This is a genomic window from Rhizobium sp. CRRU65, from assembly GCF_048551595.1.
GTDB classification, from domain to species: Bacteria; Pseudomonadota; Alphaproteobacteria; order Rhizobiales; family Rhizobiaceae; genus Rhizobium; species Rhizobium leguminosarum_J.
Window position 1 is genome coordinate 111,600 of the sequence record NZ_JBLYZH010000010.1, and the last position, 57,671, is coordinate 169,270.

Annotated in this window: 46 protein-coding genes (1 of these 46 only partly in view); 25 read left to right on the plus strand and 21 right to left on the minus strand. The window is 62.0% G+C overall.

Annotated elements, in window-relative coordinates; all coding sequences use genetic code 11:
* From ACM5SV_RS20765 to ACM5SV_RS20820, 12 genes are all read left to right on the plus strand, one after another.
* Window positions 1-389 carry the 3' portion of a sensor histidine kinase gene (locus ACM5SV_RS20765; RefSeq protein WP_012758975.1) on the plus strand. The gene continues 994 nt to the left of window position 1, outside the view, so the window shows 389 of its 1,383 coding nt (coding positions 995-1,383); its start codon lies beyond the left edge, outside the window; the stop codon is at window positions 387-389.
* A gap of 159 nt (window positions 390-548) precedes the next feature.
* Window positions 549-3,875, plus strand: a complete 3,327-nt coding sequence (locus ACM5SV_RS20770) for a DUF2126 domain-containing protein (protein ID WP_017995183.1) — start codon at window positions 549-551, stop codon at window positions 3,873-3,875.
* Between the two features lie 38 nt (window positions 3,876-3,913).
* Complete coding sequence (locus ACM5SV_RS20775; protein ID WP_222014765.1) at window positions 3,914-6,331, plus strand: circularly permuted type 2 ATP-grasp protein; 2,418 nt, start codon at window positions 3,914-3,916, stop codon at window positions 6,329-6,331.
* 5 nt (window positions 6,332-6,336) lie between these two features.
* Complete coding sequence (locus ACM5SV_RS20780; RefSeq protein ID WP_012758978.1) at window positions 6,337-7,215, plus strand: transglutaminase family protein; 879 nt, start codon at window positions 6,337-6,339, stop codon at window positions 7,213-7,215.
* Window positions 7,216-7,331: 116 nt separating this feature from the next.
* Complete coding sequence (locus ACM5SV_RS20785; protein ID WP_222014767.1) at window positions 7,332-8,564, plus strand: TadE/TadG family type IV pilus assembly protein; 1,233 nt, start codon at window positions 7,332-7,334, stop codon at window positions 8,562-8,564.
* 280 nt (window positions 8,565-8,844) lie between these two features.
* Complete coding sequence (locus ACM5SV_RS20790; RefSeq protein ID WP_012758980.1) at window positions 8,845-11,307, plus strand: glycogen/starch/alpha-glucan phosphorylase; 2,463 nt, start codon at window positions 8,845-8,847, stop codon at window positions 11,305-11,307.
* Complete coding sequence (gene glgB, locus ACM5SV_RS20795; RefSeq protein ID WP_017995187.1) at window positions 11,304-13,511, plus strand: 1,4-alpha-glucan branching protein GlgB; 2,208 nt, start codon at window positions 11,304-11,306, stop codon at window positions 13,509-13,511. The genes ACM5SV_RS20790 and glgB overlap by 4 nt, the downstream gene beginning before the upstream one ends.
* A gap of 19 nt (window positions 13,512-13,530) precedes the next feature.
* The gene (glgC, locus tag ACM5SV_RS20800) at window positions 13,531-14,793 is read left to right on the plus strand and encodes a glucose-1-phosphate adenylyltransferase (RefSeq protein ID WP_012758982.1); all 1,263 of its coding nucleotides are present in this window, start codon (window positions 13,531-13,533) and stop codon (window positions 14,791-14,793) included.
* A gap of 3 nt (window positions 14,794-14,796) precedes the next feature.
* Window positions 14,797-16,239: a glycogen synthase GlgA gene (gene glgA / locus ACM5SV_RS20805; protein ID WP_012758983.1), complete on the plus strand. Its 1,443-nt coding sequence runs from the start codon at window positions 14,797-14,799 to the stop codon at window positions 16,237-16,239.
* Between the two features lie 6 nt (window positions 16,240-16,245).
* Complete coding sequence (locus ACM5SV_RS20810) at window positions 16,246-17,877, plus strand: alpha-D-glucose phosphate-specific phosphoglucomutase (RefSeq protein WP_017995190.1); 1,632 nt, start codon at window positions 16,246-16,248, stop codon at window positions 17,875-17,877.
* A 12-nt stretch (window positions 17,878-17,889) separates the two neighbouring features.
* Window positions 17,890-19,866: a glycogen debranching protein GlgX gene (gene glgX, locus ACM5SV_RS20815; RefSeq protein ID WP_012758984.1), complete on the plus strand. Its 1,977-nt coding sequence runs from the start codon at window positions 17,890-17,892 to the stop codon at window positions 19,864-19,866.
* 90 nt (window positions 19,867-19,956) lie between these two features.
* A complete protein-coding gene (locus ACM5SV_RS20820; protein WP_012758985.1) occupies window positions 19,957-20,445 on the plus strand; it encodes a MaoC family dehydratase in 489 nt (162 codons plus the stop codon).
* Window positions 20,446-20,459: 14 nt separating this feature from the next.
* Here the strand turns inward: ACM5SV_RS20820 and ACM5SV_RS20825 are convergent, their stop codons facing one another.
* From ACM5SV_RS20825 to ACM5SV_RS20850, 6 genes are read right to left on the minus strand one after another with little or no spacing between them, the layout of a single operon-like run.
* Window positions 20,460-20,858, minus strand: a complete 399-nt coding sequence (locus ACM5SV_RS20825; protein WP_012758986.1) for a VOC family protein — start codon at window positions 20,856-20,858, stop codon at window positions 20,460-20,462.
* Window positions 20,859-20,902: 44 nt separating this feature from the next.
* Window positions 20,903-21,451 carry a sarcosine oxidase subunit gamma gene (locus ACM5SV_RS20830; protein ID WP_012758987.1) on the minus strand — a complete coding sequence of 183 codons (549 nt, stop codon included), beginning with the start codon at window positions 21,449-21,451 and terminating at the stop codon, window positions 20,903-20,905.
* A complete protein-coding gene (locus tag ACM5SV_RS20835; protein ID WP_222014771.1) occupies window positions 21,444-24,437 on the minus strand; it encodes a sarcosine oxidase subunit alpha in 2,994 nt (997 codons plus the stop codon). Before ACM5SV_RS20835 ends, ACM5SV_RS20830 begins: the two co-directional genes overlap by 8 nt.
* A complete protein-coding gene (locus tag ACM5SV_RS20840) occupies window positions 24,434-24,775 on the minus strand; it encodes a sarcosine oxidase subunit delta (protein ID WP_128405920.1) in 342 nt (113 codons plus the stop codon). The genes ACM5SV_RS20835 and ACM5SV_RS20840 overlap by 4 nt, the downstream gene beginning before the upstream one ends.
* 12 nt (window positions 24,776-24,787) lie before the next feature.
* Entirely contained in the window at window positions 24,788-25,189 is a 402-nt protein-coding gene (locus ACM5SV_RS20845) for a hypothetical protein (RefSeq protein ID WP_012758990.1), read from the minus strand.
* Window positions 25,189-26,442, minus strand: a complete 1,254-nt coding sequence (locus tag ACM5SV_RS20850) for a sarcosine oxidase subunit beta family protein (protein ID WP_012758991.1) — start codon at window positions 26,440-26,442, stop codon at window positions 25,189-25,191. Before ACM5SV_RS20850 ends, ACM5SV_RS20845 begins: the two co-directional genes overlap by 1 nt.
* 253 nt (window positions 26,443-26,695) lie before the next feature.
* Here ACM5SV_RS20850 and ACM5SV_RS20855 point away from each other — a divergent pair, with 253 nt between their 5' ends.
* Complete coding sequence (locus ACM5SV_RS20855) at window positions 26,696-27,754, plus strand: FecR family protein (protein WP_222014781.1); 1,059 nt, start codon at window positions 26,696-26,698, stop codon at window positions 27,752-27,754.
* Between the two features lie 5 nt (window positions 27,755-27,759).
* Here the strand turns inward: ACM5SV_RS20855 and ACM5SV_RS20860 are convergent, their stop codons facing one another.
* On the minus strand, window positions 27,760-29,931 hold the full coding sequence (locus tag ACM5SV_RS20860; protein WP_222014782.1) for a CHASE2 domain-containing protein: 2,172 nt from the start codon (window positions 29,929-29,931) through the stop codon (window positions 27,760-27,762).
* Window positions 29,932-30,366: 435 nt separating this feature from the next.
* Here ACM5SV_RS20860 and rpsU point away from each other — a divergent pair, with 435 nt between their 5' ends.
* The 4 genes from rpsU to ACM5SV_RS20880 all read left to right on the plus strand — a co-directional run bounded on the left by rpsU (window position 30,367) and on the right by ACM5SV_RS20880 (window position 34,348).
* Window positions 30,367-30,582: a 30S ribosomal protein S21 gene (rpsU, locus tag ACM5SV_RS20865; protein WP_003542939.1), complete on the plus strand. Its 216-nt coding sequence runs from the start codon at window positions 30,367-30,369 to the stop codon at window positions 30,580-30,582.
* Window positions 30,583-30,718: 136 nt separating this feature from the next.
* Window positions 30,719-31,588, plus strand: a complete 870-nt coding sequence (locus tag ACM5SV_RS20870; RefSeq protein WP_222014784.1) for a tetratricopeptide repeat protein — start codon at window positions 30,719-30,721, stop codon at window positions 31,586-31,588.
* Between the two features lie 511 nt (window positions 31,589-32,099).
* Window positions 32,100-33,752, plus strand: a complete 1,653-nt coding sequence (locus ACM5SV_RS20875) for a sensor histidine kinase (RefSeq protein WP_113546988.1) — start codon at window positions 32,100-32,102, stop codon at window positions 33,750-33,752.
* 113 nt (window positions 33,753-33,865) lie between these two features.
* On the plus strand, window positions 33,866-34,348 hold the full coding sequence (locus ACM5SV_RS20880) for a DUF992 domain-containing protein (RefSeq protein WP_221968760.1): 483 nt from the start codon (window positions 33,866-33,868) through the stop codon (window positions 34,346-34,348).
* A gap of 75 nt (window positions 34,349-34,423) precedes the next feature.
* Here the strand turns inward: ACM5SV_RS20880 and ACM5SV_RS20885 are convergent, their stop codons facing one another.
* The 6 genes from ACM5SV_RS20885 to ACM5SV_RS20910 all read right to left on the minus strand — a co-directional run bounded on the left by ACM5SV_RS20885 (window position 34,424) and on the right by ACM5SV_RS20910 (window position 41,193).
* On the minus strand, window positions 34,424-35,818 hold the full coding sequence (locus ACM5SV_RS20885) for an NAD(P)(+) transhydrogenase (Re/Si-specific) subunit beta (RefSeq protein ID WP_128405916.1): 1,395 nt from the start codon (window positions 35,816-35,818) through the stop codon (window positions 34,424-34,426).
* A 7-nt stretch (window positions 35,819-35,825) separates the two neighbouring features.
* Window positions 35,826-36,224 carry a proton-translocating transhydrogenase family protein gene (locus ACM5SV_RS20890; RefSeq protein ID WP_003552830.1) on the minus strand — a complete coding sequence of 133 codons (399 nt, stop codon included), beginning with the start codon at window positions 36,222-36,224 and terminating at the stop codon, window positions 35,826-35,828.
* Window positions 36,224-37,372, minus strand: coding sequence for a Re/Si-specific NAD(P)(+) transhydrogenase subunit alpha (locus tag ACM5SV_RS20895; protein WP_012758999.1), 1,149 nt, complete (start codon window positions 37,370-37,372; stop codon window positions 36,224-36,226). Before ACM5SV_RS20895 ends, ACM5SV_RS20890 begins: the two co-directional genes overlap by 1 nt.
* Before the next feature lie 156 nt (window positions 37,373-37,528).
* Entirely contained in the window at window positions 37,529-37,753 is a 225-nt protein-coding gene (locus tag ACM5SV_RS20900; protein WP_003552834.1) for an aa3-type cytochrome c oxidase subunit IV, read from the minus strand.
* Between the two features lie 241 nt (window positions 37,754-37,994).
* The gene (locus tag ACM5SV_RS20905; RefSeq protein ID WP_012759001.1) at window positions 37,995-38,747 is read right to left on the minus strand and encodes an N-acyl amino acid synthase FeeM domain-containing protein; all 753 of its coding nucleotides are present in this window, start codon (window positions 38,745-38,747) and stop codon (window positions 37,995-37,997) included.
* 142 nt (window positions 38,748-38,889) lie between these two features.
* Complete coding sequence (locus tag ACM5SV_RS20910) at window positions 38,890-41,193, minus strand: putative bifunctional diguanylate cyclase/phosphodiesterase (protein WP_012759002.1); 2,304 nt, start codon at window positions 41,191-41,193, stop codon at window positions 38,890-38,892.
* A 328-nt stretch (window positions 41,194-41,521) separates the two neighbouring features.
* Between ACM5SV_RS20910 and ACM5SV_RS20915 the strand changes: the two genes are divergently transcribed.
* Entirely contained in the window at window positions 41,522-42,061 is a 540-nt protein-coding gene (locus ACM5SV_RS20915) for a TRAP transporter small permease subunit (protein WP_012759003.1), read from the plus strand.
* Between the two features lie 21 nt (window positions 42,062-42,082).
* The gene (locus ACM5SV_RS20920) at window positions 42,083-43,576 is read left to right on the plus strand and encodes a TRAP transporter large permease (RefSeq protein WP_017995199.1); all 1,494 of its coding nucleotides are present in this window, start codon (window positions 42,083-42,085) and stop codon (window positions 43,574-43,576) included.
* Window positions 43,577-43,660: 84 nt separating this feature from the next.
* Here ACM5SV_RS20920 and ACM5SV_RS20925 read toward each other — a convergent pair whose 3' ends face one another.
* Window positions 43,661-44,767: a TRAP transporter substrate-binding protein gene (locus ACM5SV_RS20925; protein ID WP_003552852.1), complete on the minus strand. Its 1,107-nt coding sequence runs from the start codon at window positions 44,765-44,767 to the stop codon at window positions 43,661-43,663.
* A gap of 293 nt (window positions 44,768-45,060) precedes the next feature.
* Here ACM5SV_RS20925 and ACM5SV_RS20930 point away from each other — a divergent pair, with 293 nt between their 5' ends.
* Window positions 45,061-45,840, plus strand: coding sequence for a gamma-glutamyl-gamma-aminobutyrate hydrolase family protein (locus ACM5SV_RS20930; protein ID WP_012759005.1), 780 nt, complete (start codon window positions 45,061-45,063; stop codon window positions 45,838-45,840).
* A 91-nt stretch (window positions 45,841-45,931) separates the two neighbouring features.
* Here the strand turns inward: ACM5SV_RS20930 and ACM5SV_RS20935 are convergent, their stop codons facing one another.
* The 3 genes from ACM5SV_RS20935 to ACM5SV_RS20945 all read right to left on the minus strand — a co-directional run bounded on the left by ACM5SV_RS20935 (window position 45,932) and on the right by ACM5SV_RS20945 (window position 48,572).
* Window positions 45,932-46,888 carry a 2-hydroxyacid dehydrogenase gene (locus ACM5SV_RS20935; protein ID WP_128405912.1) on the minus strand — a complete coding sequence of 319 codons (957 nt, stop codon included), beginning with the start codon at window positions 46,886-46,888 and terminating at the stop codon, window positions 45,932-45,934.
* A 29-nt stretch (window positions 46,889-46,917) separates the two neighbouring features.
* A complete protein-coding gene (locus tag ACM5SV_RS20940) occupies window positions 46,918-47,940 on the minus strand; it encodes a LacI family DNA-binding transcriptional regulator (RefSeq protein WP_003542973.1) in 1,023 nt (340 codons plus the stop codon).
* 119 nt (window positions 47,941-48,059) lie between these two features.
* On the minus strand, window positions 48,060-48,572 hold the full coding sequence (locus ACM5SV_RS20945; protein ID WP_012759007.1) for a MarR family winged helix-turn-helix transcriptional regulator: 513 nt from the start codon (window positions 48,570-48,572) through the stop codon (window positions 48,060-48,062).
* An 85-nt stretch (window positions 48,573-48,657) separates the two neighbouring features.
* Between ACM5SV_RS20945 and ACM5SV_RS20950 the strand changes: the two genes are divergently transcribed.
* The 5 genes from ACM5SV_RS20950 to cysE all read left to right on the plus strand — a co-directional run bounded on the left by ACM5SV_RS20950 (window position 48,658) and on the right by cysE (window position 53,149).
* Window positions 48,658-49,446 carry a creatininase family protein gene (locus tag ACM5SV_RS20950; protein ID WP_012759008.1) on the plus strand — a complete coding sequence of 263 codons (789 nt, stop codon included), beginning with the start codon at window positions 48,658-48,660 and terminating at the stop codon, window positions 49,444-49,446.
* A gap of 150 nt (window positions 49,447-49,596) precedes the next feature.
* Window positions 49,597-50,709 (plus strand): CobW family GTP-binding protein, encoded by a 1,113-nt coding sequence (locus ACM5SV_RS20955; RefSeq protein WP_222014785.1) that lies wholly within the window; start codon window positions 49,597-49,599, stop codon window positions 50,707-50,709.
* Window positions 50,709-51,698, plus strand: coding sequence for a WD40 repeat domain-containing protein (locus tag ACM5SV_RS20960; RefSeq protein ID WP_222014786.1), 990 nt, complete (start codon window positions 50,709-50,711; stop codon window positions 51,696-51,698). The genes ACM5SV_RS20955 and ACM5SV_RS20960 overlap by 1 nt, the downstream gene beginning before the upstream one ends.
* A gap of 15 nt (window positions 51,699-51,713) precedes the next feature.
* On the plus strand, window positions 51,714-52,208 hold the full coding sequence (locus ACM5SV_RS20965) for a GNAT family N-acetyltransferase (protein ID WP_222014787.1): 495 nt from the start codon (window positions 51,714-51,716) through the stop codon (window positions 52,206-52,208).
* A gap of 122 nt (window positions 52,209-52,330) precedes the next feature.
* A complete protein-coding gene (gene cysE, locus ACM5SV_RS20970) occupies window positions 52,331-53,149 on the plus strand; it encodes a serine O-acetyltransferase (RefSeq protein WP_012759012.1) in 819 nt (272 codons plus the stop codon).
* A gap of 30 nt (window positions 53,150-53,179) precedes the next feature.
* Here cysE and ACM5SV_RS20975 read toward each other — a convergent pair whose 3' ends face one another.
* The 4 genes from ACM5SV_RS20975 to odc2 all read right to left on the minus strand — a co-directional run bounded on the left by ACM5SV_RS20975 (window position 53,180) and on the right by odc2 (window position 57,591).
* Window positions 53,180-54,337, minus strand: a complete 1,158-nt coding sequence (locus ACM5SV_RS20975; protein WP_222014788.1) for a GGDEF domain-containing protein — start codon at window positions 54,335-54,337, stop codon at window positions 53,180-53,182.
* A gap of 155 nt (window positions 54,338-54,492) precedes the next feature.
* Window positions 54,493-55,521: a serine hydrolase domain-containing protein gene (locus tag ACM5SV_RS20980; protein ID WP_222014844.1), complete on the minus strand. Its 1,029-nt coding sequence runs from the start codon at window positions 55,519-55,521 to the stop codon at window positions 54,493-54,495.
* Between the two features lie 251 nt (window positions 55,522-55,772).
* On the minus strand, window positions 55,773-56,363 hold the full coding sequence (locus tag ACM5SV_RS20985) for a GNAT family N-acetyltransferase (protein WP_222014789.1): 591 nt from the start codon (window positions 56,361-56,363) through the stop codon (window positions 55,773-55,775).
* Window positions 56,364-56,457: 94 nt separating this feature from the next.
* Entirely contained in the window at window positions 56,458-57,591 is a 1,134-nt protein-coding gene (gene odc2, locus ACM5SV_RS20990; protein ID WP_003542992.1) for an ornithine/lysine decarboxylase, read from the minus strand.
* Window positions 57,592-57,671: the final 80 nt, after the last annotated feature.

Genomic DNA, 57,671 nt, shown 5'->3' on the forward strand with positions numbered 1-57,671 from the left:
CTGTTGCCGGCATCGATCTCGGCTTCGAGGGCGAGAGCCCGGCGATGGTCCGCGCCGAGCCGCTGCTGATCGGCGAAATGCTGCGCAATCTTGCCGGCAATGCCATCGCCTATGCCGGTAAGGGAGCTGAGGTCACCGTCCGCATCATCGCCGCGTCAGAGACGGTCCGCCTCGAAGTCGAGGACAATGGCCCCGGTATTCCGCGCGAGAAGCTGGAAGCAGTGCGCCGGCGTTTTTCGCGCGGCAATGAGTCCGGTGCGCCCGGTGCTGGCCTCGGCCTGCCGATCGTCGAAGAAATCGCCAATCTTTTCAATGCCGCGCTGACGCTGGAGCCGGGCACAGGCGGTAAGGGCCTGAAGGCGGCGGTTACCTTTGCCAAGGCAGCGTAAAAGCCTTTGGCAATTCAAAATGCGACTGCGTCCTTTGCGCGTCTAAAACGACACGCGGCGCTGTAGACCTTTCCGCCTTGCTTTCTTTCGCTGCATTGCACACACTGATCTCGGGAACAGCAAGCCGCACGACGATGCGAGCCGGATAAAAAGAGAAATATGTCGATCAAAGCCAGCATCTATCATCTGACGCATTACATCTATGACAAGCCGGTTCGCCTCGGCCCACAGATCATCAGACTGAAACCTGCCTCGCATTCGAAGACACGGGTGCTCAGCCACTCGCTGAAGGTCACGCCTTCCAACCATTTCGTCAATCTGCAGCAGGACCCCTACGGCAACTACCTTGCCCGCTACGTCTTTCCGGATCCGGTGACCGAGTTCAAGATCGAGGTCGATCTCGTCGCCGACATGACGGTCTACAATCCGTTCGACTTCTTCGTCGAGGAAGAGGCAACCAAGTGGCCGTTCGGATACCCCGAAACGATCCAGGAGGATCTGTCGATCTACATGACGCCGGAGCCGGCCGGTCCGCGCCTCAAGGCGCTGCTGCCGACGCTCGACTGGTCGCCCGACCAGCCGACGGTGGACATGGTCGTCGGCCTGAATGCCCGCCTGCAGCGGCAGATCGGCTATGTCATCCGCATGGAAACCGGCGTGCAGACGCCGGAGGAGACGCTGGAAAGCGCCAAGGGTTCCTGCCGCGACACCAGCTGGCTGCTCGTCCAGATCCTTCGCCATCTCGGCCTCGCCGCCCGCTTCGTCTCCGGCTACCTCATCCAGCTGACGCCGGACCTGAAGGCGCTTGACGGCCCCTCCGGCACCGAAGTCGATTTCACCGACCTGCATGCCTGGGCTGAGGTCTATCTGCCTGGTGCCGGCTGGGTCGGTCTCGATCCGACCTCCGGCCTGCTGACCGGGGAAAGCCACATCCCGCTTGCCGCCACACCGCATTTCCGAAATGCCGCTCCGATTTCCGGCGGTTATTTCGGCGAGGCCGAAACCGAATTCGCCTTCGACATGAAGGTATCGCGCGTCGCCGAGCACCCGCGCATCACCAAGCCCTTCTCCGATGAGAGCTGGGACGAACTCAACGAACTCGGCGAGAAGGTCGATCGTGTCCTCGAAGCCGAGGACGTGCATCTGACGATGGGCGGCGAACCGACCTTCGTTTCGATCGACGATTTCCAGTCCGAGGAGTGGAACACCGCCGCCGTCGGCCCGACCAAGCGCGAAAAGGCCGACGTCCTGATCCGCAAGCTGCAAGAACGCTTCGCCCCCGGTGGTTTCCTGCATTACGGCCAGGGCAAATGGTATCCGGGCGAAAGCCTGCCGCGCTGGACCTTCTCGCTCTACTGGCGCCGCGACGGCAAGCCGGTCTGGCAGAACCTCGATCTGGTCGCCGCCGAAGGCAAGGATACCGGCGTTACCGCCGAGGATGCCGAAAAGCTCCTGACGGCGATCGCCAAGGAGCTGGCGATCAAGCCTGACATGGTGCAGCCGGCCTATGAAGATCCGGCCGACTGGATCATCAAGGAAGGCAACCTTCCCGAAAATGTCGATCCGGCGAATTCGAAGCTGAAGGATCCTGAGGAACGCAACCGCATCGCCCGCGTCTTCGCCCGCGGCCTGACCGTCGCGACCGGCTACATTCTTCCGGTCCAGGCATGGAACGCCAAGGCAGCGGAAAGCCGAGTCTGGGTCAGCGAGAAATGGCGCACCCGCCGCGGCAAGATCTTCCTCGTCCCGGGCGACAGTCCGATCGGTTACCGCCTGCCGCTCGGCACGTTGCCCTATGTTGCCCCGGCGCGTTACCCCTATATCCACCCCGCCGATCCGACGATCCCGCGCGAACCGCTGCCTGATGTTTTTGTACCGGCCGGCCGCGCCATGCCGGAAGCCTCTTTCCATGCCGATGAGAGCAATCGCGGCCGTGTCGAACAGACGCTCGGCGAACTCCGCGGTGCCGTGCGCACCGCCATGTCGGTCGAGCCGCGCGACGGCAGGCTCTGCATCTTCATGCCGCCGGTCGAGCGCATCGAGGATTATCTCGAGCTGATCGCCGCAGCCGAAAACGCCGCAGCCGAACTCAAGCTTCCCGTCCATATCGAAGGTTATCCGCCGCCGCAGGACGAGCGCATCAACGTCATCCGCGTCGCCCCGGATCCCGGCGTCATCGAGGTCAACATTCATCCGGCCTCGAACTGGAAGGACTGCGTCGACATTACGACCGCGATCTACGAGGAAGCGCGCGCCACCCGGCTCGGCGCCGACAAGTTCATGATCGACGGTCGCCACACCGGCACCGGCGGCGGCAACCATGTCGTCGTAGGCGCGGCCAATCCGAACAACAGCCCCTTCCTGCGCCGTCCCGATCTCTTGAAGAGCGTCGTCCTCCACTGGCAGCGCCATCCCTCACTCTCTTACCTCTTCTCCGGCATGTTCATCGGCCCGACCAGCCAGGCGCCGCGCATCGACGAGGCTCGTCACGACAGCCTCTATGAGCTAGAGATCGCCATGGCGCAGATCGCTGCCCCCGGCAGCGGCCAGCAACCGCTGCCCTGGCTCGTCGACCGCCTGTTCCGCAACCTTTTGACCGACGTCACCGGCAATACCCACCGTGCCGAGATCTGCATCGACAAGCTGTTCTCGCCCGACGGCCCGACCGGACGGCTCGGCCTCATCGAATTCCGCGGCTTCGAGATGCCGCCAAATGCGCGCATGTCGCTTGCCCAGCAATTGCTGGTGCGTGCGCTGATCGCCCGTTTCTGGGTCAATCCGGTCGACGGCAACTTCGTCCGCTGGGGCACGACCCTGCACGACCGCTTCATGCTGCCGCATTTCGTCTGGACCGATTTCCTCGATGTGCTTGCCGACCTTCGCCAAAACGGCTTCGACGTCAGCCCGGAATGGTTCAAGGCCCAGCTCGAATTCCGCTTCCCCTTCTGCGGCGAAGTCGAATATGAGGGCTCGAAGCTGGAATTGCGCCAGGCGCTGGAGCCATGGCATGTCATGGGCGAGGAAGGCGCGCCGGGCGGCACCGTCCGCTACGTCGACAGCTCCGTCGAACGCCTTCAGGTGCGGCTCGAAACCAGCAACACTGCGCGTTATACCGTCACCTGCAATGGCCGCACCCTGCCGCTGACGCCGACCGGCACCGCGGGCGTGTCGGTCGCCGGCGTCCGTTACAAGGCGTGGCAGCCATCCTCCGGTCTGCATCCTGTCCTGCCGATCAACACGCCTTTGACGTTTGACATTTATGATACATGGTCGAAGCGTTCGATCGGCGGCTGCATCTATCATGTTGCCCATCCGGGCGGCCGGACCTATGACACCTTCCCGGTCAACGGCAACGAAGCGGAAGCAAGGCGGCTCGCCCGCTTCGAGCCGTGGGGACATACGGCGGGCGGTTATATCCCGCACGCCGAGACGGGTTCGCTTGAATTCCCGCTGACGCTGGATCTGAGGCGGCCCGCCGGAATTTAAGGCCGAGGGTTAGGGCCGGGGGTTGGGGTTCAGTTTTGATGGGTAAGAGGCCGGCAGCGGAGCGCAGGGAAGAGGCAGAGGTCCGCATCGCCAAGGGTGCGGCCTTCGGCTATGCGCCGCTTCCTGGCACCGCTGACGAGATGGTCGACAACAAAGGCGCAGTCCGCCCCGTCTGGCAGAATTTCCTCTCGCATCTGAGCGCAATGCCGGAAAAGGATCTCGCCGAGCGTTTTGCCCGCGCCGACCGCTACCTGCGCGATGCCGGCGTCTTCTATCGCGCCTATGGCAGCAAGGGCACCGGCGAACGCGCCTGGCCGATTTCGCATATCCCGGTGCTGATCGACGAGCGCGAATGGAAGACGCTGTCGGCGGGGCTCGTCCAGCGCGCCGACCTGCTGGAGGCGATCGTTGCCGATATTTACGGCGACAACCGGCTGGTGGAGGAAGGGGTCCTGCCGCCGGCGCTGATGGCCGCCAATCCCGAATTCCAGCGCCCGCTCGCCGGTATCCGGCCGGGCTCCGGCCATTATCTGCATTTCTGCGCCTTCGAGATCGGCCGCGGACCTGACGGCAACTGGTGGGTGCTGGCCGACAGGACGCAGGCACCGTCTGGCGCCGGTTTCGCGCTGGAAAGCCGCGTCGCGACGACCCGGGCCTTCTCGGATATCTACGCCGAAACCCCGGTCCACCGCCTCGCCTCCTTCTTCGGCGCGTTCCGCGACGCACTACAGGGTATGAAACATTCGGGCGACGACCGCATCGCCGTGCTGACGCCCGGCCCGGCCAACGAGACCTATTACGAGCACGCCTACATCGCCCGCTATCTCGGTCTCATGCTGCTCGAAGGCGAGGACCTCACTGTCGTGAAGGGCCGCGTCATGGTGCGCACCGTTGCCGGCCTGAAGCCGATCGGGGTGCTCTGGCGCCGTCTCGATTCGGCCTTTGCCGACCCGCTGGAGCTGAACCAGAATTCGCATATCGGCACGCCCGGCCTGGTGGAAGCGCTACGCGCCGAAAGCCTCACCATCGTCAATGCGCTCGGCACCGGCGTTCTCGAAACCCGGGCGCTTCTGGCCTTCATGCCGACCATCTGCCACCGTCTGCTGGGGGAAGATCTGCATTTGCCCTCGATCGCTACCTGGTGGTGTGGCCAGAAGGAAGAGCGCGAGCACGTCGCAAAGAACATCGAGAAGATGGTGATCGGCCCGGCCTATTCCCGAGCACCCTTCTTCGACGACAACGGCGAGTCCGTGCTCGGCTCGTCGCTGCGTGCGACCGCCAAGGATTCCATCACCGACTGGCTGAGTTCGGACGGCCCGAAACTGGTCGGCCAGGAGGTCGTCACGCTGTCGACGACGCCCGCCTGGGTGGACGGCAAGCTCGTGCCGCGGCCGATGTCGCTGCGCGTCTTTGCCGCCCGCACGGCAAACGGCTGGCAGATCATGCCCGGCGGCTTTGCCCGTATCGGCTCCGGCGCCGATGTCGCGGCGATCGCCATGCAGTCGGGCGGAGCGGCCGCCGACGTCTGGATCGTCAGCGACAAGCCGGTCGAGCGCCACACGCTGCTGCCGGCCGAGGGCAGCTTTACCCGCAACATGCCGGGCAGCCTGCCAAGCCGGGCAGCCGACAATTTGTTCTGGCTCGGCCGTTACATCGAACGTGCCGAAGGGGCGCTGCGCATCCTGCGCGCCTGGCATGCGCGTTACGCCGAAGCTGCCGATCCGAGCCAGCCGCTGCTCGCCGATGTCTCCGAGTATCTCACGGCCGTCGATATCGATACCGCCGAACCCGTGCCGGAAACGCTCTTGCGCAACATCGACAGCGCCGTTTATTCGGCGAGCAACATCCGCGACCGTTTCTCCCCGGACGGCTGGCTGGCACTCAACGATCTCGCCAAAACCGCCCGCCGCTTTCACGTCACCGTCGCTGCCGGCGACGACGCCAGCCATGCGATGACGATCCTTCTGCGCAAGCTCGCGGGCTTCGCCGGTCTCGTGCACGAGAACATGTACCGCTTCACCGGCTGGCGCTTCCTCTCGCTCGGCCGCTATATCGAGCGCGGCCTGCACATGACGCGCCTGCTCGGCCACATGTCCGGCCCGGAAGCGCCCGACGGCGCGCTCGACATGCTGCTCGAAATCGGCGACAGCGTCATGACCCATCGCCGCCGCTACAACGTCAACACGGCGCGGCTGACCGTCACCGACCTGCTGGCGCTCGACCCTCTCAATCCCCGCTCGGTCCTTTTCCAGGTGAACGAGATCCACCATGAAGTCGAGCAGTTGCCGAATGCCCTGATCAACGGCCAGATGTCGCCCTTCTACCGCGAAGCGATGCGGCTCCATTCCGGCCTGGCGGTGATGACGCCGGAGGGCATGGGGGCCGAGGTCTATCAACGGCTAGAACGCGAATTGGAGCAGCTTTCCGATCTGCTCGCCCAAACCTATCTCGGGTGACAGCGATGCTCTACGATCTCTCCCTCCGCATGGGGTACATCTACGACGTGCCGGCCTCCGGCGCTCGCCACGTCATGCGCCTGATGCCGCTGTCGCTGACCAATCGACAGCGCCTGGTCGCCGGCTCGATCACCATCTCGCCGACGCCGGACGAGCAGTCGCATTTCGTCGATTTCTTCCATCATCCCACCACCTCCTTCATGCTGCGCGCGCCGCACGAGACGCTCGACATTCGCATGCAGGCCCGCGTGCAGGTGGAAAGCCAGCCGATCGCCGCCGATTTCTCGCCGCTGCTTGCCGACCTGCCGGAGGAGGTCGCCGGAATCTGGTCGCTGGCGCCGGATTCGCCGCACCATTTCCTTGGCGACAGCCCGCGCCTGACCCAAGCCCGCGAGATCGCCGACTATGCGCAAAGCTGGGCCGTGCCTGATCTGACGGCGATGCAGATCGCCCATGCGCTCTGTAGCCGGATCAACAAGGATTTCACCTACGATCCTGACGCGACAACGGTGGACACGACGCCGCTCGAGGCGTTCAGATTGAAGCGCGGCGTCTGCCAGGATTTCACCCACATCATGATCCTGGCGCTTAGAAGCCTCGGCATTCCGGCCGGCTACGTCTCCGGCTTCCTGCGCACCATCCCGCCGCCCGGCAAGGAACGGCTGGAAGGGGCGGACGCCATGCATGCCTGGGTCAGGATCTGGTGCGGCGAGACGAACGGCTGGATCGAGCTCGACCCGACCAACGACATCCCCGCCGGCACAGACCACATCGTGGTCGCCTATGGCCGGGACTATTCCGACGTCGTTCCCGTCATCGGCGTATTGAAAAGTTATGGCGGCCAACGCGCCGTCCAGGCGGTCGACGTGATCCCGCTGAAATAATCCCAAAACTGGAAAAATCCGACGATTCGTTAAAATTGTATTGACGCCGTAAGGACAGCGGAAAGGAGGAGCGTGCCTAATATCACCGCACAGGGCCTCCTATACGGGTGAACATGATGAGCACCTCCTTTTTGCATCCCTGCCTGCGTCGCATGCTTGGCGACCGTGGCGGTAATTTCGGTATAATGACGGCGATCATGATACCCGTCCTTTCAGGGGCTGCCGGCATGGCGATCCAGGTGGGCGATCTATTGCTCTCGAAGCAGCAGTTGCAGGAGGCCGCCGATTCGGCCGCGCTGGCAACCGCGACCGCGCTGGCGAACGGCACGATCCAAACCTCGCAGGCCGAAGCCTTCGCCCGGGATTTCGTCGCCGGACAAATGGCGAATTACCTGCAGAGCGGTGCCGATATCAAGAACGCGACGAGCGTCGGTATCCAGACAAAGACATCAGGCAAGTCGACGTCTTACGAGGTGACGGTTTCACCCAGTTACGACCTTGCCGTCAACCCGCTGATGCAGGCGGTTGGCTTCACCACGCAGCATCTTTCGACATCAAGCACGACGGTCGGCGGCCATTCGCAAACCCAGGGCTCCATCTCGATGTATCTCGCCCTCGATAAATCAGGGTCGATGGGAGATCCTACCGCAACCGTCAACGTGGATGATCCAACCGAATCGTTCACCTATGACTGCAACGGCCATTATAATAAGAAGGGCAAGTGGGTTTACGACACCTGCACCGGAAGCCGCGCGAACTACTATACCAAGATAGAGGCGCTGAAGATCGCCGCCGGCAATCTCTTCGGCCAGATCACCAGCGCCGATCCCAATGCGGAATATGCGCGCACCGGCGCAGTGTCCTACGATATTAACGAGTACACGCCCAGCAGTCTCGCCTGGGGAACTGCGGCTGTCTCGAGCTATGTCAACGCCCTGCAGTCTGGCGGCGGGACGAATTCAAGCGGTGCAGTGAGCACGGCCTACACGTCTCTGACCGCCAAAAACGCTGCGGGAAACGACGCCGAGGATGCCATTCATAAGCAAAAAACCGGGCAAGTGCCGAAGAAGTACATCGTCTTCATGACCGACGGCGACAACAACGACGATAGCCGCGGTGGCCGATCATACGACACGTTGACCAAGTCGACATGTGACACCGCCAAGTCCAAGGGCATTGAAATCTACACAATCGCCTTCATGGCACCTTCGGGCGGGCAGGCATTGCTGCATTATTGCGCCTCCGATGACACCCATTATTTCCAGGCTGAAAAGATGGAAGATCTCCTCGCCGCCTTCAAGGCGATCGGAGCGAAGGCCTCCGCACAGCTGACGCGTCTGACGAACTGACGAACTGACGAACTGACGAGCGGTCCCAGCGAAAAAGCCGCGCCGGAACAAACCGGCGCGGCTTTTCGTTATCCTCTTTCGGCCCATCAGATCGGGAAAAGTGATTGAAATCAACCCCTCGACCCGCGTGAACATGAAGGTTTCGCAAATTTTTCGTTTGTCCAAATCCTTTGTTGCAAGTGCTTAGTAACGATGCATAAACTGTCGGCTGCGCAAGCGACAAATTGATTGAATCAGGCATAACATCCTGAAACAAAATTAAAATTGGCGAGACCTGACGATGAACACTGTTTCCAAGCCGATCATCCCCTCCCCCGCCCCTCGCAGTTCAAGGCCGGAAATTCTCGCTGAAGAAATTATCGAACGTCTGACCTACCGCATCGGCAAGGATGCCAAGGTGGCAAAGCCGCATGACTGGCTGACCGCGACGATCCTGGTGGTGCGCGACCGCATCATCGACAGGTGGATGGCTTCCACCCGCGAGGTTTATGCGACCGGCGCCAAGCGCGTCTATTATCTTTCTCTCGAATTCCTGATCGGCCGGCTGATGCGCGACGCCGTTTCGAACCTCGGCCTGATGGAGGAGGTGCGCGATGCACTCGCCTCGCTCGGCGTCGACGTCAACGTCATCGCCGGCCTGGAGCCGGACGCCGCACTCGGCAACGGCGGCCTCGGCCGTCTGGCTGCCTGTTTCATGGAGAGCATGGCAACGGTCGACGTCCCGGCCTACGGCTACGGCATCCGCTATGTCCACGGCCTCTTCCGCCAGCAGTTGGCCGACGGCTGGCAGGTGGAACTGCCGGAAAACTGGCTCGCCCACGGCAATCCTTGGGAATTCGAACGCCGCGAAAGCGCCTATGAAATCGGCTTCGGCGGCGCCGTCGAATTCATCACCACCCATGACGACCAGCCGCGCTACGTCTGGAAACCGGCCGAGCGCGTCATCGCCGCCGCCTTCGACACGCCGGCCGTCGGCTGGCGCGGCAAGCGCGTCAACACGCTGCGCCTCTGGTCGGCGCAACCGATCGATCCGATCCTGCTCGATGCCTTCAACGCCGGCGACCACATCGGCGCTCTGCGCGAAAGCAACAAGGCCGAAAGCCTGACCCGGGTTCTCTATCCTGCCGACGCCACCCCGGCTGGCCAGGAACTGCGGCTGCGCCAGGAATTCTTCTTCTCGTCGGCCTCGCTGCAGGACATCCTGCGTCGCCATCTGCAGCAATACGACGATTTCACCTCGCTGCCGGACAAGGTGGCGATCCAGCTGAACGACACTCACCCCGCCGTCTCGGTCGCCGAACTCGTGCGTCTACTCTGTGACGTACACGGGATGGATTTCGACCAGGCCTGGGAAATTACCCGCCAAACCTTCTCCTACACCAACCACACGCTTCTGCCCGAAGCGTTGGAAAGCTGGGCGGTGCCACTGTTCGAGCGTCTGCTGCCGCGCCACATGCAGATCATCTATGCGATCAATGCCAAGATCCTGATCGACGCCCGCAAGGGCAAGAACTTCTCCGATGGGGAAATCCGCTCGATCTCGCTGATCGATGAAAGCGGCGACCGCCGCGTGCGCATGGGCAACCTCGCTTTCGTCGGCTCGCATTCGATCAACGGCGTTTCGGCCCTGCACACCGACCTGATGAAGGTCACGGTCTTCGCCGACCTGCACAAGCTCTATCCTAACCGCATCAACAACAAGACCAACGGCATCACGCCGCGCCGCTGGCTGCAGCAGTGCAATCCCGGTCTCACCGGCCTGATCCGCGAGGCCATCGGCGACGAATTCCTCGATGATGCCGAAAAGCTGCGTGCGCTCGACGTGCATTCTTCCGATCCGGCTTTCCAGCAGAAGTTTGCAGCGGTAAAGCGCGCCAACAAGGTGGCACTCTCCAACCTCGTCGCCAGCCGCATGGGCGTGAAGCTCGATCCGTCGGCGATGTTCGACATCCAGATCAAGCGCATCCATGAATACAAGCGCCAGCTGCTTAATATCATCGAGGCCGTCGCGCTCTACGACCAGATCCGCTCGCATCCCGAGCTCGACTGGGTGCCGCGCGTGAAACTCTTCGCCGGCAAGGCGGCGCCGAGTTATTACAATGCCAAGCTCATCATCAAGCTGATCAACGACGTCTCCCGCACGATCAACAACGACCCGTCGGTGCGCGGCCTGCTGAAGATCGTCTTCGTCCCGAACTACAATGTCTCGCTTGCCGAAGTCATGGTTCCGGCCGCCGACCTCTCGGAGCAGATCTCGACCGCCGGCATGGAAGCATCCGGCACCGGCAACATGAAATTCGGCCTCAATGGCGCGCTGACGATCGGCACGCTCGATGGCGCCAATGTCGAGATGCGCGACAATGTTGGCGAGGACAACATCGTCATCTTCGGTCTCAAGGCCGACGAGGTGTCGAAAGTCCGCAGCGATGGCCACAATCCGCGCGCCATCATCGAGGGATCGCGCGAACTCGCCCAGGCGCTTGCCGCCATCGGCTCCGGCGTCTTCTCGCCCGATGACCGCAATCGCTATACATCGCTGATCGATGGCATCTATTCGCACGATTGGTTCATGGTCGCAGCCGATTTCGACGCCTACGCCCAGGCCCAGCGCGAGGTCGACCAGATCTGGACCAACCAGTCCGCCTGGTACACCAAGACGATCAACAATACGGCGCGGATGGGCTGGTTCTCTTCCGACCGTACCATCAGGCAATATGCAGACGAAATCTGGAGAGCCGGATGAAAACGCCGAAGACCATCCCTGAAGTAAAGCTTTCCTGGGAAATTTCGGCAGATGAAATCACGGCAATCCTTGCCGGCTCGCATTCCAATCCCTTTGCCGTCCTCGGTGTGCACCAGGCCGGCGACGCCTTCGTCGCCCGGTGCTTCATCCAGGGCGCCGAGGAGGTGACCGCCATGACGCTCGACGGCGGCGTCATCGGCGAACTGAAGCAGCTCCATGCCGACGGCGTCTTTGCCGGCCCGGTTTCCCTCACAAAGCTCCAGCCGGTGCGTTACCGCGCCCGGCGCGGCGATGCCGAATGGGCAGTCACCGATCCCTACAGCTTCGGTCCGGTGCTCGGACCGATGGACGATTATTTCGCCCGCCAGGGTTCGCATCTGCGCCTGTTCGACAAGATGGGCGCCCACCTCATCAAGCACGACGGCGCCCAGGGCATCCATTTTGCCGTCTGGGCGCCGAACGCACAGCGCGTCTCCGTCGTCGGTGATTTCAACAATTGGGACGGCCGCCGCCACGTGATGCGCTTCCGTGCCGACAGCGGCATCTGGGAAATCTTTGCCCCTGACGTACCGATCGGCGTTGCCTACAAGTTCGAGATCCGCGGCCAGGACGGCGTATTGCTGCCGCTAAAGGCAGATCCCTTTGCGCGGCGCAGCGAGCTCCGACCGAAGACCGCCTCGATCACCGCCGCCGAGCTGGAGCAGGAGTGGGAAGACGAGGCCCATCTGAAGCACTGGCGCGAGACCGACAAGCGCCGCCAGCCGATCTCGATCTACGAGGTGCATGCCGCCTCCTGGCAACGCCGGCAGGACGGCACGATGCTGTCCTGGGACGAGCTCGCCTCCAGCCTCATCCCCTATTGCGCCGACATGGGCTTCACCCATATCGAATTCCTGCCGATCACCGAGTATCCCTACGACCCCTCTTGGGGTTACCAGACGACCGGCCTCTATGCGCCGACCGCTCGTTTCGGCGAGCCGGAGGGTTTTGCCCGTTTCGTCAACGGCTGCCACAAGGTCGGCATCGGCGTCATCCTCGACTGGGTGCCGGCGCATTTTCCGACCGACGAACACGGTCTCGGCTGGTTCGACGGCACGGCGCTCTACGAGCACGAAGATCCGCGCAAGGGCTTCCACCCGGACTGGAGCACGGCGATCTACAATTTCGGCCGCACCGAGGTCGTTTCCTATCTCGTTAACAACGCGCTCTACTGGGCCGAAAAATTCCACCTCGACGGTCTGCGTGTCGATGCCGTCGCTTCGATGCTCTACCTCGATTATTCGCGCAAGCACGGCGAGTGGATCCCGAACGAATATGGCGGCAACGAGAACCTCGAAGCGGTCCGTTTTCTGCAGGATCTCAACATCCGCATCTATGGCAAAAATTCCAACGTCATGACCATCGCCGAGGAATCGACCTCCTGGCCGAAAGTCTCGCAGCCCGTGCATGAAGGCGGCCTCGGTTTTGGCTTCAAGTGGAACATGGGCTTCATGCACGACACGCTGAGCTACATGAGCCGCGATCCTATTTATCGCGGCCACCATCACAACGAACTCACCTTCGGCCTGCTCTACGCCTATTCGGAAAATTTCGTCCTGCCGCTCTCGCATGACGAGGTTGTCCATGGAAAAGGCTCGCTGATCGCCAAGATGCCGGGCGACGACTGGCAGAAATTCGCCAATCTGCGTGCCTACTACGCCTATATGTGGGGCTATCCCGGCAAGAAGCTGCTGTTCATGGGCCAGGAGTTCGCCCAGTGGAGCGAGTGGAGCGAAGAGAAGGCACTCGACTGGAACCTGCTTCAGTATCGCATGCACGAGGGCATCCGGCGCCTGGTGCGTGACCTCAATTTCACCTATCGCAGCAAGCCGGCGCTGCATGAGCGTGACTGCGAGGGCGAAGGTTTCGAATGGCTGGTCGCCGACGACCACCAGAATTCCGTCTTTGCCTGGCTGCGCAAGGCGCCGGGCCAGAAGCCGGTCGCCGTCATCACCAATTTCACCCCTGTCTATCGCGAGAATTACTCGATCCGCCTGCCGTCCGCAGGTCGCTGGCGGGAAATCCTGAACACCGATGCCGACATCTACGGCGGCAGCGGCAAGGGCAATGGCGGGCGCGTGCAGGCCGTCGATGCCGGCGGCAACATCACCTGCTCGATTACCTTGCCGCCCTTGGCGACAATCATGCTTGAACCTGAAAATTAGTGACTGGTGGGAGGAGAAAATGGTAGAAAAGCGCGTTCAGCCACTTGCCCGCGATGCAATGGCTTATGTTCTGGCGGGCGGTAGAGGAAGCCGTCTCAAGGAACTCACCGACCGGCGTGCCAAGCCGGCCGTCTATTTCGGCGGCAAGGCCCGCATCATCGATTTCGCCCTGTCGAATGCCCTGAATTCCGGCATTCGCCGTATCGGCGTTGCCACGCAATACAAGGCGCATTCGCTGATCCGCCACATGCAACGCGGCTGGAACTTCTTCCGCCCCGAGCGCAACGAAAGCTTCGATATCCTGCCGGCCAGCCAGCGCGTCTCCGAGACGCAATGGTATGAAGGCACGGCCGATGCCGTCTATCAGAACATCGACATCATCCAGGATTACGGCGTCGAATACATGGTCATTCTTGCCGGCGACCACGTCTATAAGATGGACTATGAATGGATGCTGCAGCAGCACGTCGATTCCGGCGCCGACGTCACCATCGGCTGCTTGGAAGTGCCGCGCATGGAAGCGGTCGGCTTCGGCGTCATGCATGTCAACGAGAAGGACGAAATCATCGCCTTCGTCGAGAAACCGGCCGATCCGCCGCCCATTCCCGACAAGCCGGATTTCGCCCTCGCCTCGATGGGCATCTACGTCTTCCACACCAAGTTCCTGCTCGATGCGCTGCGCCGCGACGCCGCCGATCCGACCTCGAGCCGCGACTTCGGCAAGGACATCATCCCCTATATCGTCAAGAACGGTAAGGCGGTCGCCCACCGCTTCGCCAAGTCCTGCGTCCGTTCGGATTTCGAGCACGAGCCCTACTGGCGCGACGTCGGCACGATCGACGCCTATTGGCAGGCCAATATCGACCTGACAGCGATCGTTCCGGAGCTCGATATCTACGACAAGTCCTGGCCGATCTGGACCTATGCCGAGATTACCCCGCCGGCGAAATTCGTCCATGACGACGAGGATCGCCGCGGCTCGGCCACCTCCTCAGTTGTGTCAGGCGATTGCATCATTTCAGGCGCCATGCTCAACAACAGCCTGCTCTTCACGGGCGTCAGGGCCAACTCCTTCTCCAAGTTGGAAGGAGCGGTCGTCCTGCCGAACGTGAAGGTCGGACGGCGCGCGCAGCTCAAGAATGTGGTGATCGACCATGGTGTCGTCATTCCGGAAGGTCTGGTCGTCGGCGAGGATCCCGAGCTCGATGCCAAGCGCTTCCGGCGGACGGAAAGCGGCATCTGCCTGATCACGCAACCGATGATCGACAAGCTGGATATCTGACTTATGAAAGTTCTTTCGGTTTCGTCCGAAGTCTTCCCTTTGATCAAGACAGGGGGTCTGGCCGATGTGTCCGGCGCCCTGCCGATTGCTCTGAAAGCCTTCGGGGTCGAGACCAAGACCCTTCTACCCGGCTATCCCGCCGTCATGAAGGTCATTCGCGACGCGGTCGTCAGGCTCGAATTCCCCGACCTGCTCGGTGAACGGGCGACCGTACTCGAGGTCCAGCACGAGGGCCTCGATCTGCTCATCCTCGATGCCCCGGCCTATTACGACAGGCCGGGCGGACCCTATCTCGATCCGCTCGGCAAGGACTATCCCGACAACTGGCGTCGTTTTGCCGCCCTGTCGCTCGCCGCCTCCGAGATCGCCGCCGGTCTGCTGCCCGGCTGGAAGCCGGATCTCGTCCACACTCACGACTGGCAGGCGGCGCTGACGTCGGTCTATATGCGTTATTATCCGACGCCGGAACTGCCGAGCGTTCTGACCATCCACAACATCGCCTTCCAGGGCCAGTTCGGTTCCGAGATCTTTGCCGGCCTGCGCCTGCCTGCCCATGCCTTCGCCACCGAAAGCATCGAATATTACGGCACTATCGGCTTTCTCAAGGGCGGCCTTAAGACCGCCCATGCGATCACGACAGTCAGCCCGACCTATGCCGATGAGATTCTGACGTCGGAATTCGGCATGGGGCTCGAGGGCGTCATCGCCAGCCGCATCGACGATCTGCACGGCATCGTCAACGGCATCGACACCGATATCTGGAACCCGGCGACCGATCCTGTCGTCCACACCCACTACGGCTCGACGACGCTGAAGAACCGCGAGGAGAACCGTCGCTCGATCGCCGAATTCTTCCACCTCGACAATGACGACGCCCCGATCTTCTGCGTCATCAGCCGTCTCACCTGGCAGAAGGGCATGGATGTCGTCGCCAACATCGCCGATGAGATCGTCGCCATGGGCGGCAAGCTCGTCGTGCTCGGCTCCGGCGAAGCCGCCCTTGAAGGCGCTCTGCTCGCCTCCGCCAGCCGCCATCCCGGCCGCATCGGCGTTTCGATCGGCTACAACGAGCCGATGTCGCACCTGATGCAGGCCGGCTGCGATGCGATCGTCATCCCCTCGCGCTTCGAACCCTGCGGCCTGACCCAGCTTTACGGCCTGCGTTACGGCTGCGTGCCGATCGTCGCCCGCACCGGCGGGTTGAATGACACCGTGATCGACGCCAATCACGCCGCACTTGCAGCGAAAGTCGCAACCGGCATACAATTTGCCCCCGTGACAGAAACAGGCATGCTACAGGCAATCCGCCGTGCGATGCATTTTTATCAGGACCGAAAACTCTGGACCCAATTGCAAAAGCAGGGCATGAAATCGGATGTCTCCTGGGAGAAGAGCGCCGAACGCTACGCTGCCCTCTATTCAAGCCTCGTCTCGAAAGGCATGTGACCTAAAATGATCAAGTCCGTCTCCACCACGCCCTATCTGGACCAGAAACCCGGCACGTCGGGCCTGCGCAAGAAGGTTCCGGTCTTCCAGCAGCCGAACTATGCGGAGAACTTCATCCAGTCGATCTTCGATTCGCTGGAAGGCTATCAGGGCAAGTGCCTCGTCATCGGCGGCGACGGACGCTACTACAATCGCGAGGTCATCCAGAAGGCGGTCAAGATGGCCGCGGCCAATGGCTTCGGCAAGGTCATGGTCGGCAAGGGCGGTATCCTGTCGACGCCGGCCGCTTCCCACATCATTCGCAAATACAAGGCTTTCGGCGGCATCATCCTCTCCGCCAGCCACAATCCCGGCGGCCCGACCGAAGACTTCGGCATCAAGTACAACATCAACAATGGCGGCCCGGCGCCGGAAAAGATCACCGACGCGATCTATGCGCGCTCCAAGACGATCGACAGCTACAAGATCGCCGATTTCGCCGACGTCAATCTCGACCGCATCGGCAAGGACGAGCTTCCCGGCGGCACGATCCTCTCGGTCATCGATCCGGTCGAGGATTATGCCGCGCTGATGGAAGAGCTGTTCGATTTCGGCGCCATCCGCAACCTGATCAGCCTCGGCTTCCGCATTGCCTTCGATGGGATGAGCGCCGTCACCGGTCCCTATGCCAAGGAAATCTTCGAGAATCGTCTCGGCGCTCCCTCGGGTTCGGTGCGCAACTTCATGCCGCTGCCGGATTTCGGCGGCCATCATCCGGACCCGAACCCGGTGCACTGCAAGGAACTCTTCGACGAAATGATGGGCGATGACGCGCCCGATTTCGGCGCCGCTTCCGACGGCGACGGCGACCGCAACCTCATTATCGGCCGCGGCATCTTCGTCACGCCGTCCGACAGCCTGGCGATCCTTGCCGCCAACGCCAATCTCGCCCCCGGCTATTCCGGCGGCCTCGCCGGCATCGCCCGCTCGATGCCGACATCGGGTGCTGCCGACCGCGTCGCCGAAAAGCGCGGCATCGGCATGTATGAAACGCCGACCGGCTGGAAGTTCTTCGGCAACCTGCTCGACGCCGGCATGGCGACGATCTGCGGTGAGGAAAGCTCCGGCACCGGTTCCAGCCACGTCCGCGAAAAGGATGGCCTCTGGGCCGTGCTGCTGTGGCTGAACATTCTTGCCGTGCGCGGCGAGAGCGTCGCCGATATCGTCACCCAGCATTGGCAGACCTACGGCCGCAACTATTATTCGCGCCATGATTATGAAGGTCTCGACACCGATGCGGCGAACGGCCTGGTGGATAATCTCCGCAGCCAGCTTCCCACCCTGCCCGGCGAGAGCTTCGGCAACCTGAAGGTCGAGAAGGCCGACGACTTCGCCTATCACGATCCGATCGACAAATCGGTGAGCGAGCATCAAGGCATCCGCGTGCTCTTCGAAGGCGGCTCCCGCGTCGTCTTCCGCCTGTCCGGCACCGGCACGTCTGGCGCAACCTTGCGCGTCTATATCGAGCGCTACGAGCCGGATTCGACTCGTCACAACATCGAAACGCAAGAAGCGCTCGCCGATCTGATCGCCGCCGCCGAAAGCATAGCCAGCATTCGTGAACGCACGGGACGCGATGCGCCAACCGTGATCACCTGATCCGGGGGGAACATGCGGGGGAACAGTTCGGCGCAAGCCGGCGCGATCGTCTTCGAGACCGGCGTCGAATTTGCCGTATGGTCGCATCATGCCGCACAGATCGAACTCTGCCTCTTCGAGGATGACGGCAACAGGGAATTCGCGCGCCTGCCGATGGCGCGCGACAGCAACCACATCCATCGACTGTTTGTCGACGGATTGAAGGCGGGCGCGCGCTACGGCTATCGCGCCGACGGTATTTATGCGCCCGATAACGGCCTCTGGTTCGATCCCTCCAAACTGCTGATCGATCCCTACGCCAAGGAGATCGATAGGCCGTTCCGCTACGATCCCCGCCTCGGCATCTATGGCGAGGACAGCCAGGATCTGATGCCGAAGGCGATTGTCACCACCGATACCCGAGCCGCGATCAGCAAGCCGCTCTTCAAACCGGGCGGCTTTATCTATGAGGTGGCGGTACGGCCCTTCACCATTCTCCATCCCGACGTGCCGGAGGCTGAGCGCGGCACGGTCGCAGCGCTTGCCCATCCCTCCGTCGTCGCACATCTGAAGCGGATCGGTGTCGATGCCGTCGAACTGATGCCGATCACCGCCTGGATCGACGAACGCCACCTTCCGCCGCTCGGCCTCACCAACGGCTGGGGCTACAATCCCGTCGCCTTCATGGCGCTCGACCCGCGGCTCGTGCCTGGCGGCATGACCGAGTTGCGCCAGACGGTCGCGGCCCTCCATGCCGAAGGCATCGCCGTCATCCTCGACCTCGTCTTCAACCATACCGGCGAGAGCGACCGTTACGGCGCGACGCTGTCGCTGCGCGGCCTCGACAACCTGCATTATTATCGCCACGCCCAGAATTGCCCGGGCGAACTCGTCAACGACACAGGCACCGGCAACACGCTCGCCTGCGATCATCCTGAGGTTCGCCGCCTCGTCATCGACAGCCTACGCCATTTCGTGCTCAACGCCGGCGTCGACGGTTTTCGCTTCGATCTCGCCCCGGTACTCGGCCGCACCGCGACGGGCTTCGAACGCGACGGAACACTGGCCTCGATCCTCTCCGACGATGTGCTTGCCGACCGGATCATGATCGCCGAACCCTGGGATATCGGCCCGGGCGGTTACCAGCTCGGCAATTTCCCGCCGCCCTTCCTTGAATGGAACGACCGGGTTCGCGATGATCTGCGCTGCTACTGGCGCGGCGACGATTGGAAGACCGGCGCGCTGGCAACCGCACTTGCCGGCTCCTCCGACATCTTCTCCCGCAACGACGGCAACGAGACGCGCAGCGTCAATTTTCTCGCCGCCCATGACGGCTTCACGCTGATCGATCTCGTCTCCTATGCCGCAAAGCACAACGACGCCAACGGCGAACACAATCGCGACGGCCATAACGAGAATCATTCCTGGAACAACGGCGTCGAGGGGGAAACCGTCTATCCGACGATCCGCAAGCGTCGCCGGGACGATGTGATGGCGCTGATCTCAACGCTTTTTGCCACCCGCGGCAGCATCATGCTGACGGCGGGCGACGAGGGCGGCCGCAGCCAGCACGGCAACAACAACGCCTATTGCCAGGACAACGAGATCACCTGGCTGGACTGGAAGGCGTTGGACGAGGGTCTCATCGCCCATACCGCCTTCGTTGCAGGGTTACGTCGCCGTTTCACCGTTTTCTCCGAAACGGGCTTCCTGGCGGGAAATGGCGATGTCGAATGGATTTCGCTTTCCGGCGAACCGATGAGCGTTGCCGAATGGGAGACGCCGTCGCTCTCCACCCTCGGCATGCTGTTATCGACCGGTGACCGCTCCTCTCGCGGCAGGCAGACCAGGCTTGGTGTGCTTTTCAATCGCTCGGGGAGCCGCCAATTTTTCACGCTGCCTTCTCAGAGCGAACCGGGCTGGCGCCAGTTGACCCCGGATGGAGCGAAGAAAACCGGTGGCCGTGCAACCGTCGAGCCACGCTCGATTGCCTTTTTCGTAGAAAATTGACCGCCTCCCGTCCCGCACGCAAATCCTTGTCGCAATCGTCACAAATGCACGATAAGGCTTTGCCGCGGCGGCTTATTTCACGAGGAATTCATGGTCACGGAAATTTCACTCTCCGACGTGCGGGGATTGATCGGCATGGAAACGGGCCTTTCGGATTGGGTCACCGTCGACCAGACGATGATCGACGCCTTCGCGTCGGCGACCGACGACCATCAGTTCATCCACGTTGATCCCGCACGCGCGGCGGCCGAAAGCCCCTTCGGCGGCACCATCGCCCATGGCTTCCTGACCCTGTCTCTGCTGTCGACGATGAACTACAACTGCCTGCCGAAAGTGCGCGAGCAGACTCTTGGCATCAATTACGGCTTCGATCGCGTCCGCTTCATGACGCCGGTGAAAAGCGGCGCCCGCGTTCGCGGTCGCTTCCTGCTTTCCGAAGCCCGCTTCCGCGGCGCCGGCATGCTGATGACCACCTATGACGTTACGATCGAGATCGAAAACGAGAAGAAGCCGGCACTGACGGCAAAATGGATCACCATCATCCAATTCGACCCGAAGGACCGTCCCGCGGACATCTGAGCAAAATCGCTTTGTTATTCGGCCGAATTGAACACGGCTTCGAGAGCATGTCCGTCGGGATCCATGACGAACGCCGCATAATAGTGCTCACCGTAATGAGACCGCAGGCCGGGACGACCATTGTCGCTGCCGCCATGCGCGATTGCCGCCGCATAAAACTGATCGACTGCCTGGCGGTTCGGCGCGGCAAACGCCAGATGAAAACCCGGGCCGGGCGCACGCTGGCCGTCCGGGCGATGCTTGATCGCCAGCTTGTCCCCGCCGCCGGGAAGGCCGTAGCCGATTGCCTCCCCTGTTTGCCCTGGCCTGATATCGTCCCAGACCCTGATATAGCCGAGCGCGGCAAGGGCGGCATCGTAAAATGCCGCCGACCGCTCGATATCGGAAACACCGAGGGAGACATGGTGCAGCATTCGCTTACCCCTTGAATGAGCGCACGCCCGCGATTTGCTGAGACTCAGTGCCCAGCGTCTTCAGCCGCCTCGTTCAGCAGCCCGAAGACATAATCCGAAAACGACCGCCAGCACTCCACCCGGAACGTGTCTTCTTCCGTACGGAAAAGCACGATTTCCGCCTTGCCGAAGACCGTGCGCGATGCGGCGCCGACCGGAAAGGAAGAAAGCGACAGATCCTGTGGGCAGCCGCCCGAAAGCGTCGCCTCGGCACCCGGTCCCGAAACGATGATCGCGACATTGCGGTGGGAAACGTCGGTCGCCGAATGCAGCGTACCGGCGGCGGAAAGTGCAGCCATCAGACCGGCGCCGGCCTCATCGATCACCAGCCACTCGTCCGGGCCAATCCAGAGCGCCGATCGGGCGCCGGCCCGGCCGGATGTCTTCGGAGCATCCGGCAGCGTCAGGCCGAGAGCAGAAGAAAGTGCCGAGAGCGATTCCGCCGGCGCGCGTAGCGCCACCCGGCTGGCCGTGGGTGCGGTCGTCAACCGCACCGCTGCGGAGCCGCCGAGACGTCCGGCCAGCGCCGGTTTGCGAATTGCGACATCAGCCATGGATGCGCCCCCCTTCCTTGTCAAAGAATACCAGATCCGTCACTTCGACGGCGATCGTCCGGTCCGGCATCGGCACATAGAGCGTTTCGCCCATCCGCGCCCGGCCGCCGGCGACGAGCGCGAAGGCAATCGACCTGCCGCAATTGTCCGACCAATAGGCTGATGTGACGTGGCCGAGCATGGTCATCGGCTTCGGCTCGTTCGGGCTCGCGACGATCTGCGCGCCTTCTTCGAGCACCAGCTTCGGGTCCTTGGTGACGAGGCCGACGAGCTGTTTGCGCCCGTCCTTGACGAGATCCGGCCGCTTCAACCCGCGGATGCCGACGAAATCCGTCTTTTTCTTCGAAACCGCCCAGGAAAGTCCGGCGTCATCGGGGGTCACCGTCCCATCGGTATCCTGCCCGACGATGATGTAACCCTTCTCGGCGCGAAGAACGTGCATCGTCTCCGTGCCGTAGACGCAGGCGCCGAGCGGCTCAGCATTGGCCCAGACCGCTTCGAGAACCGACTGGCCGTAATCGGCCGGCACATTGATTTCGAAGCCGGTTTCACCGGTGAAAGAGACGCGGAAGAGCCGCGCCGGCACGCCGCAAACCGTGCACTCGGCAACGCTCATATGCGGGAAGGCCTCGTTCGAAAGATCGAGCCCTTCGACCAGCGGCGCGACGATCTCGCGCGCCTTCGGTCCCTGCACGGCGATGACAGCCCATTGTTCGGTCACCGAAGTCAGCCATACCTTCAGATGCGGGAATTCCGTCTGCAGGTAATCTTCCATGTGATGGAGAACACGCGGCGCGCCGCCGGTGGTCGTCGTCACATGGAAACGGTCGTCCGCCAGGCGTCCGACAACGCCGTCGTCATAAACGAAACCGTCCTCGCGGGTCATGATACCGTAGCGGGCCTTGCCGGGCTTCAGCGTGTCCCAGGCATTGGTGTAGATGAGGTTGAGAAATTCCGCCGCATCCGGCCCCACCACCTCGATCTTGCCGAGCGTCGAGGCGTCGAAGATACCGGCCGCCTCGCGTGCCGTCCGGCATTCGCGAGCCACCGCCTGATGCATGGTCTCGCCGGCCTGCGGATAGAACCAGGCACGCTTCCAGTTGCCGACATCCTCGAAGACCGCGCCATGGGCTTCTTCCCAGGCATGCAGCGGCGTCTTGCGCGTCGGATCGAACAGCTCTCCGCGCGAATGACCGATCAGCGTACCGTAGGTAACCGGCGTATAGGGCGCACGGAAGGTGGTGAGGCCGACCTGCGGGATTTCCTTGCCGAGCATTTCAGCGGCAATCGCCAGGCCATGCATGTTGGAGAGCTTGCCCTGGTCCGAGGCCATGCCGTTGGTCGTGAAGCGCTTGATATGCTCGATCGAATGCATGCCCTCGCGCACGGCAAGGCGGATATCCTTGGCGCAGACGTCATGCTGGAAATCGATAAAGGCCTTGGCGTTGGTCTTCGGCCCGGCGCCTTCGGCAGCACCAATCATGCCGCCCGTCCAGTCATAGGCCTGTTCGGCCGAAATTGCGATCTTCTCGCCACTGCTTCTGCCGGTGGCCTGCGCCATCAGTTCGCCGGCGGCAAGCGACTCCTCGATCGTCCGCTGCAGGTCGTCGGTGCCGTTGCACGCGCCGACCGAGAGGCAGTCCTGCGCATAGGAGCCGGGCAGGAAACGCTGGCTTTCGGCATCGAAGGCCACTTTGCCGCGCGACTGCGAGAACAGATGGACGGACGGCGTCCAGCCGGCCGAAACCAGCAGCGCATCGACCGCGATCTTGCGCGGCGAACCGCCGCCGTTGCGCGCCACCGTCATCGACGAGATGCGCAGCCGTCCCGAGGTGTTGACGATCGATTGGCCGGCCAGAACATCGATGCCGAGCGTACGCGCCTCCTCCAGCACCGCCGCTCCCGGCGTCTGCCTGCAATCGACGATGGCGGCGATCGAAACACAGGATCGTTTCAGGTCGAAAGCCGCCTCATAGGCCGAGTCGTGCGCCGTGTAGATGCCGACTTTGGCCCCGACCGCAACGCCGTAATGATTGAGATACATCCGCCCCGCCGAGGCGAGCATGATGCCCGGCCGGTCGTTGTTCGGAAACACCATGTGCCGCTCGATCGCGCCGGTGGCAAGGATCACCCGCTTGGCCCGGACCTGCCAAAGCCGCTCGCGCGGCAGATCGCGGGAAGGCTTGGCAATATGATCGGTGACGCGCTCGGCAAGACCGACGAAATTGTGGTTGTAGTAGCCGAAGGCGGTCGTGCGGGTGAGCACTTCGACATTATCCATCGCCTTCAGCCGCGCCACGGCCTTCTGTGCCCAGCTATTGCCGTCCTGTCCGTCGATCCTCACGCCGGCATCGTAGCGCAATGCCCCGCCCGCTTCCGCCTGCTCGTCGCAAAGGATCACGCGGGCGCCGGTCTCGGCCGCAGCCAGCGCCGCCGAAAGCCCGGCAACACCGGCGCCGACCACCAGCACGTCGCAATGGGCATAGCGGCTGGCATAATGGTCCGGATCCTCCTCCGTCGGTGCGACGCCGAGGCCGGCGGCACGACGGATGAGCGGTTCGTAGACGTGTTTCCAGGCGGCGCGCGGCCACATGAAGGTCTTGTAGTAGAAACCAGCGGCAAAGAACGGCGACATCAGGTTGTTGACCGCACCGACGTCGAAGGCAAGCGAGGGCCAGCGGTTTTGCGAGCTGACGATCATGCCGTCGAAGACTTCCTGCACGGTGGCGCGCACGTTCGGCTGCTTGCGTGCCGTATCGCGGGAAACGTCGATCAGCGCGTTCGGCTCTTCGGCCCCTGCCGACAGAATACCGCGGGCCCGGTGATATTTGAACGAACGGCCGATGAGATGCACGCCGTTGGCGATCAGCGCCGAGGCGACGGTATCACCTTCGAGCGCCGTATAACTCTTGCCGTCGAAGCTGAAGCGCGCGGTCCTGGCCGGTGTCAGGCGCCCCTTGCCGGCGATACGGTTCACGCCGCTCATTGCGCCTCTCCTTCCACGGCTTCATATGTCTCGACAGGCCCATGCTGCTTGGCCGCCGCACCGATCTCAGGCTTTGGTTCCCCCGCCTTGTAGGTCATGATGAACTTGTCGGTCACCGTATCGCGCGCCGCGTTGAAGAAGCGCCCGCAGCCGTGAATATGCCGCCAGCGCTCGAAGATCAGCCCCTTCGGATTGTCGCGGATAAAGAAATAAGACTCGAATTCCTCGTCCGAAATCGAGGCGATATCGGCGGGCCGCGCGATATGCGCGTCACCTGCGCCACGGAATTCGAGCTCGGAGCGCTCTTCCTGACAGTAGGGGCAATAGATCAGCAGCATGTGTTACCCGTCTTAGAGTTCCGACCCGGAAACATTGGTTCCCGGAGGTTGATTGCAGAGACGCTTTCCCATCGTCACATAGGGAATGAGGCGCTTGAGAAGCTGTTCGAAATTGTCATAGGGCTCCAGCACATCGGTCATGCCGATATTCGCAAAAGCCATCTTGGCGATATCGTTGTCGATCACGAAGGCACGTCCCGGCGTTCCGCCGACCTCAGGCACGAAATAAACGGCTGGTTGGCGCAGGATCATCGCGCAAAGCAGCGTGCCGCTCTCGGCAACGAAGGGCCATTCGCTTTCGCCGGCAACCCTGTGGATCTTCTGCAGGCGGAAATCTCCGACGCCGGGAAAGACGTCACCGGCCGGCATTGCCGCGCCACTGATCCCGATCGTCAGGAGAGCCGCCGTCCACATCAGTGTGCCACCGCCGCCGCCGCCGCCTCGTCGATCAGCCGGCCACTGCGGAAACGATCCAGCGTCAGCCCGGCATTGAATTTGTGCGGCTCGTCGCGGGCAATCAGATGCGCGAAGAGATTGGCCGAGCCCGGCGTCGCCTTGAAGCCGCCGGTGCCCCAGCCGCAATTGACGTAAAGCCCGGGAACCGGCGTCTTCGACTGGATCGCCGAACGATCCGGCGTATTGTCGACGATGCCGCCCCATTGCCGCATCATCTTGACGCGCCGGAACATCGGGAAGAGCTCGCAGATAGCGTCGAGCGTGTGCGTGATGATCTGCAGCCCGCCGGTCTGGGAATAGGAATTATACTGGTCGGTGCCGGCGCCGATGACCAGCTCTCCCTTGTCGGACTGGGAGATATAGGCATGCACCGTGTTCGACATGACGACGCAGGGAAAGATCGGCTTCAGCGGCTCGGAGACCAGCGCCTGCAGAGGGCTCGATTGCAGCGGCACGCGCACACCAGCCATCTGCATGATTGTTGTCGTATGGCCGGCCGCCGAGACGGCGATCTTTCTGGCGCCGATGAAGCCACGCGAGGTCTCGACCCCGGTCACCTGTCCGTCCGGACCGCGCCGGATGCCGGTCACTTCACAATTCTGGATGATGTGCACCCCGCGGTCTGAGGCCGCCCGCGCATAACCCCAGGCGACCGCGTCGTGCCTGGCCGTGCCGCCGCGCCGCTGCAGTGCTGCGCCGTTGATCGGGTAGCGCGCGCTGGCCGAGATATCGAGCGGCGGACAATAGGCCCTCGCCTGCTCCGGCGTCAGCCATTCATTGTCGATGCCGTAGAGCCGGTTGGCATGGATATGCCGCTTGAAGGACTGCTGGTCGTGAATATTGTGCGAAAGCATCATCACGCCGCGCGGCGAATACATCACATTGTAGTTGAGCTCCTGGGAAAGCCCTTCCCAGAGCTTCATCGAATGCTCGTAAATGTGCATGCTCTCTTCGTAGAGATAGTTCGAGCGGATGATGGTGGTGTTGCGCCCGGTATTGCCGCCGCCGAGCCAGCCCTTCTCGATCACCGCCACATTGGTGATGCCGTGCTCCTTGGCGAGATAGTAGGCAGCGCCCAGCCCGTGGCCGCCGCCGCCAATGATGACGACGTCGTATTCGGCGCGCGGCTCAGGCGAAGTCCACTGCTTCTCCCAGCCCTTGTGGCCGCGAAGGGCCTCCCGTGCCACGGCAAAAACCGAATATTTCCGCATCCGCCTTCTTCTCCTTCGGGAAAGGGCTTGTTCTCCGCGCTCATACAAATCGCAAATCCAAATGCGGCACAACGGTTCTTTTGCGACGCGCGAGAGCTTTGCTTTCGACACGCTGACGAGAATGCCGTTCCAGGCGGATGACGCAAGCGTCTGCATTTCCGCTGAGCCGCCGGACCGCCCCTAACCCAAGAGGGTGAGAAGACAAGCAATTGCTAAAATGTTAACAATCGCACGTTCCCGGGGTACGTGTATCATGTGGGGTTGGCGCTCAGTATCAATCGCGATGCTTTGCATCGCGTTAAGCGGCGCATGGCCGGCGCTCGCCGCCGAGCCGGTTGGCCAGGCCGTCGTCATCAAGACGCAGGTGACGGGACAGAGCGGGCCGATCGAGGTCGACACCAGCGTCCATCGCAACGAGCGCATCAAGACATCACCGTCGGGGCTTGGCCAATTCGTGTTTCGTGACGGCACGAAGCTCGCGGTGGGCTGGGGTTCCTCGGTCGTGATCGACAAATATGTCTTCGATGATTCCCAATCGGTCAAGAAACTGACGATCAGGGCAGCAAAGGGCACATTCCGCTGGGTCAGCGGCAATTCCAACTCCTCGGCCTACCAGATCCTGACGCCGGCCGGCACGATCGGCGTGCGCGGCACCGCTTTCGATTTCTACGTCGGCCCGGATGGCACGACCGCCGTCGTGCTGTTGAATGGTGCTGCCCGTTTCTGCGGCCCGGGCGGCTGCCGGCAATTGCAGCAGCGCTGCGATTGTGTGGTGGCCAAGCCGAACGGCGATATGTCGGCGGCACGCCGGGTCGATCCCAGCATCCTCGCGACACTTGGAAATCAGCGCGCCCTGCCCTTCCTCTCCGGCAATCAGCGGCTTGCAGGCGGCATCGGCATGCTCGGCGGCTGCAATATGGCGTCAGCCGCGCCGGAAAGAAGGGACAGGAACCGGCCCCCGCCTCCGGCTTCGCCCGATCCACAGAAACAAGATCCGCCGCCGAAACAGGCCGAGCCGCAAAAGGAAAGGCCACACAAGCCCGATAAGCCGCATCACGACAAACCGCACCATGATAGGCCACATCACGACAGGCCGGATAGGCCCGACAAGCATGATGGACACGACAGGCCGGACGGCCATGGCCGGCATGACAGGCCGGGAAATCACAGCCAGAATCACGGGAATGACCGGGATCATCGAGGACACGACCGCGACCATGGCGGAGATCGTGATCACGATAAGGATCGTGATAGAGATCACGACAGGGATCGCAACCACGACAAGGGCCGGAGTTTCAATCGGAACCGCTGACGCCTTCAGTCAGCCGCGCTCTTCTCGAAGCGGCCAGGCACTTCGCGAAAATGATCGGTCCTGCCGGAGATCCGCTGATAGAATTCCGCCAAACCGCCGATCACCTGCACCGCCCGTAGCTTTGCCGTGCCGATAAGCTTGCGGGTGTTCTTTGAATGCGAAAGCAGGGCCTGCATCAGTTGCTGGTGAACGACAACAAGTGCTGCAAACTCGGCAGATGCTGCAACGCGCTCGTCGCCGACGACGGCGAGGATCTGCGTTCGGCTGCTCTTGCCCTTGAGCGGGATGGCACCGGCCTCGATCAGCGCCATTCCCCGCACCGACCTTGCCGTGCTGTCGGATATCAGAATATCGAAGCCGACCTCTTTGCAGCATGATTCCAGCCGCGCCGCGACGTTGACGGCATCACCAACCGCCGAATAGTTGAAGCGCGTCTTGGCGCCCATATTGCCGACGCAGGCAAGGCCGGTATGGATGCCGATGCCGATCCCGACCTCTTGTCCTGGCCCGAAGCCGAAGGCGTCGCCGGCGTTCAATTCGGCCAGCGTTTCGCGCATGGCAAGTGCTGCGCGAACGGCCTTGGTTTCATGATCGGCCACATCGACAGGCGCATTCCAGAACGCCATGATCGAATCGCCGATGAACTTGTCGAGCGTGCCTTCATGGGCCACCACATGGCGGCTCAGCGCATCGAGCAACGTGTTCAGGAACGCGACGACATCTGTCGGCGCCAGCCGCTCGCTGATCTCTGTAAAGCTCCTGACGTCGACGAACATTACCGTCAGTTCGCGATCGTCGCCGCCGAGGCGCAAAGCATCGGGGGTATGCTCGATGCGGTGGAGCAGCGATGGAGAAAGATAATGCCCGAAGGCGCGCCGCACCGCGCGCCGCTCCCTGTCGATCACCAGGATCCGGAACGAGGTCGCGGCAAAATGAATGATCGATCCGCTGACGATCGGAGCCAGCGGATCGAAGAGAAGTCCTGCATAAAGAAACGACAGCCAGGACGCCACCAGCGCCATGGCCGTGATCAGCAGGCCGCAGATCAGAGCGACGGCGGGGCTGACGAAGGTCGTCACCACGACGAGCAGGCATCCGACCACCGCGATCGTCAGGATTTCCAACCCGTCGGCCCAATCGGGCCGCGACAGGAAATGGCCGGAGAGGATCTGCTCGACGGCTTGCGCATGCAGCGAAACGCCGGGAACGTTCTCGCCAAGCGCGGTGACGCGGATGTCCTGCAGGCCGGCCGCCGATGTGCCGACAAAGACGATGCTGCCGTCGATGGCGGCCGCGACCTCGGGAGAGGCCCCTCCGGCCGCGAGCACCTGACGGGCGGATATATAACGCTCGGCCCGGTCGGGGCTGACATAGAGCCAGAGTTCGCCTGCTGCCGTCAGCGGCACGACGAAATCGCCGACCTTTGCCGATGTCATGATGCCGGCGCGATCGGGCGCGCCCGATAGCACATAGGTCGATGCCCCCTGTGCGACGCGCAGGGCCTCGATTGCGAGATTGGGATAGAGCTGTTCGCCGTCTGTCAGGAACAGCGGCACCGCCCGCACCACCGGCGAGGGGTTGCCGGGATTGAGGCTGATATGGCCGAGCCCCGCCGCATTGGCCTCCAATTGCGGTCTGAGCGGCGTCGAGGCGCCGAGATAGGGTGGGGCCGAGACGGGGCTTTCGCCGGTGAAGGCGAAGCCCGCCTTGACCGGCGGCCGGTAGTTGCCCTCGTTGGAAAGTCCGAAGCCGAGCACGACGGGTTTTCCGGCAATCGAACGGGCGAATATCTCGTCATTGTCGGGCAGCTTCTCGGCCAAGGACGGATCCACACCGGCAACGTCGCGCACAACATTGCGCGGCGACAGCCGATCCGGCTCGGCGAAGAGAACATCGAAGGCGATGGCCGAGGCACCCATCTCCGAAAGCCGGTCTACGAGCAGAGCCATCCGGTCCCGCGGCCACGGCCACTGGCCGAATTCGCGCAACGACGTCTCGTCGATGTCGATCACGCGGACCGGCATCGGCTCGAAGGTCCTGGGAACCAGCCGCTGATACTCGTCGAACGTCACGCCGCGGATCAGCTTGAAAATCCCAGGATCGCCTGCCCGGAGGAGCGTCAGCATAGCCACGATCGCTAGGCCGATAACGACACCGATTTGCTGCACGCGCGTCATGATCTCACCGGCTGTCCCTCCGACGGCCGACAGAACGGCCCGCACCTGCCGGCAGACAGGCTACGCCGCTTTCGGTCCAAACGCCATTCGCAGATGCATCCCGGGCGCTGTCTTTTCAGCATCCTGAGCTACGAAACCTATGCGCTGGTGAACGAAATCGTCGACGCCGGAGCACGCCGATCGCCCAAGGGTCAGGACGGCTCTCAAGGAGGCAATCGCCGCGCTGGACGAAGCTGCGCCCGAACCGGCCGGATCATGACTGGATTACGCGAAGCATGATTTTTCCGCCCGCCTCCCATCCCCATCTGGACTTCCCCTACCCGATCTGCTATTTCGCGTCACCAATCGCAAGGCTCCGGCCGCGCGAACGTAATTATTTTGCCTCAGGCCGCTGCGCCGCCTCCGGCATCAACCAACCAAAGGAACGTGATTCTCGTGCAGGTACTTGTCCGCGATAACAATGTTGATCAGGCTCTCCGCGCTCTCAAGAAGAAGATGCAGCGCGAAGGCATTTTCCGCGAAATGAAGATGCGCGACTATTACGAGAAGCCGTCGCAGAAGCGTGCTCGCGAAAAGGCCGAGGCTGTTCGTCGCGTTCGCAAGCTGGCCCGCAAGCGCGCCCAGCGCGAAGGTCTGGTCGCAGCACGCTGAGCGTTTCCGTCGTTATTTCGACGTTTTCAGATGCATTGTGGCGGGGGCGATCGGTTCGCCGCCGCCTTTTTTAGTTTGCCGCTGAGAGATCGCATATCCGCGCACCGGATATGCCGTATGGGGAAAGCGAGCCCGAATGGCTGTCAATACCTTTAATCCGTCCCGCGCTCTGCGTTTGCAGAAAACGGCATTCCTGCCCGCTTTGGCGCTGGCGGCAATGTTCGGCCTCGCCGGCTGTGAGACGACCAATACCACGGATGCCGTGATCCGCATCGACAAGGCGCAGGGCTCGGAAGAGAACATCGCGTCGCTGACGGCGGTCATCAACGCCAATCCGAGGGATCCCGAAGGTTACAACGTCCGTGGTTCCGCCTATGGCCGCGCCGGCCAGTTCCGCCCGGCGCTGAACGATTTCAACACGGCATTACAGATCAATCCGCGGTTTTTCCAGGCTTACGCCAACCGCGCTCTCGTTTATCGCAACATGGGCCAGCAGGCCCAGGCGATTACCGATTACAATGCCGCCCTGCAGATCAATCCGAGCTACGACGTCGCCTATATCGGCCGCGGCAATGTCTATCGCATGGCCGGCCAGGATGATCAGGCTTTCAACGATTTCGACAAGGCGATCCAGCTCGGCACCACCGATGGCCGCGCCTACCACAATCGTGGCCTGATCTATCAGAAGCGCAATCAGCAGGATAAAGCGATCGACGATTTCTCGAAAGCGATCTCGCTCGCCCCGAATTCGGCCGAGCCCTATAATGGCCGCGGCATTTCCTATATCGCGCTGAACGACGACGACAACGCCTTTGCCGATTTCAACCATGCGATCGAGCTTAACGGCAACATCGCCGAATCCTGGGCCAACCAGGCGCTCGTCTACGAACGCCGCGGCGACAAGGCGAAGGCTGCCCGCTCCTATCGCCATGCGATCGGTCTCGATCCGAAGTACCAGCCGGCTCGTGACGGCCTTGCTCGCGTCGGCGTCGCCCCAGCCGGCTAAGGACATCATTGGGCAGCCCGAAGCATCGGGCGGCGCAACGGCCTCTTGCCGGTCGCGCCCTCGGAGCTGTCGGCCAAAGCATTGATGTTCAAGCGAATCTTCCGGTCGCTCGATGTCATCGAGGTGACAGCGTGCTAACCCGGGCGGAGGAAGCGACGCAGCCGCAAAGCCGGCCGCACCGTCTTGCACCGAGAAGCGAAAAAGCGTCCATCATCGTTGATGGCCTGTCATAGTGTGTTGCAACCTGCTCTCGCTCCCCCTAACATGGACCTGCTTCGATAGCCCGCTATCGGATGTTCGAACACGTGTTGGGGGCGGTTTGCGAGAGATGCGGATCTTTGCTTTCCTGGCCGCAGGCGAAAATCGTTGCGGGCCACGCGCATTACAGCGCCGCGCGTCTTTTCAAACGCACGAAGAACGCTTTAGCACTTTGAATTCGTGCATAATTTGGTCCTTAAATCGATTCCGATTTAAGGAATTATGCATGCGTGCATTCGATATGGCGTAACAGATGAAAATCGTAGCGCTGTTCTTTCCCAAGGCTTCGATCGGCACCTACCTCGTCGCCATGGCGGTGGCGATCGCACTGCCGATCTTCGCCTTCGTGGCGCTGCTTCTGCTGCAGCTGGAGGACAACCAGCGTTCGACGCTGAAGCGCGAGACGGCCCAGGATGCGCTTGCCCTTTCACGCATCATCGACCGCCAGCTTCAGGACATGGCGACGACGCTGCGGCTGCTTTCGAGTTCGCCGGAGCTTGAAAACGGCAATCTCGCCTCCTTCCATGAGCGCACGGAAACGGCCCTCAGAGACAATACGCTTTTCGTCATCGCCGTCGACCGCAGCGGCCAGCAACTGCTGAACACACGTCGGGCATTCGGCACGCCGCTCGGCAAGACGGCGAACATCCCTGCCCTCGAAGCGGTCATGGCTTCCGGTCGCATCGAGGCCTCCGACGTCTTTCGCGGCCGGACCAGCGGCGAATGGGTCTATAACGTCACCCTGCCACGGAAGAATGATCCGGTCGCAGCCCTCATCATCACGCAAAACGCAAAGGATCTGGGCAAGCTCGTGACCACCGAAGGTCTTGCCTCCGGCTGGTCGGCCGCCGTCATCGACGAGAGCGGCCACGTCGTTGCAGCCAGTGGCCCCGCCAATCTTGAACCCGGTACGCCCTTCGATCCGCGCATTCTGCCGGCGCTCACCGTGTCCCGCGGCGTCTTCGAGGACGAGACGATCCTGCCGCACATGCTCCTCGGTTATGCCCAGATTCCCGGTTGGTCGTGGAAGACGGTGATCTGGGGACCGATTGCCCAGGCTTCGATCCTCAGCACCTGGCGTTTCCTCATCATCGGCGGCGTTGCACTGGTGCTCGTCGCCGTGCTGGCCGCCTATGCCGTCGCAAGACAGGTGCGCACCACCATCCGCGATATCGCCGATATGGCAAACCGCATGGGCGAAGGGCATATCGTCTCACCGGTCGAGACCAGCGTCATCGAGGCGAACCAGGTAGCGATTGCCCTCTCGAATGCCTCTTTCGACCGTAGCCAGACCGAGGACCGGCTGCGTTTCGTCATGCACGAACTCGTCCACCGCACCAAGAATCTTCTGACGCTTGCTCAGGCAATGATGCGCCAGCTGGCCAAGCAGTCGGACAGCGTCGAGACCTTCCGCGCCGCCGTCGCCGACCGTCTTGAGGGGTTGGTGCGCTCGATCGAGCTCCTGACCAGCGAGCAATGGGGAGGTGTATCGCTACGGCGGGTCGTCGACATCCATTTGCACGCATTCCCGCAATCGCGCGAGCAGATCGACATCAGCGGCGAAAACTTCGTGCTGAAGCCGGATGCAGTGCAGAATCTCGGCCTCGCCTTGCATGAACTCGCCACCAATTCGGTGAAATACGGGGCGCTCTCCGTACCTCAAGGCCGTGTCCGCTTCGAGTGGCGCGACGTCAGGGAGGAAGACAAGCCGGATGCCCTGCTCCGCTTCACCTGGGAGGAACGCGGCGGCCCGCCTGTCACCCAGCCATCACGCTCGGGCTTCGGCACGACCGTTATCAAGGCTCATGCCGCCTCCGCCTTCCGCGGCACGGTCGAGATCGATTTCCGGCCCGAAGGCCTGTTATGGGTGCTGACGGCGCAACGCGCCACGCTGGAGCGGGAATAGAGCGCCGCGCGTCTCTTATGACGCGCTAAGGACGCTCTATCACTTTGAAACAGCGCCCGGAACAATCGCTATCTCCACCCGTTTCGGACAGGTCGTTCCAAAGGAGAAAGACCATGTTCAAGCAAACGATGATCGCAGCCGCGGCACTGACGGCCGTTGCCTGGGCGAGCCCGGCGGGCGCGGAAAACTATGTCACGCTTGGCCGGCTGGTCTGCGGATCGGATGGCGGCCAGGGTCTGATCGTCACCTCGCAGAAAAACCTCATCTGCACTTATACGTCGGCGGCCGGCGGCGCCAAGGCGGTCTATGCCGGCAAAATCGAGAAATTCGGCCTTGATATCGGCCAGACCGGCAAGAGCGTCATGATCTGGCAGGTGCTGGCAAAGACCGGCACGGATATCCCGCAATTCGCCCTTGCCGGCGAGTATTACGGGATCGGCGCCGATGCAAGCATCGGTGCTGGCGCCGGCGCCAAAGTCATCGCCGGCGGCACCGACAAGGCCTTCATGCTGCAGCCGTTGAACGTCCAGGCGCAGGAAGGTTTGAACCTGGCGATCGGCGTCGAGAAGATGACGCTCGTGCCGGGAGAGACCTGACGACAGTCGTCCAAGGCAGACAGTAGTTACCTGCTTACGTGAACCAAACAGCCGCCCGAAGGGCGGCTGCAACGATCAGTGCGCGAGCGCCTTGTTGATATCCTCGGTCATCTTCTTCGCGTCACCGAGCAGCATCATCGTGCCGTCCTTATAGAACAGCGTATTGTCGATGCCGGCATAACCCGAGCCGAGCGAGCGTTTGACGAAGAGGCAGGTCTTTGCCCGGTCGACGTCGAGGATCGGCATGCCGTAGATCGGTGAGGTCTTGTCATCGCGCGCCGCCGGATTGGTCACGTCATTGGCACCGATGACATAGGCAACGTCGGCCTGGGCGAATTCCGAGTTGATGTCCTCAAGCTCGAAAACCTCATCATAGGGAACATTCGCTTCGGCGAGCAACACATTCATGTGGCCGGGCATACGGCCTGCGACCGGATGGATCGCATATTTCACCTCGACGCCGTTCTTCTTGAGATTGTCCGCGAGCTCGCGCAGCGCATGCTGGGCCTGGGCGACCGCCATGCCATATCCCGGCACGATGATGACCTTCGATGCATTGGCCATCAGATAGGCCGCATCCTCGGCCGAGCCGAGCTTCACCGTCCTGTCTGACGTGTCTGGTCCGCCGGACGCCGTCTCACCGCCGAAACCGCCGAGGATGACGGAGACGAAGGAACGGTTCATACCCTTGCACATGATGTAGGAGAGGATCGCGCCGGAGGAGCCGACGAGCGCGCCCGTGATGATCAGCGCCAGATTGCCGAGCGTGAAGCCGATGCCGGCCGCCGCCCAGCCTGAATAGGAGTTCAGCATCGACACGACGACCGGCATATCGGCCCCGCCGATCGGCACGATCAGCAGAACGCCGAGCGCCAACGACAGCGCGACGACGGCCCAGAAGTCGAAATGGCTCTCGGTGGCGGCCAGCCCGATGATGAAGAGCACGATCAGCACCAACAGGCTCGCATTGATCACATGCCGGTAGGGCAACAGAATCGGCTTACCGGACATGCGCCCGTCGAGCTTCAGAAAGGCAATGATCGAACCGGTGAAAGTCAGCGCGCCGATCGCCACGCCGAGCGCCATCTCGACGCGCGCCTCGGTGTGGATGTGACCGATCTCACCGATGCCGAAGGAAGCCGGCGTGTAGAGCGCGGAGGCCGCGACCAGCACCGCGGCAAGGCCGACCAGCGAATGGAAACCCGCGACGAGCTGCGGCATCGAGGTCATGGGTATGGTGCGGGCGACATAGGCGCCGACACTGCCACCGATGGCAAGCCCAAGGATGATCAGCACGAAGCCGCCGAAGTCAGGCGTCGCCAGCACCAGCGTCGTCAGGATCGCGATGCCCATGCCGATCATGCCGTAGAGATTGCCCTTGCGGCTGGTAGCCGGATGCGACAGGCCGCGCAGCGCCAGGATGAAGAGCACGCCGGAGACGAGGTAGAGGAAGGCTGCGATATTGGTCATCAGTCCCTCACCGGTCCTTCTTGCGGTACATCGAAAGCATCCGCTGCGTGACGAGGAAACCGCCGAAGATGTTCACCGAGACGAGCACCAGGGCGACGAAACCGAAACCGGTCGCAAGGCCGCTGGTCGAGATGCCGACCGCCAGAAGCGCGCCGACGACGATGACGGAGGAGATCGCATTGGTGACGGCCATCAGCGGCGTATGCAGCGCCGGCGTCACCGACCATACGACGTAATAACCGACGAAGATCGACAAGACGAAGATGGCGAGCTGGAAGACGAAGGGATCGATCGCCCCGCCAGTCGCAGCACTTGCCGCTTCCGGTGCCTGGGCAGCCGCCGTGATCACGGCGGTCACCGCATGGTCGAGCTGCTCCAGCGCCCTGTCCATTGCTTCACTGGCCATCAGATGTCTCCCTTCTTCGCGCCGCCGAAGGCGGGATGAACCACGTCCCCGGCATAGGTCAGCATCGTCGCCTTGACGAGTTCGTCGTCAAGATTGACGACGACGCTCCGCGTTTCCTTGTTGACCATGGTCTCGAGGAAGGTCACGAGGTTCTTGGCGTAGAGCGCCGAGGCGCTGGCCGCAACCCGGCCCGGCATGTTGGCGAAACCGATCACGCTGACGCCTTCGACATCGGCGACCTCGCCGGGGACGACGCCCTCGATATTGCCGCCGCGCTCGACCGCGAGGTCGACGGCGACCGCACCCGACTTCATCGAGGCAAGCATGGCGCGCGAAACGAGCCGCGGCGCCGCACGACCGGGGATCAGCGCGGTGGTGATGACGATATCCTGCTTGGCGATGTGTTCGGCAACCAGAGCCGCCTGTTTCGCCTGATAGTCGGCAGACATTTCCTTGGCATAGCCGCCGGCCGTTTCCGCCGCCTTGAACTCTTCGTCCTCGACGGCGATGAACTTGGCGCCGAGCGAGGCGACCTGCTCCTTGGCAGCGGGGCGAACGTCGGTGGCCGAGACCGCGGCGCCGAGACGGCGCGCGGTCGCGATCGCCTGAAGACCGGCGACGCCGGCGCCCATGACGAAGACTTTGGCGGCCGGGACGGTGCCAGCCGCCGTCATCATCATCGGCATGGCGCGGTCATAAACCGCCGCCGCCTCGATGACGGCCTGGTAACCGGCAAGATTGGCCTGGGACGACAGCACGTCCATGGACTGGGCGCGGGTAATGCGCGGCATCAACTCCATCGCGAAAGCCGAAAGCCCGGCACTTGCCAGTGCCGCGATCGCTTCGTCATTGCCGTAGGGGTCCATGATGGCAATGATCACGGCACCGCTTTTATAGCCGGAGATTTCCGATCCGCTGGGCCGACGCACCTTCAGCACGACATCGGCCAAGGCTGCATCCGCAAAACTGCCGATCCTGGCACCGGCGGCCTCGAAATCCCCATCCGGAATCCGCGAAGCCGCACCGGCACCGGCTTCAACGACGACGTCGAAGCCGAAACTCTTCATCTTCTTCACGGTCTCGGCGGAGGCGGCGACGCGTGTCTCCTCGCCCGTGACTTCCCTTGCAACGAAAACGATATTGCCCAACTGCCCCCTCCTCCGGGTCAGCCAGACCGCCGCAGGTTTCCCTGCGCAGGCCAAGCACCTCATTCAAAAAGCTTCGGAGAAGCTCTCCTTCCCTCAGAGTGCCGTGCGTCCTTTCGGACGCACAAAGGACCGCTCTGACCCTCTGAATCTACGCGATCAGCGGAACAGGAAGATGCCGGCTGCGAGAAGAATGATGAAGACGAAGAGGCCACCGAGAAGGCCGGCGCCGCCGAAGAAACCAGCGGTCATCGCAAGCAGGAGGACGATGAGCAGCATCGAGCCGTATTTCGCGCTGGCGATGAACATGTCGTAGGTCTTTTCATGTTCTTTATAATCCATCGGCGCGCCGGTCTCGACCGGTCCGGTATGATGTTCGGCCATAAATATCGTCTCCCTGAAATGCCTCTGCGCTGCTCGATTCCCTAGCCTGAGCGAGGGAAATCCCTTCTTGCAGGGATTACACAATGACAGGCGAAAGCGCAATGCATGAGAATGCCGCAGGCGCGCGTGGCAACCGCGATGTCAGAGGCCTGGACGGACCTGAAGGACGGCTGATATCGCCTGCCGTCCATCGCCCTCCTCTGCCCGGCGGAGATCGTCTCTCCGTCGGGAACAGGGTAAATTACAGCGGCAGGTCGGTACCGAGTTCGCCTTGCGGCACGAAACGCGCCGTCGGAATGATGGTGAGCGGCGGCAGGGTGTCGTTGGGATTGCGCGAAAACATCATGCGCTGCTCGCTGGCGCTCGAGATGAAGAAGGGATAGCGCGTCAACAGCTTTCGCCCGACCTCGATCACATTCGTCGCCATCAGCGTCATGTCGATCCCGTAATTCTTCGCCAGCCGGCCGGGCACGACCGTATCGGCATAGAAGACCCGCTTGTAGAAGGCCGCATGCGGCGGCCGAACGAATTGAAGAACGCGGTCCGCACGGAAATACGCCGCCGCCACGATGGTCGGCCTCAGCGTCAGATAGGGAACCCACGGCAGATCGGCGGTGAGCTCGGGGTCGGCCGCGAAACGCGCCGGATCGATCAGGGTCAGCCCCGCATCCAGAAGGTCATCCATCGCCTCGGGAAAGGCGCCACCGGACTGACTGAGGCGATGTTCCGGTGTCACATAATGAACCCGGATCGTACTGACCAGTTCCCCATAATAATACAGACCGAAGATATAGGCGTGGCTGTCGAAATCGCTGTCATCAAGCAGCCCTTTCGGGGCAAGCGCCAGCACGTCATGGGCCTTGTAGGCCTTGTAGCGCAACCGTTCCACCTGCTCCATGTCTTCGCTGCTTTCGACGCGGCGATACTCGACATGATCCAAAACTTCCAAAATTTTTGTGCTGAAATCGCTACGCTTGAACAGTGTCTCTGACATTTCTCGATCCGCTCGTTAACGGATCATTAATCATACGCCAGCGAAATTTAGGCAAGGAAATCCGATAATTTCCCTTGTTTTTAAATCGTTAAGGTTAACGCGGCATGCGCTTTTCAAGGGGGAAACTGTCTGTTGAGACCGCTCAGGCGACCTTGTTGCGGCGGCGTTGTACGACGCGGCGGCCGATGCCCTGCTGCAACAGCGGGATATTCTGGGAAGGCACGGGCGGCGAGAAAACGTAACCCTGAACAAGATCGGCGCTGCGGTGCTTGTTGAGCAGTGCGAGCTGCTCCTCGGTTTCGACACCTTCAATGACGATCTTCAGGCCCAGTTCACGGGCGAGATGGACCGTGCCGCGCAGCAGCTTCAAGCGGCGGTTATCTTCGACGATGTTGCGCACGAAGGAGCGATCGATCTTGACGATATCGAGCGGCAGTGTGTCGAGGTAGCTGAGGCTGGAGAAGCCGGTACCGAAATCGTCGATGGCGATGGTGATGCCGCGAGCCCTGAGCTCGGCCAGGATGGCGCGCACAGCCGCCGGCTCGTCGATCAGGCAGCTTTCGGTGACTTCGAGATGCAGCCGCGCCGCGTCGAGACCGGAATGGGCAAGCGCTTCGGCGACCACCGCGAGAATATCGGCATCGCGCAGATCCCGCGCCGAAAGGTTCACCGAGACGGCGATATGTTCCGGCCAGTTCATGCATTCGCTGCACGCCTTGAACAACACGAAACGGGTGATGTCGGAGATGATGCCCATATCTTCGGCGAGCCGGATGAAGACGTCGGGCGGGATCGAGCCCTTCTCCGGATGCACCCAGCGCGCCAACGCTTCGGCGCATTCGATCCGCGAGCCGTCGGACCGGAACATCGGCTGGAAGGCAAGATGCAGCGCCTGCGCCGAGACCGCGTCGCGCAAATCCGCTTTCAGCTTCTGCTGCTCGATATAGCGGCCATCCATCTCCCGCTCGAAGCCGGAAATGCCGCCCTTGAAGCGCGACTTGCTTTCGAACAGCGCCAGATCCGCCTTGACGCTCCATTCGTCCATCGCAAACGCAGCACTCTCGAGGATCGCGTAGCCGGCGCTGAGCGAAACCAGGAAGGTCAGCTCGTCGACTGCGTAGTTGCCCTGGATTGCGGCGTGCACGCGGCGGATCTCGACGTCGAGCGAGGCCTGTTCCTTCGCATGCGGGAAGAACAGGATGAACTGGTCTCCCATCAACCGGCCGAGGATGGCGTTGCCGGAGGCCTGCTTGATGCGGGCGGCGATGGCGCAAAGCAGGTGGTCGCCTGTAACGTGGCCGCGCATGTCGTTGACATGTTTGAACTCGTCGATATCGAGAACCATGAAGCCGAGTGGCCCGGACTTCCTTTGATGTTTGGCGAGATAATCCTGCACCAGCTGCCCGAAATATTCTCGGTTCGGCAGGCCGGTCAGCGCATCGAAGCGGACCATGTGCATGATCTTCTGCTCCGCCTTCACCCGGCTCGACACGTCCTCGAAGATCAGCACGGCGCCGCCGTCGGCCCTGCGGCTGGCGGAGAATTCGAGCGACAGGCCCTCGGGGAAATGGATGAGCGTGCGCGACAGGTTGCCTTCGGCGACTTGGGTGAGCTGGCGCAGGATGAGCTCCGGCTGCGAGGCGTCCATGAAGCTGTAGCGCGCGCCGTAGCGTAGCACGGCGCCGAGATCGCGGTCCTTCAACCGATCCGGCGCACCGATCTTCAAAAGCTCGCAGGCCTTGCGATTGACGACCTGGATGCGGTTTTCGGCATCGACCATGACTAGGCCATGCGGCATGTTGTTGAGCGCCGTATCGAAGCGGTCGGCGATGATGGTGATTTCCCGGCGCGCGATGACATTCTCATAGAGGAACTCGCGCACGCCGTTCGCCATGGCACGCGTCGTCAGCCAGAAGGGAATGAGGAAGATCGACAACAAGCCACGATAAAAATCGAGCGCCAACAGGCTGCAGACAATCATCGGCAGACAGCAGGAAAAGGTCTGGAGGTCAACCGCCAGGCGCGAACCATAATTGCGGCCGACAACGGAAACCATGGTCGCCATGGTAACCGCAATGCAGGCAAGTTCCGCAAAGGAATCATGGACGACGAAGATGGCGTAGCCACTGGCGATGCCAAGCAGGGTGGTGGTGCAGGCAGCACCCGCAACCAGGATCCGCTCCCAACGCTCGATTCCGGCGTGCGACAGGCTCTCCTTGTCAACGCGGTCGAACTGCCGGAAGATGACCATGCGAACGCAGAAGACCAGGAGGAAGGCGGCCGCCAGCAGGATATAGACGAAGGACTGGGTCTTGGCAGCAACGGCAAGGCATGTCGCGACATGCACGATCACGCCAGCAAGCAGCGTCATGCGGTTCCCGGAAAGGGAACTCACAAACGACAGATACACATCTATAGGGACCCTGTTCGGGTTATCTGGCTTCATCCACACTTTCCCTGTGCGCGGGAATTCTAGGCCCAACCTTTTAAAAATTGATTTCAATGGAATCAAACATTTGGTCAAATTTTCTAAAACCACAGGGTGAACCGCACAGCTTACGCGAGTTAATGCAGCCTACCGGCGAGATTACCGAAATAATTTATCCACGCCTGGGTTGTTGAAATATTTGACGGCCCTACGGCGGGGCCGATGCGTCTAAGACTATACTCCAACGCGAGGCATTTATCCTTCCAATTTCAAAGGCCGTGGTCTACATCGATTGCAAGAGGAAAAACTGCCGGAAAACCGGTGGAACAAGAACAAGGGGAGGCGAATGTCGGTACTTCTGGCCGCAAGCCGGCTGATTGACTCGATCAGTCAGTTCATGGGCAAACTTTCCGAATATATGGTGCTGTTCTGCTGCCTGATCAGCGCCGGAAACGCCATCGTCCGCTACGCCTTCAACTACAGTTCGAACGGCTGGCTGGAGATTCAGTGGTATCTCTTCGCCTTCGTCGTCATGCTCGGCGCCTCGCATGCGCTGCGCAACAATGAGCATGTCCGCGTCGACCTGATCTATGGTTCGGTTTCCGACAGGGCGAAGATCTGGATCGACATCGTCGGCCTCATTGTCTTCCTCCTTCCCGCATGCCTCTATCTCACCTGGCTGTGCTGGCCTTTCTTCACGCTCTCCTACCATCAGGGGGAAATATCGGGCAACGCCGGCGGACTGATCCGTTGGCCCGTCAAGCTGATCCTCGTCGCCGGCTTCGCACTGCTTTCCCTTCAGGGCGTTTCCGAGCTGGTCAAGCGGATCGCAGCCCTCACCGGCCATATCAGCATCGATACGAAATACGAAAAGCCGCTGCAGTAACGCGGGCTGGGAGAAACGGATTTGTTTGATTTCGGCATCATCCCGCCGGCCATGTTCCTGGGCATGATCATCTTCATGCTCTACGGCTTTCCGGTCGCCTTTTCGCTCGCCGCCGTCGGCTTGTTTTTCGCCATCATCGGCATCGTCACCGGCCATTTCGGCGAGGTCTTTCTGCAGGCTCTGCCGCTGCGCTTCTTCGGCATCCTTTCCAACGACCTTCTGCTCGCCATTCCCTTCTTCACCTTCATGGGTGCGGTGCTGGAGCGCTGCGGGTTGGCCGAGGACCTGCTCGAGGGCACCGGCAAACTCTTCGGTGGTATACCCGGCGGGCTTGCCTATGCCGTCATCCTCGTCGGCGCCGTGCTCGGAGCGATCACCGGCACGGTGGCCGCTTCCGTGATCACCATGGGGATGATCTCGCTGCCGATCATGCTGCGCTATGGCTACAATCCGCGCCTTGCCACCGGCGTCATCGCCGCCTCGGGCACGATCACCCAGGTCATCCCGCCCTCGCTCGTGCTCGTCGTTCTCGCCGATCAGCTCGGCAGGTCGGTCGGCGACATGTATCTCGGCGCGATCGGCCCCTCGATCCTGCAGGTGACGATCTTCGTGCTCTTCATCCTGGTGATGTCGATTATTCGGCCGAAATCGATGCCGCCGCTGCCGAAAGAGGTGCGCGGCGATTTCAATTGGGCTCTGCTCGTGAAGGTGCTGATGGGCATGGTGCCCTCGATCGTGCTGATCTTCCTCGTGCTCGGCACGATCTTCATGGGTCTTGCAACGCCGACGGAAGCAGGCGCGCTCGGCGTCGTCGGCGCCATTGTGCTTGCCGCCATGAATCGCCGCCTCACCTGGCCGCTGATCCGCGAAGCAATGGCATCGACCACACACATTACATCCATGGTGGTGATGATCCTGATCGGCTCCACCTGTTTCAGCCTGGTCTTCCAGGGCATGGACGGGTCGCGCTGGATCGAGCACATGCTGTCGGGCATTCCCGGCGGGCCGGTCGGTTTCCTGATCTTCGTCAACATCTTCATCTTCGTGCTCGCCTTCTTCCTCGATTTTTTCGAGATCGCCTTCATCGTCATCCCGATGCTCGCACCCGTCGCCTCCAGTCTCGGCATCGACCTGATCTGGTTCGGCGTCCTGATCTGCGTCAACATGCAGACGAGCTTCATGCATCCGCCCTTCGGCTTCGCGCTCTTCTATCTGCGCTCAATCGCCAGCAAGGACGTCAAGACCTCGGATATCTACATGGGCGCGCTCCCCTGGGTCGGCATGCAGCTGATCCTGGTGGCGATCGTGATCTTCTGGCCGCAATCGGTAACCTATTGGCTGGATCACGGCCCGAAGGTCGACCCGAACTCGATCAAGATCGAAGTCCCGGGCTTCGGCGGCCAGCTCGGCCTGCCACCGCTGGGCGGCGGCGGCAATGGCTCACCGCAGATCCCCGGCCTGACCCTGCCGCCACTGAACGGCCTGCCGGGAGCACCGCCGCCACCGGCGAAATAGTCCAGCAAAAACAAAACCCCGGACGGAAATCCGGGGTTCTGGTATCGCATTCGTCTAAAGCGCCGAGCCTGCCGGCGGAAAGCCTTAAAGCTTCCCGGCCCGTTGCTGGATCATCATGAACGTATCGAAGGTGTACTCCGACAGCTGCATCCACAGATAGGCATCCCGCTTGAAGGCGGTCTGGTCGTCGTAGATCTTCTTGAAATACTGGTTCGTGCCCGAAATTTCGCTGTAGATGCCCGTCGCCGCCTGGAAGCAGGCTTCCATGATCTCCTGACTGAACGGGCGCAGCGTCGCGCCTTCCGCGACCAGCTGCTTCAGCGCGGTCGGGTTCTTCGTGTCGTACTTCGCCAGCATGTTGGTGTTGGCGAAGGCGCAGGCGTCGGTCAGCGCTGCCTGATAATGCTTGGGCAGGCTGCTCCATTTTTCGAGATTGAAGAACCCGTGCACCGTCGGGCCACCTTCCCACCAGCCCGGATAATAGTAGTACTTCGCCACCTTGTGGAAGCCGAGCTTCAGGTCGTCATAGGGGCCGACGAATTCCGCCGCATCGATCGTGCCTTTTTCCAACGCCGGATAGATATCGCCGCCGGCGATCTGCTGCGGGATGACGCCGACCTTCTCCATGACGCGACCGGCAAGGCCGGCAATGCGCATCTTGACGCCCTTGAGGTCATCGAGCGTATTGATTTCCTTGCGGAACCAGCCGCCCATCTGCGCACCGGTATTGCCAGCCGGCAGCGCATACATGCCCTGCGTGGCATAAAACTCGTTCATCAGCTTGTTGCCGTTGCCTTCATAGTACCAGGCATTGGTCAGACGGCTGTTCAGCCCGAACGGAATGGCCGTTCCGATGGCGTAGGTCGGGTCCTTGCCGACGAAATAATAGGAGGTGGTATGGGCTGCTTCGACCGTACCGGCGGCAACGGCATCGACGGCCTGCAGGCCCGGCACGATTTCACCGGCCGCGAAGGGCTGGATCGTGAAATTGCCATCCGTCGCCGCGGCAACATGCTTGGCGATATCCTCGGCGCCGCCATAGATCGTATCCAAGCTCTTCGGAAACGACGACGTCATGCGCCACGCGATCTTCGGATTCTCCTGCGCGATCGCAGGCGCTGCCAATGCCGTTGCGGCAACCGCACCGGCGCCGGCGGTTCCCGCCTTCTTGAAAAACGAACGACGATCCATCAAAAACCTCCCATATAGATGACACTGCGCGGCCAATCTCACCCCTACCCGCAGCAAGGGCAAAGCTAAGCATGGCGCAAGCCGCGATTCAAGCTTTAGTCTATTAGCCTTTGGCATCAAGACGGCAATAAGGCAACGCGCACGTATCCATCAGAATCAGCGGCTTAGCGGTAAACCGGAAAGGCAGGGCGCCGCTTCCGTCGCAATTTGGCCGCCTAATGCAGCCAAGCGTTGACTTGACGGCCGTTCAGGCGGAAGAAACGACGAGAATAAAGATTTTCACCGGGGCTGATATGACGAAACCGATCGTTGCCATTCCTGCCGATATCCGTAGCTTCGACGGCGCGACCTGGCATGCCGTGCAGCATCAATATCTGCGCGCCGCATTGAACGCATCCGGTGTCATGGCCTTCATCATCCCCGCTTTCGAGGAGGGCTACGATACCGACGCGATCCTCGACCGCGTCGACGGTCTGCTTGTCTCCGGTTCGGCCAGCAATGTTCATCCCTTGCTCTACGGTGCCGAGGCGAATGACAAGGACGGCCCCTTCGACCCCGCCCGCGACGCCACCAGCCTGCCGCTCATCCGCCGCGCCATCGACCGCGCCATCCCGCTGCTCGCCATCTGCCGCGGCATCCAGGAGCTGAATGTCGCCCTCGGCGGCTCGCTGGCAAGCGAGATTCAGGAGCAGCCCGGCATCTGGGACCATCGCCGGCCAGAAGGCGTCGACCGGGACGGCATGTACGCCATTCGCCAGACCGTCCACGTCAAGGAAGGTTCCTGCATCGCAGCCATTCTCGGTCCGGGCGAGATCCGCGTGAATTCCCTGCATCGCCAGGCAATCGCCAGAACCGCCCCACGCCTGCAGGTGGAAGCGATCGCCGAGGACGGCACGGTGGAGGCCGTTTCCGTTATCGACGCCAAGGCTTTCGCCGTCGGCGTGCAATGGCATCCGGAATATTGGGCTGAAACCGACAAGTCTTCGAACCAGCTGTTCGCTGCTTTCGGCGACGCCGTCCGCGCCTATGCCGCCGCCAAGCGGCCGGTCATCCCGGCGCAGGCGATCGCGTGACCACCAGACCCACCGGGCGTGGAAACATCAATCAACGGTGATCGTCGTCGCGTTCGTGGTTGAGCCAGGCGCAGAATTCTATCCGACGCGCCTAGGCCTTCTGCGGCGTCTCCGGCACCGGCGTCAGCGCCGCACCCTTATCGAACCAGGCGATGAGATTGTCGGCAACGAGATCGGCCATTGCATTGCGTGTCGGCACGGACGCGGAGGCGACGTGCGGCAGCAGCACGGCGTTGGTCGGCCCCAGCAGGTCGGCCGGCACGGTCGGCTCTTCATAGAAAACGTCGAGGCCGGCAGCACCGAGCGCGCCGGAGGCAAGAGCGGCACTCAGCGCCGCCTCGTCCACCGTCCAGCCACGGCCGACGTTGACGAGAATGCCGTTTGGGCCGAGTGCTGCCAGAATATCCGCATCGATCGTCTTGTGTGTCTGCGGCGTCTTCGGAACGATGGCGATCAGCGTATCCACCGCTTCCGCCAGCCCCTTCAACGTCGGGTGATAATCGTAGGACACATCGGCGTGGCGCGAACGTGTGTGATAACTGATCTTCACCTTGAACGGCTCCAGCCGCTTGGCGATTTCGAGCCCGATGCGGCCAAGGCCGTAAAGCCCGATATGGCGGCCCTTGAGCGAGAAGCGCGACAGCGGATAGGCCGTTCCCGGCTTCCAGTTGCCGGCACGCAGCCACGCTTCGGCCCGCGGCAACTCGCGAACCGTGTTCAGCAGCAGGCCGATCGCCGTATCGGCGACCTCGTCGTTCAGCACATCAGGCGTATTGGTGACGACAATGCCTTTTTCGGCGGCATGTTTCACATCGACGCCGTCATAACCGACACCGAAATTGGCGATCACTTCGGCATGCGGCAGCTGGTCTATCCAGGCGCCTGGGAAGGAGCCGGACACGGCGACGCCGCGGATACGGCCGGCAGTCTCGCCGTCTAGCGCAAGCTTCTCCTCGCGTGGGACGGCGATAATCTCAAACCGATCCTTCAACCTTTCGAGAACACGCTCGTGTATCTTCCCAGGAACGAGAATGGCGATGCGGGACATGGCTTTTCCTCTTGGATATGGCGGTCGGTTCAGGCGCGCGGCCGATGGGGACTGGTGGACTGGCGAATGCGCATTTCCGGTTTGATCAGATGCATGCCATCAGGCTCATGGCTGCCGGCAAGGCGATCGAGCAGCGCCCGAGCGGCCAGGCGCCCGACCTCGGCCTGACCGTTCCAGACGGTCGTTAGCGCAGGCGTAGCGATCGAGGCCTCCTCGAGATCGTCGTAGCCGGTGACGGAAATATCGCGTCCCGGCACCAGGCCCGCGCGCGCAATGCCGTTCATCAGGCCGATCGCTACGAGATCGTTCCAGCAGACGGCCGCGGTCGGCTTCTGCGGCAGCGAAAGGAAATGCACGGCCGCCTCGAAACCGCCCTGTTTCGAGCGCGGACCGGGAATGCGCAAGTTCGGATCGACCTCGATGCCGGCCTTGCGCAGCGAATTGACATAGCCCTGGTAACGGTCGCGGCCGGTGGATGTCTGGTCCGTGCCGCCGATCATGGCGATCGAGCGATGACCAAGGCCGATCAGGTGGTTGGTGGCAAGCGAGATGCCGTAGCTGTCGTCACCGCGATAGGTCGGCAGGTCCTGCCCTTCCATCGAGCGGGCGACGAGGATCGCCGGCATGCCGTTGTCTTCTGCCAGCTGCACGTCTTCAGGCGGAGTACCGATCGCCGGCGACATGATGACGCCGTCGCCACCGAGCTGCAGCAGCGTCTCGATGAAGGTGCGCTGCTTCTCGACATTGTCGTAATGGTTGGAAAGGATGAAGGTGTGGCGGCTGCGATCAAGCTCGCTTTCGATCGCCTTCAGGATCTCGCCATAGAACGGGTTCATGATGTCGTGCACGACGACGCCGATGATGCCGGAGCGCGAGGTCCGAAGGCTGGCGGCACGGCGATTGTAGATATAGCCGAGCGCGCGCGCCTGTTCCTTGATCTTCTCCCGGGTATTGCCGGCAACGAGCGGACTGTCGCGTAAGGCAAGCGATACGGTCGCCGTAGAAATGCCGAGCGTTTCGGCGATTGTCGAAAGCTTGATCTTCTGAACCACGTGTCCTCCTCCAGGCAGCACGCAAGGCAGTCAAGACCCCGCCGTCAAACCGGCGCGGCCCTTAAAATGTTTAATTAAAAGATTTAATCGATGGAAGCAATTCGTCTTTCGGGGAAATTTCAGTCTTCGTCCGGTTCTTCGATATGAATGGCTTCGGCCTGCAGATTGGCATCGATCGCCTTCAGCAATCGGACGAGATTGCGAATTTCCTTCTCGGAGAACTCCTGCGTCGCCAACTTGTCGCAGGCCGAGGCCGCCATCTCGATCCCTTGCACGCTGCCGCGGCCGAGTTCGGTGAGATAGACCTTGGTGAGGCGCGCATCCTCCGCATCGGGCTTACGCTCGAGAAAGCCCTGCGCTTCCATGCGGCCGATGGTGCGCGTCATCGTCGGCGCTTTGACGCCGAGCTTCTGGGCAAGGCCGCCGGCCGTCATGCCGTCGCTCTCGGCAAGCGAGAGGATGACGCCGTCCTGGCCGGCATAGAGGCCGCTTTCGAGCAGGTTGCGCGAGAGTACCGTCCGCATGGAACGCGCCGCCTGGGTCAGAGCCGGAGAGAGATCGACGAGCGTATACTCGGTCTGGTCCTTCTTCTTGGACTTGTTCTTTTTGCCGTCCTTGTGCTTCTTTCCCATAGCCATCCCTTTGATCTTTAAGCCCCGACGCCGCTGCGATATGACATTGCTCAGGATCTCGTCATAAACAAGAGGCAACGACCGGATGATGACACCTTCGCCGCGCTTCGAGGACAGCAACCCGGCCTCTACACCTGACGGGCGCCATCTGATCGCCGTGCTGCCGCTCGGCGCCCATGAACAGCACGGCCCTCACCTGCCCTTCGAAACCGACACCCTGATTGCCGAAGGCATCGCCGGACGATTGAAGATAGCCTTGCCTGCCGGCCTGCCGGTCACCTTCCTGCCCGCCGAATCTGTCGGCTATTCCATAGAGCATATGGATGTTGAAGGAACGAAGACGCTTGCCTTCGACGAAGCGGTAAACCGCTGGCTCGGCATCGCCGAGGGGCTGGCAAAGCAGGGCATCCGCAAATTGGTGATGCTGAACGCCCATGGCGGCAATTCGCCGATCGTGACCATTGTCGCGACCGAGGCGCGGCTCCGCTTCGCCATGCTGGCGGTGGCAACGAGCTGGACCCGTTTCGGCCTGCCGGATGGCGTGGTCACGCCGGAGGAAAAGGCGATCGGCATCCATGGCGGCGATATCGAGACATCGGTGATGCTGGCGCTTCATCCCGACAAGGTTGATATGGCGAAGGCGGCGAACTTTTCCTCGCGGCAGACGGAATTCGCCGAGCGTTTCAAGCATCTGCGCGCCTACGGGCCGCACGCCTTCGGCTGGAAGATGTCGGACCTCAATGCTGAAGGCGTGGCGGGAAACGCCGCCGCCGCCACAGTAGAGAAAGGCGAGGCGCTGATTGCCCATGCGGTAAAAGGACTGGTGGAATTGCTGAGTGACGTCGATGCATTCGATGTCGCGCAACTGCGGTGACTATGGGGGCATCTGCACCGGTCAGACGACGTGATCTTATAACATTATAAAACCCTTTGAACTGCCACGCTCAAGCCATTATATGAGACCAACCGTTCAAGCAGCCGATCCCAAGCCGCTCGGCCGCACGCCTAAATCCTAGAGGTTCTCATGACCGACGCGATCTCCACCCTGAAGCCCATTCCCGTTACCGTGCTCACCGGTTATCTCGGCGCCGGCAAGACGACATTGCTCAACCGCATTCTCTCCGAAAATCACGGCAAGAAATATGCGGTCATCGTCAATGAATTCGGCGAAATCGGCATCGACAACGACCTGATCGTCGAGTCGGACGAAGAAATCTACGAGATGAACAATGGCTGTGTCTGCTGCACGGTGCGCGGCGACCTGATCCGCGTTGTCGAAGGCCTGATGCGCCGCCCCGGCCGCTTCGACGGCATCATCGTCGAGACGACGGGCCTTGCCGATCCGGTACCAGTCGCCCAGACCTTCTTCATGGATGACGATGTGCGCGCCAAGACCGAGCTCGACGCCGTCGTCGCCCTCGTCGATGCCAAGCACCTGCCGCTGCGCCTGAAGGACAGCCGGGAGGCCGAGGACCAGATCGCCTTCGCCGACGTCGTCATCATCAACAAGAGCGACCTGGTGACCCCGGAAGAACTTGATGTGATCGAGGATATCGTCCGCGCCATCAACCCGGCCGCCCGAGTCTACAAGACCAGCCGCTCCGGCGTCGACCTCGCCCGCGTGCTCGATCAGGGCGCCTTCAACCTGGAGCGCGCGCTCGAAAACGATCCGCATTTCCTCGAGCAGGGCCATGACGACCATGTCTGCGGCCCCGATTGCGATCACGACCACCACCATCATGACCATGATCATCACGATCATCAGCATGGTGACCACGGCCACGACCATCATCACCATGGCGCCCATCAACATGGCGCGATGTCGGCGATCCACGATGTGACGGTGCAGTCGGTGTCGCTGCGCGGCGCAGAGATGAACCCGGAGCGCTTCTTCCCCTGGATCCAGAAGGTCACCCAGACGCAGGGGCCAAATATCCTGCGTCTTAAGGGCATCATCGCCTTCAAGGACGATCCCGAGCGTTACGTCGTTCAGGGCGTGCACATGATCATCGAGGGCGACCACCAGCGGCCGTGGAAGGAAGGCGAAAAGCACGAGAGCCGTCTCGTCTTCATCGGCCGCGAACTTGACCGCGAGAAGCTCGAAGCCTCCTTCAAGGCCTGCGAGGCAGCCGCCTGATGCCGACAGTTGCACCGCTTGATCTCGACGGCCACGTTCTGGCCGTCGAATTTTTAGGTGATGTTCCCTTCTTCGCAAGCGCACACGGTACATTCCACCGGCTGGACGGCGGCGACAGGGTTTCCGAAGCCCACCAGGGCATGCTCACCGCGATCCGCGATCCCCATAGCGAGAGCCTGATCTCGGGCGGCGAGGACGGCAAGGTGCTGCGCATTGCCGCCGACGGCAGCGTCAGCGAAATCGCGACCGCGCCGCGCAAGTGGATTTCGCAGGTCGCAGCCGGCCCGCAGGGTGCCGTGGCCTATTCCTACGGCAAGAGTTCGCTGGTGCGCCTTGCCGACGGCACGACCAAGGAATTCCCCGAGGAGCGCACCGTCGAAGGGCTTGCCTTTGCGCCGAAGGGGCTGCGCATCGCCGCGGCGCGCTACAACGGTGTGTCGCTGCACTGGATCGGCATGAACGCCAAGCCGGTCGATCTGGAATGGAAGGGTGCGCATACCGGCGTCACCTTCTCGCCTGATGGTAATTTCCTCGTCACCTCGATGCAGGAAAACGCACTGCACGGCTGGAAGCTCGACATCAAGCCCGGCACCGAAGCCCGCCACATGCGCATGACCGGCTACCCTTCCAAGGTGAAATCACTCTCCTGGTCGGTCAAGGGCAAGTGGCTCGCGTCTTCAGGCGCGCCTGCGGCAATCGTCTGGCCCTTCCAGGGCAAGGACGGGCCGATGGGCAAGGCGCCGCTGGAGCTCGGCACCCGCGCCAATATAATGGCGACCGCGGTGAAGTTCCATCCGCTCGAAGACATCCTCGCCATCGGCTTCATCGACGGCATGATCCTCGCCGTGCGCATCGCCGACAGCAAGGAGGCGCTGCTGCGCCGACCCGGCAAGGGTGCGGTCACGGCGATGAGCTGGAGCAAAAACGGCAAGCTGCTCGCCTTCGGCTCGGAAGCCGGCGACTGCGGCGTCGTCGATATTTCGGCTTGAGGCCCGTTGCCGGCGATGGACGACGCCTTGACGGAATCCGAAATCGTGGCGCTCACGGCCAATCACATGCAAGCCGCGGCCGAAATCAGACGTGTCGCCCTGTGGCAGCGGCTGCCCTGGCTGCCGGATGTCCATACGCCCGAGGAAGAGGAGCAGTATTGGCGCATGCATGTGCTACCGAATTGCTCGATCCTCGGCGCTGCCATGGGCAACCGGCTCGTAGGTGTCATCGCCTATGGCGACAACTGGATAGAGCAGCTTTACGTTCTCCCCGGGTTCCAGGGCATGGGCATCGGCTCCTCCCTCCTTGGCTGCGCCAAGGAGGAGATGAACGCGATCAGGCTCTGGACGTTTCAGCGCAATGCGGGCGCTCGCGCTTTCTACGAACGGCACGGTTTTATCGCCGAGGAGGAGACCGATGGCGCCGACAACGAAGAACGGGAGCCTGATGTACTCTATCATTGGCGCCTGCTTCCGGAGCTGACTGCTCGCCTGCAGCCATCCGGCTAGAATATGCTATCGGACCCAAGGCCATAGGATATCGGGGCTTGCCAAACGCCTTGCCCGGGCGAAACATGAAGCACGAGCAGGAAGCGCTTTGCGCGCCACCTTGGCTGATAGAGGAAACGAGAATGTCGAAATCGACCGGCCTCGGTTTGACCGAACAACAGCCGCAGGCTTTGGGCGACGCATCCGTCTGGACCGTGATCCGCGCCGAGGCCGTTGAGCTTGCCGCACGCGAGCCGATATTGCGGCGGCTGCTTGCCGCTCAGGTAACGGACACCGCTGGCAACGATGAGATCATCGCCCGCGTGCTGGCCGCGCGGCTCTCCGTGGCGCAGGTGGAAACGGGTGATCTGTTCGATCTCATCCTGTCCACACTTGATGGCGATATCATGCGAAAGGTCGAGGCCGATCTCATCGCCGTGCGCGAGCGCGATCCGGCCTGCACGACATTTCTGCACGCGCTTCTCAATCTCAAGGGCTTTCATGCGCTGCAGACGCATCGCATCGCCCATGCGCTCTGGACCGCCGGCCGTCCGGAGATCGCCAGTTGGCTCGCCAATCTCGTTTCGCTGGTCTTTGGCCCGGATATCCATCCGGCGGCGCGGATCGGCGCGTCCATCATGCTCGACCACGGTTCGGGCATCGTCATCGGCGAAACAGCGGTCATCGAGGATGAAGTGTCGATCCTGCAGAACGTCACGCTCGGCGGTACCGGCAAGGAGACCGGCGACCGCCACCCGAAGATCCGCCACGGCGTGATGATCGGCGCGGGCGCCAAGATCCTCGGCAATATCGAAATCGGCGCCTTCAGCAAAGTCGCCGCCGGCAGCGTCGTGCTCAAGTCGGTTCCCACGCATTGCACGGTCGCCGGCGTGCCGGCGACGCTCGTGCGCGTCCACCGCGTCGACGAAATCCCGGCCGAGACGATGGATCAGAATATCTAGAGCTGTCCTGAATAGGGAATTCGCCCGATCCTAGGCGGCTTGCTGATTTTCGCTGAAGACCTCGACGCGGTTGCGGCCTTCACGCTTCGAACGATAGAGCGCCTCGTCCGCCTTCTGCATCAGCCGTTCAAAATCTCCGCCGCTTTCCGCGCGCGCGGCAACGCCGATGCTCAGCGTCGGAAAGATCGCCAGATCCGGTCGCTGCAGGACGGCAGCGGCGAAGGCGAGACGGATGCGTTCGGCAATAATCACCGCATCCTGCCGGGAAGCATTTTTCAGCACCGCCAGGAACTCATCCCCACCTTGACGGGCGAGCAGGTCGTCGGAGCGCATGATGCTTCTCGAAACACTGGCGAAAAGCCGCAGGATATCGTCGCCGGCGGCATGGCCATGCCTGTCGTTCAGCTGCTTGAAATGGTCGATATCGATGATCAGCAGCGATACCGGCTGGAAGCCGAGCGCCGGCAGATGCTGGGCAAGGCCGCCGCGATTGAGGGCGCCGGTCAGCGGATCGTGGTGAGCGAGTTCCGTCAGCTGATTTCGGCTGCGCTCGGCGGCCATCAGCACCATCGCCATGCTGCGCAGCATGATGAACGCGACCGCCGATACCGCCATCCAGCTGTGAACTGCACTGCCGCCGAAAGGATCCGGCCCGCCAATCTCACCGGTCGCCGCGAGAATGCTGCGAACCGCAAAAATCGCGGCAGTGCAGGCGTAGAGGCCGACAAGCAGGGCTGCCGAATACAGCTTCTCGCACCGGGCAATGATGATTGCCTCCCTTGCGACGGCAAGATCGCAGAGGCAGCAGATGACGGAGACGTAGAGGAGCCTCGCCGAGACTGCCGAGGGATCGCGGACAATCAGCGCGACAGGAACGCTGACGACGAAGATGGCAAGCCAGAAAGTGCGCTGGTCGAGCGCTCGTCCCGAAAACACCCGTACGGCAAAGAACATCAGCATGTAGCCGGCGATGGTGACGATATTGCCGCCGTCGATCGAGACAGAGGTGGGAACGAGATTGCGTAGCGCGACGAGAAACGAACCGACGCCGACAAGAAGGTTGCTCAAGCCCCACCAGAGCGGCCACCTCTCGAAGCGACCGGTCGCATAGGCTGCAAGCTGGAGAATGCCCAGCACGAAACAGCTCACGGCAACAATGAAATAGATTGTCCTGAGATCCAGCAGCATGGCGCTTTCCCGAAATTCTCGCGGAACTTACAGGAAGCGTTTTGCGGTTTGATTGGAGCCTTCGCTAAGAATTTAACGATCGCCGGTTTTTCCCTGCTGCATAGTTCAAAATGCGACAGACCCTTTGCGCAACTCAAAGACGCGCGGCGCTGTCGTCAAGCGGCCCGCACCGAGCCGATGATGTCCGCCAACAGACCGTGCAGCAAGTCCCTGTAGCCGTTTCGGGCAGACGGACCGCTCTCTTCCGAGGTCATGACGACGGTGAGATCGAGCGACGGCACGATGTAGAGCATCTGCCCGCCATAACCCCAGGCGAAATGCACCTGCTCGCCGCCGATCTGCCGCGTGAACCAGCCATAGCCATATTCATCGCCTGAGAAGCGCGAGTTGGTGCGCTGCTGCCACGACTGGGCGATCCAGTCGGCGGGGACGATCTGGCGGCCGTCGGCGGTCTTGCCGCCGTTACGGTAGAGTTCGCCGAAGGCAAGCAGCGACCGGGCGCTCATTGCCATCTGATTGCCGCCGAGATAGATGCCCTGCGGATCGCGCTCCCATGCGCCAATGCGGAAACCGTCGACAGGACTCAGCCATTCGCGCGCCAACACCAGCGTCGGCCGCCGGCCGACCTTGGTGAGAATGGCAGACAGCAGATGCGTGGATGCGGTGGAATAGAGCATCTCACCACCGGGCTGATCGACGAAAGGCTGCGACAGCGCAAAGCGCACCCAGTTGCGCGAGGAGACCCAGCGGCCGTAGTTCGGCCCCGACATGCGATCGAGCCCAGCCTGCATCGAGAGAAGATTGCCGATGGTGATGTCGTTGATGCGCGGGTCGGGCGTTACAGGGAGATCGGCCTTCAGGATCGGCGCGATCTTCTGATCCGGCCCAATGAGCAGGCCTTTGTCGATGGCGATACCGACCAGCGCCGAGATGATCGACTTCGAAGCGGATTTGATATTGGTCGATTCCGAGGGCGAATGACCACGAAACCCACGTTCGCTGAGCACGCGTCCGTCGCGAGCGACAATGACCGTCTTCAAAGGCCGCATCGCGGGGTCGCTCGCCACGCGATCGAGACGCGGACCAAGCCCGCCGACGGTGGAAGCCGTGCTCTGGGCAGCAGCCGGCCCCGTTGCGGCAAGCGGCAGGCAGAGGAGAAGCAGAAGGGAGAGAATGCGGATCATGTGGCGCAAGATAGGATATCGCCGCGATATGTTCGCATGCCGGCGCCACTTTTCACGCGATTGTGTTTCCGCGTGCGCCGGCGCCTTCTCGAAACTTGATGCCAGAAATACAATCCGCGCCGCAACCACACCAAGCCCGCCTGCCTGGGTGGTCAAACGGCGCGGATATTACCAGCCGGGGGAAAAGTTCCCAACCTGGCCGGCCGGTCGGCGCAGCCTTACAGCGCCGCGCGTCTTTTAGAATCGATGCGCTAGGCTGCGCGGCGAACCGGGGCACCGGCCAGCATGCGTCCCGAGGCGACGATCATGCCGGCCGCGCCGTCGAGCCAGCCTTCCGTCAGTTCGAGCGCCAGAAAGCGCGAGCGTTCGAACGGACCGGGCATGACAAGATGGCGAGCCTTTTCGGCAAAGAAGCCGAAGCGCTCGTAATAGGCAGCATCGCCGACGAGCAGGACGGCACCGTGCCCGCGCTTCTTCGCTTCGAGGATCGCCGCGCGCATCAGCGCCGAGCCGATGCCCTTGCCGCCGTGATGCGGCGCAATGGCGAGCGGTCCGAGCAGCAGCGCATTGATCGGCGTGCCTTCGTCATTGACGCCGGCCTCGATGTTCCAAAGCCGCACCGTGCCGATGACATGGCCGTCGCGATCGCGCGCGACGAGCGCAAGGCCCTCGGCCGGAACGCGGCTGCGGCGGATCTTCTCCGACGACTTCTTGCGGCGATCTGGTCCCATGACGCGGTCGAGCAGGTTTTCACGCGCAACGACATCCGAAGGATTTTCGGCGTCGATGGCGAAAGTGGTAGGCGCAAAGAATGCGCGGACAGAATCAAGAACAGCGGCCATCTTGGCCTCCCGTACCCAATACCGTTATCAGCGGCGATGAAGGAAAATTGTGAAGTTGCCGCCCCGGCTGGTTACGGGGCCGGCGGAAACGACCTTAGATGACGTAGGCCTTCAACGGGTCGAAACCGTTGAAAGCGACCGCCGAATAGGTCGTCGTATAGGCGCCGGTGCCTTCGATCAGGACCTCGTCGCCGATCGAAAGGGAGATCGGCAGCGGATAGAGGTTCTTCTCGTAGAGCACGTCGGCCGAATCGCAGGTCGGACCGGCAATGACGCAGGGCTCCATCTCGTCACCATCGTGTTCCGTGCGGATCGGATAGCGGATGGCTTCGTCCATCGTCTCGGCGAGACCGCCGAACTTGCCGATGTCGAGGAAGACCCAGCGGGCATCGTCATTGTCCGACTTCTTCGAAATCAGAACGACTTCCGCCTTGATGACACCGGCATTGCCGACCATGCCGCGGCCCGGCTCGATGATCGTCTGCGGGATCTGGTTGCCGAAATGCGTGCGCAGCGCCTGGTAGATCGACTTGCCGTAAGCTTCTGCGGACGGAACGTCACGCAGGTACTTGGTCGGGAAGCCGCCGCCCATGTTGACCATCTGCAGGTGGATGCCCTGCTTGGCAAGCGATACGAAGACGCGCTTGGCATCGGCGAGTGCCGAATCCCAGGCATCGACCTTGGTCATCTGCGAACCGACATGGAACGAGACGCCATAGGACTGCAGGCCAAGCTGATGGGCGTAGACGAGAACGTCGACAGCCATCTGGGGAACGCAGCCGAACTTGCGCGACAGCGGCCATTCAGCGCCTTCACCATCGGTCAGCACGCGGCAGAAGACACGGGCGCCGGGAGCGGCGCGCGAGATCTTCTCGACTTCCTCGTGGCTGTCGACCGCAAAGAGGCTGACGCCGAGCGCATGCGCGCGGGCAACGTCACGTTCCTTCTTGATCGTGTTGCCGTAGGAGATGCGGGCGGCGGTTGCACCGGCTTCGAGCGCCATTTCGATTTCGGCAACGGATGCGCAATCGAAATTGGAGCCGAGGCCTGCAAGCAGCTTCAGCACTTCCGGGGCCGGGTTGGCCTTGACGGCGTAGTAGATGGCGCTGTCCGGCATGGCGTGACGGAAGGCGTGGAAATTGTCGCGAACGACGTCGAGGTCAACCACGAGGCAGGGACCATCGGGACGTCGGGTTGCGAGAAAGTCGCGGATGCGCTGGGTGGTCATATCGATTCCCTCTTCCAATTCCAGAGCTCCGGTTTCAACCGGAGGACAAAGGGCATACGATAGCTCGCATTGGAACCAGC

Bases quoted from the DNA above. Each gene is read 5' to 3' on its own strand.
- ACM5SV_RS20935 (WP_128405912.1), bottom strand. From the start codon at position 46,888: ATGTCCCGCATCGCCATTCTCGTTCCTGGGAAGATACACGAGCGTGTT.
- ACM5SV_RS20890 (WP_003552830.1), bottom strand. From the start codon at position 36,224: ATGGCCAGTGAAGCAATGGACAGGGCGCTGGAGCAGCTCGACCATGCG.
- ACM5SV_RS20930 (WP_012759005.1), top strand. From the start codon at position 45,061: ATGACGAAACCGATCGTTGCCATTCCTGCCGATATCCGTAGCTTCGAC.
- ACM5SV_RS20785 (WP_222014767.1), top strand. From the start codon at position 7,332: ATGAGCACCTCCTTTTTGCATCCCTGCCTGCGTCGCATGCTTGGCGAC.
- ACM5SV_RS20780 (WP_012758978.1), top strand. From the start codon at position 6,337: ATGCTCTACGATCTCTCCCTCCGCATGGGGTACATCTACGACGTGCCG.
- ACM5SV_RS20955 (WP_222014785.1), top strand. From the start codon at position 49,597: ATGACCGACGCGATCTCCACCCTGAAGCCCATTCCCGTTACCGTGCTC.
- ACM5SV_RS20880 (WP_221968760.1), top strand. From the start codon at position 33,866: ATGTTCAAGCAAACGATGATCGCAGCCGCGGCACTGACGGCCGTTGCC.
- ACM5SV_RS20770 (WP_017995183.1), top strand. From the start codon at position 549: ATGTCGATCAAAGCCAGCATCTATCATCTGACGCATTACATCTATGAC.
- ACM5SV_RS20985 (WP_222014789.1), bottom strand. From the start codon at position 56,363: ATGGCCGCTGTTCTTGATTCTGTCCGCGCATTCTTTGCGCCTACCACT.
- ACM5SV_RS20965 (WP_222014787.1), top strand. From the start codon at position 51,714: ATGGACGACGCCTTGACGGAATCCGAAATCGTGGCGCTCACGGCCAAT.
- ACM5SV_RS20945 (WP_012759007.1), bottom strand. From the start codon at position 48,572: ATGGGAAAGAAGCACAAGGACGGCAAAAAGAACAAGTCCAAGAAGAAG.
- ACM5SV_RS20870 (WP_222014784.1), top strand. From the start codon at position 30,719: ATGGCTGTCAATACCTTTAATCCGTCCCGCGCTCTGCGTTTGCAGAAA.
- glgB (WP_017995187.1), top strand. From the start codon at position 11,304: ATGAAAACGCCGAAGACCATCCCTGAAGTAAAGCTTTCCTGGGAAATT.
- ACM5SV_RS20950 (WP_012759008.1), top strand. From the start codon at position 48,658: ATGATGACACCTTCGCCGCGCTTCGAGGACAGCAACCCGGCCTCTACA.
- glgA (WP_012758983.1), top strand. From the start codon at position 14,797: ATGAAAGTTCTTTCGGTTTCGTCCGAAGTCTTCCCTTTGATCAAGACA.
- ACM5SV_RS20830 (WP_012758987.1), bottom strand. From the start codon at position 21,451: ATGGCTGATGTCGCAATTCGCAAACCGGCGCTGGCCGGACGTCTCGGC.
- glgC (WP_012758982.1), top strand. From the start codon at position 13,531: ATGGTAGAAAAGCGCGTTCAGCCACTTGCCCGCGATGCAATGGCTTAT.
- ACM5SV_RS20825 (WP_012758986.1), bottom strand. From the start codon at position 20,858: ATGCTGCACCATGTCTCCCTCGGTGTTTCCGATATCGAGCGGTCGGCG.
- ACM5SV_RS20975 (WP_222014788.1), bottom strand. From the start codon at position 54,337: ATGCTGCTGGATCTCAGGACAATCTATTTCATTGTTGCCGTGAGCTGT.
- ACM5SV_RS20915 (WP_012759003.1), top strand. From the start codon at position 41,522: ATGTCGGTACTTCTGGCCGCAAGCCGGCTGATTGACTCGATCAGTCAG.
- ACM5SV_RS20885 (WP_128405916.1), bottom strand. From the start codon at position 35,818: ATGACCAATATCGCAGCCTTCCTCTACCTCGTCTCCGGCGTGCTCTTC.
- ACM5SV_RS20910 (WP_012759002.1), bottom strand. From the start codon at position 41,193: ATGAAGCCAGATAACCCGAACAGGGTCCCTATAGATGTGTATCTGTCG.
- glgX (WP_012758984.1), top strand. From the start codon at position 17,890: ATGCGGGGGAACAGTTCGGCGCAAGCCGGCGCGATCGTCTTCGAGACC.
- ACM5SV_RS20980 (WP_222014844.1), bottom strand. From the start codon at position 55,521: ATGATCCGCATTCTCTCCCTTCTGCTTCTCCTCTGCCTGCCGCTTGCC.
- ACM5SV_RS20850 (WP_012758991.1), bottom strand. From the start codon at position 26,442: ATGCGGAAATATTCGGTTTTTGCCGTGGCACGGGAGGCCCTTCGCGGC.
- ACM5SV_RS20835 (WP_222014771.1), bottom strand. From the start codon at position 24,437: ATGAGCGGCGTGAACCGTATCGCCGGCAAGGGGCGCCTGACACCGGCC.
- ACM5SV_RS20855 (WP_222014781.1), top strand. From the start codon at position 26,696: ATGTGGGGTTGGCGCTCAGTATCAATCGCGATGCTTTGCATCGCGTTA.
- ACM5SV_RS20840 (WP_128405920.1), bottom strand. From the start codon at position 24,775: ATGCTGCTGATCTATTGCCCCTACTGTCAGGAAGAGCGCTCCGAGCTC.
- ACM5SV_RS20925 (WP_003552852.1), bottom strand. From the start codon at position 44,767: ATGGATCGTCGTTCGTTTTTCAAGAAGGCGGGAACCGCCGGCGCCGGT.
- ACM5SV_RS20860 (WP_222014782.1), bottom strand. From the start codon at position 29,931: ATGACGCGCGTGCAGCAAATCGGTGTCGTTATCGGCCTAGCGATCGTG.
- ACM5SV_RS20775 (WP_222014765.1), top strand. From the start codon at position 3,914: ATGGGTAAGAGGCCGGCAGCGGAGCGCAGGGAAGAGGCAGAGGTCCGC.
- ACM5SV_RS20905 (WP_012759001.1), bottom strand. From the start codon at position 38,747: ATGTCAGAGACACTGTTCAAGCGTAGCGATTTCAGCACAAAAATTTTG.
- ACM5SV_RS20810 (WP_017995190.1), top strand. From the start codon at position 16,246: ATGATCAAGTCCGTCTCCACCACGCCCTATCTGGACCAGAAACCCGGC.
- ACM5SV_RS20845 (WP_012758990.1), bottom strand. From the start codon at position 25,189: ATGTGGACGGCGGCTCTCCTGACGATCGGGATCAGTGGCGCGGCAATG.
- ACM5SV_RS20875 (WP_113546988.1), top strand. From the start codon at position 32,100: ATGAAAATCGTAGCGCTGTTCTTTCCCAAGGCTTCGATCGGCACCTAC.
- ACM5SV_RS20820 (WP_012758985.1), top strand. From the start codon at position 19,957: ATGGTCACGGAAATTTCACTCTCCGACGTGCGGGGATTGATCGGCATG.
- ACM5SV_RS20900 (WP_003552834.1), bottom strand. From the start codon at position 37,753: ATGGCCGAACATCATACCGGACCGGTCGAGACCGGCGCGCCGATGGAT.
- odc2 (WP_003542992.1), bottom strand. From the start codon at position 57,591: ATGACCACCCAGCGCATCCGCGACTTTCTCGCAACCCGACGTCCCGAT.
- ACM5SV_RS20790 (WP_012758980.1), top strand. From the start codon at position 8,845: ATGAACACTGTTTCCAAGCCGATCATCCCCTCCCCCGCCCCTCGCAGT.
- cysE (WP_012759012.1), top strand. From the start codon at position 52,331: ATGTCGAAATCGACCGGCCTCGGTTTGACCGAACAACAGCCGCAGGCT.
- ACM5SV_RS20960 (WP_222014786.1), top strand. From the start codon at position 50,709: ATGCCGACAGTTGCACCGCTTGATCTCGACGGCCACGTTCTGGCCGTC.